General features: G+C 65.0%; 53 protein-coding genes and 5 pseudogenes (1 of these 58 running past the window's edge). 33 read left to right on the plus strand and 25 right to left on the minus strand.

Going from position 1 to position 57,671, the window contains the following annotated elements; genetic code table 11:
• Positions 1-37: 37 nt before the first annotated feature.
• The gene (locus L6444_RS13330; protein WP_236984107.1) at positions 38-487 is read right to left on the minus strand and encodes an Hsp20/alpha crystallin family protein; all 450 of its coding nucleotides are present in this window, start codon (positions 485-487) and stop codon (positions 38-40) included.
• A gap of 142 nt (positions 488-629) precedes the next feature.
• On the opposite strand from L6444_RS13330, the gene L6444_RS13335 reads away from it, so the two are divergent.
• The gene (locus L6444_RS13335) at positions 630-1,004 is read left to right on the plus strand and encodes a MerR family transcriptional regulator (RefSeq protein WP_236983217.1); all 375 of its coding nucleotides are present in this window, start codon (positions 630-632) and stop codon (positions 1,002-1,004) included.
• Between the two features lie 55 nt (positions 1,005-1,059).
• On the opposite strand, the gene L6444_RS13340 is transcribed toward L6444_RS13335, so the two are convergent.
• Positions 1,060-2,526 (minus strand): aminotransferase class I/II-fold pyridoxal phosphate-dependent enzyme, encoded by a 1,467-nt coding sequence (locus tag L6444_RS13340; protein ID WP_236983220.1) that lies wholly within the window; start codon positions 2,524-2,526, stop codon positions 1,060-1,062.
• Positions 2,527-2,578: 52 nt separating this feature from the next.
• Between L6444_RS13340 and L6444_RS13345 the strand changes: the two are divergent.
• The 5 genes and pseudogenes from L6444_RS13345 to L6444_RS13365 form a co-directional block, all read left to right on the plus strand.
• Positions 2,579-2,989, plus strand: a pseudogene (locus tag L6444_RS13345) (flavodoxin family protein); the annotation flags it as partial.
• Between the two features lie 42 nt (positions 2,990-3,031).
• Positions 3,032-3,436, plus strand: a complete 405-nt coding sequence (locus L6444_RS13350) for a ChaB family protein (protein WP_236983222.1) — start codon at positions 3,032-3,034, stop codon at positions 3,434-3,436.
• Positions 3,429-4,121 carry a UdgX family uracil-DNA binding protein gene (locus L6444_RS13355; RefSeq protein ID WP_236983223.1) on the plus strand — a complete coding sequence of 231 codons (693 nt, stop codon included), beginning with the start codon at positions 3,429-3,431 and terminating at the stop codon, positions 4,119-4,121. The genes L6444_RS13350 and L6444_RS13355 overlap by 8 nt, the downstream gene beginning before the upstream one ends.
• 9 nt (positions 4,122-4,130) lie before the next feature.
• Entirely contained in the window at positions 4,131-4,505 is a 375-nt protein-coding gene (locus tag L6444_RS13360; RefSeq protein ID WP_236983225.1) for a hypothetical protein, read from the plus strand.
• A gap of 5 nt (positions 4,506-4,510) precedes the next feature.
• Complete coding sequence (locus L6444_RS13365; protein ID WP_236983227.1) at positions 4,511-5,191, plus strand: HAD family hydrolase; 681 nt, start codon at positions 4,511-4,513, stop codon at positions 5,189-5,191.
• 56 nt (positions 5,192-5,247) lie between these two features.
• Here the strand turns inward: L6444_RS13365 and mbp1 are convergent, their stop codons facing one another.
• Both mbp1 and L6444_RS13375 read right to left on the minus strand, forming a co-directional pair.
• Positions 5,248-5,481, minus strand: coding sequence for a microaggregate-binding protein 1 (gene mbp1, locus L6444_RS13370; protein ID WP_236983229.1), 234 nt, complete (start codon positions 5,479-5,481; stop codon positions 5,248-5,250).
• Positions 5,482-5,652: 171 nt separating this feature from the next.
• Entirely contained in the window at positions 5,653-7,446 is a 1,794-nt protein-coding gene (locus L6444_RS13375) for a thiamine pyrophosphate-requiring protein (RefSeq protein WP_236983231.1), read from the minus strand.
• Between the two features lie 131 nt (positions 7,447-7,577).
• Between L6444_RS13375 and L6444_RS13380 the strand changes: the two genes are divergently transcribed.
• Both L6444_RS13380 and L6444_RS13385 read left to right on the plus strand, forming a co-directional pair.
• Entirely contained in the window at positions 7,578-7,742 is a 165-nt protein-coding gene (locus L6444_RS13380) for a DUF3349 domain-containing protein (RefSeq protein WP_236983233.1), read from the plus strand.
• Between the two features lie 401 nt (positions 7,743-8,143).
• The gene (locus L6444_RS13385) at positions 8,144-8,968 is read left to right on the plus strand and encodes an alpha/beta fold hydrolase (protein WP_236983235.1); all 825 of its coding nucleotides are present in this window, start codon (positions 8,144-8,146) and stop codon (positions 8,966-8,968) included.
• A gap of 22 nt (positions 8,969-8,990) precedes the next feature.
• Here L6444_RS13385 and L6444_RS13390 read toward each other — a convergent pair whose 3' ends face one another.
• Entirely contained in the window at positions 8,991-10,298 is a 1,308-nt protein-coding gene (locus tag L6444_RS13390) for an acyltransferase family protein (protein ID WP_236983236.1), read from the minus strand.
• Between the two features lie 57 nt (positions 10,299-10,355).
• Between L6444_RS13390 and L6444_RS13395 the strand changes: the two genes are divergently transcribed.
• A complete protein-coding gene (locus L6444_RS13395; protein WP_236983238.1) occupies positions 10,356-11,330 on the plus strand; it encodes an aldo/keto reductase in 975 nt (324 codons plus the stop codon).
• On the opposite strand, the gene L6444_RS13400 is transcribed toward L6444_RS13395, so the two are convergent.
• Together L6444_RS13400 and L6444_RS13405 are read right to left on the minus strand one after the other, a co-directional pair.
• A complete protein-coding gene (locus tag L6444_RS13400) occupies positions 11,327-12,097 on the minus strand; it encodes an acyl-[acyl-carrier-protein] thioesterase (RefSeq protein ID WP_236983240.1) in 771 nt (256 codons plus the stop codon). The genes L6444_RS13395 and L6444_RS13400 overlap by 4 nt on opposite strands.
• The gene (locus L6444_RS13405; protein ID WP_236984109.1) at positions 12,090-13,490 is read right to left on the minus strand and encodes an NAD(P)-binding protein; all 1,401 of its coding nucleotides are present in this window, start codon (positions 13,488-13,490) and stop codon (positions 12,090-12,092) included. The genes L6444_RS13400 and L6444_RS13405 overlap by 8 nt, the downstream gene beginning before the upstream one ends.
• A 103-nt stretch (positions 13,491-13,593) precedes the next feature.
• On the opposite strand from L6444_RS13405, the gene L6444_RS13410 reads away from it, so the two are divergent.
• The 5 genes from L6444_RS13410 to L6444_RS13430 all read left to right on the plus strand — a co-directional run bounded on the left by L6444_RS13410 (position 13,594) and on the right by L6444_RS13430 (position 20,339).
• Positions 13,594-14,430, plus strand: coding sequence for an enoyl-CoA hydratase-related protein (locus L6444_RS13410; protein ID WP_236983242.1), 837 nt, complete (start codon positions 13,594-13,596; stop codon positions 14,428-14,430).
• Positions 14,427-15,323 (plus strand): alpha/beta hydrolase fold domain-containing protein, encoded by an 897-nt coding sequence (locus L6444_RS13415; RefSeq protein WP_236983244.1) that lies wholly within the window; start codon positions 14,427-14,429, stop codon positions 15,321-15,323. Before L6444_RS13410 ends, L6444_RS13415 begins: the two co-directional genes overlap by 4 nt.
• Positions 15,320-16,954, plus strand: a complete 1,635-nt coding sequence (locus tag L6444_RS13420) for a tetratricopeptide repeat protein (RefSeq protein ID WP_236983246.1) — start codon at positions 15,320-15,322, stop codon at positions 16,952-16,954. Before L6444_RS13415 ends, L6444_RS13420 begins: the two co-directional genes overlap by 4 nt.
• Positions 16,955-17,225: 271 nt before the next feature.
• Positions 17,226-18,089: a hypothetical protein gene (locus tag L6444_RS13425; protein ID WP_236983248.1), complete on the plus strand. Its 864-nt coding sequence runs from the start codon at positions 17,226-17,228 to the stop codon at positions 18,087-18,089.
• A 255-nt stretch (positions 18,090-18,344) separates the two neighbouring features.
• Entirely contained in the window at positions 18,345-20,339 is a 1,995-nt protein-coding gene (locus L6444_RS13430; protein WP_236983252.1) for a PE domain-containing protein, read from the plus strand.
• Between the two features lie 10 nt (positions 20,340-20,349).
• On the opposite strand, the gene L6444_RS13435 is transcribed toward L6444_RS13430, so the two are convergent.
• The 5 genes and pseudogenes from L6444_RS13435 to L6444_RS13455 all read right to left on the minus strand — a co-directional run bounded on the left by L6444_RS13435 (position 20,350) and on the right by L6444_RS13455 (position 27,376).
• Entirely contained in the window at positions 20,350-23,259 is a 2,910-nt protein-coding gene (locus L6444_RS13435) for an MMPL/RND family transporter (protein ID WP_236983254.1), read from the minus strand.
• Positions 23,256-23,685, minus strand: a pseudogene (locus L6444_RS13440) (MmpS family transport accessory protein). Before L6444_RS13440 ends, L6444_RS13435 begins: the two are co-directional and overlap by 4 nt.
• 186 nt (positions 23,686-23,871) lie before the next feature.
• Positions 23,872-24,480: a TetR family transcriptional regulator gene (locus tag L6444_RS13445; protein ID WP_236983257.1), complete on the minus strand. Its 609-nt coding sequence runs from the start codon at positions 24,478-24,480 to the stop codon at positions 23,872-23,874.
• Between the two features lie 76 nt (positions 24,481-24,556).
• On the minus strand, positions 24,557-25,717 hold the full coding sequence (locus L6444_RS13450) for an AAA family ATPase (protein WP_236983259.1): 1,161 nt from the start codon (positions 25,715-25,717) through the stop codon (positions 24,557-24,559).
• 78 nt (positions 25,718-25,795) lie between these two features.
• Positions 25,796-27,376, minus strand: coding sequence for a PecA family PE domain-processing aspartic protease (locus tag L6444_RS13455; RefSeq protein ID WP_236983268.1), 1,581 nt, complete (start codon positions 27,374-27,376; stop codon positions 25,796-25,798).
• Between the two features lie 286 nt (positions 27,377-27,662).
• Here L6444_RS13455 and L6444_RS13460 point away from each other — a divergent pair, with 286 nt between their 5' ends.
• The 3 genes from L6444_RS13460 (at position 27,663) to L6444_RS13470 (ending at position 33,309) form a co-directional block, all read left to right on the plus strand.
• On the plus strand, positions 27,663-28,685 hold the full coding sequence (locus tag L6444_RS13460; RefSeq protein ID WP_236983270.1) for an AbrB family transcriptional regulator: 1,023 nt from the start codon (positions 27,663-27,665) through the stop codon (positions 28,683-28,685).
• Between the two features lie 201 nt (positions 28,686-28,886).
• Complete coding sequence (locus tag L6444_RS13465; protein ID WP_236983272.1) at positions 28,887-29,912, plus strand: TauD/TfdA family dioxygenase; 1,026 nt, start codon at positions 28,887-28,889, stop codon at positions 29,910-29,912.
• On the plus strand, positions 29,845-33,309 hold the full coding sequence (locus L6444_RS13470) for an MMPL family transporter (RefSeq protein WP_236983283.1): 3,465 nt from the start codon (positions 29,845-29,847) through the stop codon (positions 33,307-33,309). The genes L6444_RS13465 and L6444_RS13470 overlap by 68 nt, the downstream gene beginning before the upstream one ends.
• Positions 33,310-33,336: 27 nt before the next feature.
• On the opposite strand, the gene L6444_RS13475 is transcribed toward L6444_RS13470, so the two are convergent.
• Complete coding sequence (locus L6444_RS13475) at positions 33,337-33,666, minus strand: type II toxin-antitoxin system PemK/MazF family toxin (protein WP_236983285.1); 330 nt, start codon at positions 33,664-33,666, stop codon at positions 33,337-33,339.
• Positions 33,663-33,914 (minus strand): annotated as a pseudogene (locus tag L6444_RS13480) (type II toxin-antitoxin system antitoxin MazE5); the annotation flags it as partial. The gene L6444_RS13475 and the pseudogene L6444_RS13480, both read right to left, overlap by 4 nt.
• Before the next feature lie 105 nt (positions 33,915-34,019).
• Here L6444_RS13480 and L6444_RS13485 point away from each other — a divergent pair.
• From L6444_RS13485 to L6444_RS13495, 3 genes are read left to right on the plus strand one after another with little or no spacing between them, the layout of a single operon-like run.
• Positions 34,020-34,382, plus strand: a complete 363-nt coding sequence (locus tag L6444_RS13485; protein ID WP_236983287.1) for a hypothetical protein — start codon at positions 34,020-34,022, stop codon at positions 34,380-34,382.
• On the plus strand, positions 34,383-35,426 hold the full coding sequence (locus tag L6444_RS13490; protein ID WP_236984111.1) for a CobW family GTP-binding protein: 1,044 nt from the start codon (positions 34,383-34,385) through the stop codon (positions 35,424-35,426).
• A 12-nt stretch (positions 35,427-35,438) separates the two neighbouring features.
• The gene (locus L6444_RS13495) at positions 35,439-36,284 is read left to right on the plus strand and encodes an acyl-CoA thioesterase (protein WP_236983289.1); all 846 of its coding nucleotides are present in this window, start codon (positions 35,439-35,441) and stop codon (positions 36,282-36,284) included.
• Positions 36,285-36,374: 90 nt separating this feature from the next.
• Here L6444_RS13495 and L6444_RS13500 read toward each other — a convergent pair whose 3' ends face one another.
• Positions 36,375-37,298 (minus strand): NADP-dependent oxidoreductase, encoded by a 924-nt coding sequence (locus L6444_RS13500; protein ID WP_236983291.1) that lies wholly within the window; start codon positions 37,296-37,298, stop codon positions 36,375-36,377.
• Positions 37,299-37,438: 140 nt separating this feature from the next.
• Between L6444_RS13500 and L6444_RS13505 the strand changes: the two genes are divergently transcribed.
• Positions 37,439-37,642 (plus strand): cold-shock protein, encoded by a 204-nt coding sequence (locus L6444_RS13505; RefSeq protein WP_236983293.1) that lies wholly within the window; start codon positions 37,439-37,441, stop codon positions 37,640-37,642.
• Between the two features lie 187 nt (positions 37,643-37,829).
• Here L6444_RS13505 and L6444_RS13510 read toward each other — a convergent pair whose 3' ends face one another.
• The 3 genes from L6444_RS13510 to L6444_RS13520 all read right to left on the minus strand — a co-directional run bounded on the left by L6444_RS13510 (position 37,830) and on the right by L6444_RS13520 (position 40,263).
• Complete coding sequence (locus L6444_RS13510; protein ID WP_236983295.1) at positions 37,830-38,612, minus strand: GAF domain-containing protein; 783 nt, start codon at positions 38,610-38,612, stop codon at positions 37,830-37,832.
• A 61-nt stretch (positions 38,613-38,673) separates the two neighbouring features.
• Complete coding sequence (locus tag L6444_RS13515; RefSeq protein WP_236983303.1) at positions 38,674-39,486, minus strand: ANTAR domain-containing protein; 813 nt, start codon at positions 39,484-39,486, stop codon at positions 38,674-38,676.
• Positions 39,487-39,561: 75 nt separating this feature from the next.
• Entirely contained in the window at positions 39,562-40,263 is a 702-nt protein-coding gene (locus tag L6444_RS13520; RefSeq protein ID WP_236983305.1) for a GAF and ANTAR domain-containing protein, read from the minus strand.
• 373 nt (positions 40,264-40,636) lie between these two features.
• Here L6444_RS13520 and L6444_RS31120 point away from each other — a divergent pair, with 373 nt between their 5' ends.
• From L6444_RS31120 to L6444_RS13580, 12 genes and pseudogenes are all read left to right on the plus strand, one after another.
• Positions 40,637-41,590 carry an O-acetyl-ADP-ribose deacetylase gene (locus L6444_RS31120; protein ID WP_370652831.1) on the plus strand — a complete coding sequence of 318 codons (954 nt, stop codon included), beginning with the start codon at positions 40,637-40,639 and terminating at the stop codon, positions 41,588-41,590.
• Between the two features lie 667 nt (positions 41,591-42,257).
• Positions 42,258-43,364: a tyrosine-type recombinase/integrase gene (locus L6444_RS13530; RefSeq protein ID WP_236983307.1), complete on the plus strand. Its 1,107-nt coding sequence runs from the start codon at positions 42,258-42,260 to the stop codon at positions 43,362-43,364.
• Positions 43,361-43,726, plus strand: coding sequence for a helix-turn-helix domain-containing protein (locus L6444_RS13535; RefSeq protein WP_236983309.1), 366 nt, complete (start codon positions 43,361-43,363; stop codon positions 43,724-43,726). Before L6444_RS13530 ends, L6444_RS13535 begins: the two co-directional genes overlap by 4 nt.
• 56 nt (positions 43,727-43,782) lie before the next feature.
• Positions 43,783-45,225 (plus strand): hypothetical protein, encoded by a 1,443-nt coding sequence (locus tag L6444_RS13540; RefSeq protein WP_236983311.1) that lies wholly within the window; start codon positions 43,783-43,785, stop codon positions 45,223-45,225.
• On the plus strand, positions 45,222-46,145 hold the full coding sequence (locus tag L6444_RS13545; RefSeq protein WP_236983313.1) for a hypothetical protein: 924 nt from the start codon (positions 45,222-45,224) through the stop codon (positions 46,143-46,145). Before L6444_RS13540 ends, L6444_RS13545 begins: the two co-directional genes overlap by 4 nt.
• Before the next feature lie 14 nt (positions 46,146-46,159).
• Positions 46,160-47,137 carry a KAP family P-loop NTPase fold protein gene (locus tag L6444_RS13550; RefSeq protein WP_236983315.1) on the plus strand — a complete coding sequence of 326 codons (978 nt, stop codon included), beginning with the start codon at positions 46,160-46,162 and terminating at the stop codon, positions 47,135-47,137.
• A 108-nt stretch (positions 47,138-47,245) separates the two neighbouring features.
• The gene (locus L6444_RS13555) at positions 47,246-47,917 is read left to right on the plus strand and encodes a hypothetical protein (RefSeq protein WP_236983316.1); all 672 of its coding nucleotides are present in this window, start codon (positions 47,246-47,248) and stop codon (positions 47,915-47,917) included.
• 502 nt (positions 47,918-48,419) lie between these two features.
• Positions 48,420-48,773, plus strand: coding sequence for a hypothetical protein (locus L6444_RS13560; RefSeq protein WP_036446029.1), 354 nt, complete (start codon positions 48,420-48,422; stop codon positions 48,771-48,773).
• Positions 48,774-49,499: 726 nt separating this feature from the next.
• Positions 49,500-51,172, plus strand: a pseudogene (gene istA, locus L6444_RS13565) (IS21 family transposase).
• A 44-nt stretch (positions 51,173-51,216) separates the two neighbouring features.
• A pseudogene (locus L6444_RS13570) lies at positions 51,217-52,056 on the plus strand (ATP-binding protein).
• A gap of 85 nt (positions 52,057-52,141) precedes the next feature.
• Positions 52,142-52,777 carry a hypothetical protein gene (locus L6444_RS13575; RefSeq protein WP_236983318.1) on the plus strand — a complete coding sequence of 212 codons (636 nt, stop codon included), beginning with the start codon at positions 52,142-52,144 and terminating at the stop codon, positions 52,775-52,777.
• Entirely contained in the window at positions 52,774-53,529 is a 756-nt protein-coding gene (locus L6444_RS13580) for a TatD family hydrolase (RefSeq protein WP_236983320.1), read from the plus strand. Before L6444_RS13575 ends, L6444_RS13580 begins: the two co-directional genes overlap by 4 nt.
• A 274-nt stretch (positions 53,530-53,803) precedes the next feature.
• On the opposite strand, the gene L6444_RS13585 is transcribed toward L6444_RS13580, so the two are convergent.
• The 7 genes from L6444_RS13585 to L6444_RS30625 all read right to left on the minus strand — a co-directional run.
• The gene (locus L6444_RS13585) at positions 53,804-54,769 is read right to left on the minus strand and encodes a hypothetical protein (RefSeq protein ID WP_236983322.1); all 966 of its coding nucleotides are present in this window, start codon (positions 54,767-54,769) and stop codon (positions 53,804-53,806) included.
• Positions 54,770-55,280: 511 nt separating this feature from the next.
• On the minus strand, positions 55,281-55,631 hold the full coding sequence (locus L6444_RS13590) for a type II toxin-antitoxin system PemK/MazF family toxin (protein ID WP_236983324.1): 351 nt from the start codon (positions 55,629-55,631) through the stop codon (positions 55,281-55,283).
• Positions 55,613-55,846, minus strand: a complete 234-nt coding sequence (locus L6444_RS13595) for a hypothetical protein (protein WP_236983326.1) — start codon at positions 55,844-55,846, stop codon at positions 55,613-55,615. Before L6444_RS13595 ends, L6444_RS13590 begins: the two co-directional genes overlap by 19 nt.
• 139 nt (positions 55,847-55,985) lie before the next feature.
• Complete coding sequence (locus tag L6444_RS13600; RefSeq protein ID WP_236983328.1) at positions 55,986-56,498, minus strand: HXXEE domain-containing protein; 513 nt, start codon at positions 56,496-56,498, stop codon at positions 55,986-55,988.
• A gap of 368 nt (positions 56,499-56,866) precedes the next feature.
• A complete protein-coding gene (locus L6444_RS13605; protein ID WP_236983330.1) occupies positions 56,867-57,292 on the minus strand; it encodes a PIN domain-containing protein in 426 nt (141 codons plus the stop codon).
• Complete coding sequence (locus tag L6444_RS13610) at positions 57,283-57,489, minus strand: DUF2191 domain-containing protein (protein WP_236983333.1); 207 nt, start codon at positions 57,487-57,489, stop codon at positions 57,283-57,285. The genes L6444_RS13605 and L6444_RS13610 overlap by 10 nt, the downstream gene beginning before the upstream one ends.
• 55 nt (positions 57,490-57,544) lie before the next feature.
• Positions 57,545-57,671, minus strand: the 3' portion of a protein-coding gene (locus L6444_RS30625) for an IS110 family transposase (RefSeq protein ID WP_373877335.1). 188 nt of this gene lie beyond the right edge of the window; only the last 127 of its 315 coding nucleotides appear in the window; its start codon lies beyond the right edge, outside the window — the gene reads right to left on this strand; it ends in the stop codon at positions 57,545-57,547.

Below are 57,671 nucleotides of genomic sequence, written 5' to 3' on the forward strand. Positions count from 1 at the left end.
TGGTGCTGCCGCGGCCGCCGCCCATATCCTCGGTTGATCAAGCGTCTATGACCTGGCGCTTCACCTCCTTCTCGTCGACGGCGTGATGTCCGTTGGAACGGTTCACGGAAATCTTGCGCGGCTTGGCCTTTTCGGCAACCGGGATGCGTAGGCGCAGCACGCCCTCGTCGTAGCTGGCTTCGATCTTTTCGGTGTCGAGGTTTTCGCCGAGGACGAGCTGGCGACTGAACACCCCGCGGGGGCGCTCGGCGGCGAGCATCTCACGGTCGGGGTCGACGCCTCGGCGTTCGGCGCGCACCGTCACGACATTGCGTTCGATGTCGATGTCCAGTGAGTCGGCGTCGATGCCGGGCAGGTCGAACTCGACCACGAATTCTTCGCCTTCACGCCATGCGTCCATCGGCATCACTGCTGGTCGAGCGGCTGTTCCCAGCGCCTGCTGGGTGAAGCGGTCCAGTTCGCGGAACGGGTCGGAGCGCATCAGCATGGCGGTCACCTCTTACTCCAATCTGCGATCTAAGTGAGAGACTTATCTGTCTCTAGCAACATAGATTTTATATAGCACTCTCGATAGTTCAAGGCAAGTGTGGTAAATAGGTTTTGTGTTCGAGCGGCCAAGGGGGTAATAGATGGCGGAACGTTCTGGCGACAACGGGGGCCCGGCACCGGATCATGGGGTGTACGGAATATCCGTTGCGGCAGAACTATCGGGCGTCGCCGTGCAGTCGCTACGCCTCTACGAACGCCACGGTTTGTTGACCCCGGCGCGCAGTACCGGCGGAACGCGGCGCTACAGCGCCGACGATCTGGCCCGCCTGCAGCGCATCAGTGCACTGATCGATGCCGGCGTCAACCTGGCTGGAATCGCGCGCATCCTGAACCTCGAAGACGACAATGCCGAACTGACGGCGGCCAACAGTAACCTGCTGTCGGCGAACCGCTCGCTGCGGAGTGCGGCGAAAAGCGCCGAGGCGAAGCAGTCCGCCGAGCGGCCCGCCACCTGAGGAATTCACCAGGTCGGACCGAGTTGACGGCGAAATACCTTGTACTGCAATGAATCTAGCTTTGTGCGACTACGCGGAAGTGGTGGGCGCTCGGGTCGGCAGGATCAGGAAGCGTCATGCCTGCTGCGACCCCGGAGCGCAGGTAATCGATCACGGCTTCGTCGAGACGCTCGCCGGGGACCACAGCCGGGATACCGGGTGGGTAAGGGGTGATCTGCTCGGCGGCGACGCGGCCGGCGGCCTTGTCGGCTCGGACCATTTCGGTGGGACCGAAGAAGGCGTCGCGGGGTAGCTGTACGGTCTCGAGTTGCAGCTCCGCTGGGGAAGGCAATCGGAGCGACGGCGGCCGCTGGAAGTCGTCAGCCGCCTTACGCCATCGGGTCATCGCGGTAAGCAGGCGATCGGCGGTCTGCTTGTCGTCGGCGAACGACAAGGTGGCCAGCACGCGCCGGTGATCGCTCAGCCCGAGGTCGATCCGGCAATTCTCTCGCAGCCAGTCCGACGCCTGGTATCCACTGGTTTCCGTCGCGGAGATGTCCATCAATACCTGGGTGGTGTCGAGGTCTCGGGATGCCTCCTCGCCCAGCAGTTCGTCACGCAGGACGACGACGCCCGGTATCTCGGCCAGTCGGTCGCGCAGGTGCCTGGCCAGCTCCAGCTCCGCGGACAGCAGCTCGTAGCCGCGCTCCACCATCTGGCGCCGCCAACCGTCAAGTGCCGCATACACCATCACGTTCGGGCTGGTCGTCATCAGCAGGTCCGCGCACGACGACAGCCGGTCGGGATCCACCAGGTCTCCTTGCAGGTGGAACACCGATCCCTGCTCAAAACCCGCGCCCATCTTGTGCACGCTCACGACGCAGACGTCCGCTCCCGCATCCATCGCCCAGGTGGGCAGGTCGTCATGGAACGGCAGGTGTGCGCCCCAGGCCTCGTCGACGATCAGCGGCTTGTTTCGTTCATGGCAGACCTCGGCAATTCCCGCGATGTCCGCGCAGGTGCCATATGGGCTGGGGCTGACGATCAGCGCTCCGGCGGCGTCCGGGTGATCCTCCCAGGCTTGTCGCACTTGCTGGGGGGAAGGGGGATGCGAGAAGTGCCGCTCACTGTCCCATCGTGGCGTGATCCACCGCGGCACCACGCCGGAGAAGATCAACCCCGCCACGATCGACTTATGGCTGTCGCGCGCAACGAGCAAACCGCCGTCTGCACCGCCGGCGACGGCCAGCATCGCCGCTTTCACCGAAAGTGAGCTGCCACAGGTAGAGAAGAACGCGGACTCGGCCCCGACCGCGTCAGCCATCAATTCTTCTGCCCGAGCGAGAAACTTCCCCCGGGACAACCGGTCGTCTAGGCCACTGGTTGCCAGAACGTCGTCCCGGAACGGATCTCTGCCCAACACCGCCAGCACGCGGGGGTCAGCGCCCGCGCCCTGGCGGTGGCCGGGCGGGGTGAAGCCGTAGCGTCCTTTTCGGTGGTAATCGAGCAGCGCATCCAGCAGCGGTGCCTGGGACTGATCCATGGCACTCGGTTACCCGGGTTTACCGAACGATATGCCGGGTATGAGGCGACCTATGGTCGACCAGTCGCAGGTTGCGCTGCGCGCCGTCGGATTGGTGTGCAGTCTCAAACCCAGCCCCGCTCGCTCGAGCAGCACGCTGATCGCCGAGCATGTCGCCGCCGAACTTCAAAAAGCCGGCGCCGAGACCGAATTGCTGCGCTGCGTCGACTACAACATCCTGCCCGGCGTCGAGGCCGATATGGGTCCCGGCGACGAATGGCCGGAGGTCCGGGAGAAGCTGCTGGAAGCCGAAGTCGTGTTGCTCAGCACGCCGGTGTGGTTGGGACACCCGGCCAGCGTGACCCAGCGGGTGCTCGAGCGCCTCGACGCCGAGTTGTCCAACAAAGACGACCACGGGACACCGGCGATGGTCGGCAAGGTTGCGATCGTCAGTGTGGTCGGCAACGAGGACGGCGCCCACAAATACCCACCGTATTCCGATGATTCGCAAAGTTGAGGTGCTGCCATGCCCAAGACAACCAAGAGCGGCGCGGCGAAGAAAGATGAACTGCCCGGCACGCTGAAACGTTCCAGCGCAAAGGCGCAACGCACCTTCGCCAAGGCGCACGACGCAGCCGCCGAGCAGTACGGCAGTGAAGAACGTGCGCACCGCGTCGCCTATGCCGCTGTCAAGCACAGCTACGAGAAGGTGGGCGACCATTGGGAAGCCAAGGAGGAGAAAGGCCCGTCCGACGAGCGCGCCGAGCGTGGCGGGCTCGACAATCCGGTTCCCTCCGAGGAGGGCGTCGACGCCAACGCCAGCAAGAAACACCTGCTCGACCTGGCCCGCCGCCTCGATGTGCGCGGTCGGTCCACGATGACGAAAGCCGAACTCGTCGAGGCCATCAAGAAACAGAATCGGCGTGCCTAAAAGCGTTGACAGCCAAGAACTTTCGGGGGCGCAGCAATACCTGCCCCCGCGCCTGGATCTGACGTCGCTGCAGCGGGCGGCAAGCGGTTGCCGCGGCTGCACCCTTTACCAGGACGCCACGTCGACGGTTTTCGGCCGCGGCGACACCGGTGCGCCGCTGATGCTGGTGGGCGAGCAACCGGGGGATCAGGAGGATCAGGCTGGACAGCCGTTCGTTGGTCCCGCCGGCCGGTTACTGCAGCGGGCGCTGGCAGAAGCCGAGGTCGATGCGAAGATGACCTACCAGACCAACGCGGTGAAGCATTTCAGATTCAAAAGGGTCGGCAAGCGGCGGATCCACGAAAAACCTGGCCGTACCGAGGTAGTCGCTTGCCGGCCGTGGTTGATCGCCGAAATCGAGGTCGTGCGTCCACATGTGGTGCTGTGTCTGGGCGCCACCGCCGCCCAGTCGTTGTTGGGCAGCACGTTTCGGGTCACCGCTCATCGGGGCGAAGTATTGCCGTTGCCGGGGGCCCTGCACTTACAGCTTCAGCCTGAGCCGGTGCTGATGGCGACGGTGCACCCTTCGGCTCTGTTGCGCGACCGAAGTGAGCACCGGCAAGAGAACTACCAGTCGTTCGTCGAGGATTTGCGACGCGCGTTCGCTGCGGGAGGGCGGATGTTTCAGGGCGCACATCATGGGTAGCCGAATCAGATGAGTCTGCGCAACGACCAAACTACCGAGGTAATCCGCGACGAAGCGGTTCAACCGTCACACGATCGCGGGCGCACGCGCCGTGGCGTCGTCAACTGGGTGCTGGCATTGCTCACGATTCCCGCGGCTGCCCTCATCATGATCTTTGCCGTCGGTGCGGCGATGAGCATGGCCGCCTGCAGCACCACGCAGTGCCCGAACACCGGACCAGGCGGGCTGCTGTACGGCTTGTTGTTCTACGGTGCACCGGTGGTGGCCGCGGTGACCGTCCTGGCCTCGTTCGTCACCGCCTTCCGGCGACGCGGCTTCGTCGTCCCGCTAGCGGGCCTTGCGCTGTTGCTCGTCGACTTCGCGGCGATCGCCATCCTGTTCTGATTCCATTGACTACCAACAACTTCAGATCCGCGGTGTTGTTCGACATCGACGGCACTCTGGTGGACTCGAACTACCTACACATCGATGCATGGCAGCGCGCGTTCGCCGAAGTCGGCATCGACGTCGAGGCTTGGCGTATTCACCGCGGCATCGGGATGGACGGCTCCACCCTGGTGAAGAGCTTGTCCGGCGACGCACCCGAGGAAACGCAGAAACGCCTCAAAGACCTGCACTCGCAGCACTATCAAGAGGTTGCGGGACTGCTGCAGCCACTACCCGGCGCGCGTGAACTGTTGCAGCACGTGGCCGACATGGGTCTGGGTGTGGTGCTGGCCACCTCAGCACCCGAGGGCGAATTGGCTATGCTCCGAAAGGTTCTGGACTGCGACCACTTGGTGGCCGCAGTCACCTCTTCAGACGACGTCGACACCGCCAAGCCGCGGCCCGACATCATTCGTGTGGCTTTGGAGCGGGTCGGGGTCACCGCTGAGCAAGCGGTATTCGTCGGTGACGCCATCTGGGATGCCGAGGCGTGCGCACGCGCCGACGTCGCGTGCATCGGGGTGCTCAGCGGCGGAGTCTCCCGTGACGAACTGACAGACGCCGGCGCCGTGCAGGTATTCGAGAACGCGGGCGATCTGCTCAGGCACATCGGTGACACGCCGATCGCTCAGCTGAGCAAATAACCCCGAACAAGCGAATGGGCCCAATCCCGTTGGATTGGGCCCATTCTCGCGTCCGACTACTGGTTGGCCTTCTGACGCTGCTCGGCGGCTTCGGCGCCACCACGAGCGGCTTCTGCCTCGGCTTCCTTCTTAGCAGCGTCACGCTGCGCGTCGGCCTTGTCCTGCTGGGCCTGGCCCTCGCGCTTGACGTCGTCACGGCCGGTCACGGCACCGATGACTTCCTTGGCCTTGCCCTTGACACCTTCGACGACGCCCTCGACGCCTTCCTGGGGGCCACTCTTCTCGCCCATAAGTCCTCCTGCATGCTTGCTCGCTGACATGGCGACTTCACGCTGTTGCTCTTGCTCGTCCGCGCTCAGCCAACAAAGGCAGACCCGGCGCGTTCTGCTACACGCCTGATCCATTTTCCCTTGCGCCGACAGGGTTTCCGAAGGACACGTCGCTCAAACCTGTGTGTTGAGTCACCGTGACTCGCGGTGCGGGAGAAACTCCTGCGCTTTGATCTTCACGCCCTCCTTGAGGATGCCGAACGCGTTCTCGTCACCCCGCAGCACGGCGCCGGCGGCGTTCTTCATCTGCTCGAAGGTGGCGTGTGGCGGCACCGGAGGAACATCGGGATCGCAATGCACGTCCAGCACGGTCGGCCGGTCCGCCTGCAGCGCGCGCTCCCAGGCCGGTGCGATCAGATCGGGGTCGGTCACGGTGGCATGGCCCAGGCCCAGCGTGCCGGCGAACCCGGCGTAGTCGACGTCGGGAAGTGTCTGTGATTCCGGGAATTTCGGCGCTCCACCCATCGCCCGCATCTCCCAGGTCACCTGGTTGAGGTCGTTGTTGTGCAGCACCGCGATGACCAGCCGGGGGTCGGTCCACTGCTGCCAGTAGTGGGCGATAGTGATCAGCTCGGCCAGCCCGTTCATCTGCATCGCGCCGTCGCCGGCGAAGGCGATGACCGGCCGGTCCGGTTGGGCGAACTTGGCGCCGATGGCGTAGGGGACGGCCGGCCCCATGGTGGCCAGCGTGCCGGACAGCGAACCGCGAATGTTTCCGCGGAATTTCAGTTGCCGCGCATACCAATTCGCGGCGGATCCGGAGTCCGCGGTGACGATCGTGTTATCCGGCAGCCGTGGCGAGAGCTCGGCGAACAACCGCATCGGATTGATCGGATCGGCGGACACCTCGGCTTCCATCGCCATGGTTTCCCACCACCGTGCCACATTGCGTTCGATGGTGTCGCGCCACGACCGGTCGGATTTGCGTTGCAGTAGCGGCAATAAGGCGCGCACGGTGGCGCCGGCGTCGCCGACCAGGTTGACCTCGTTGGGGTAGCGCATCCCGATCAGCGTGGGATCGATGTCGATCTGGACTCCGCGGGCATTGCCGTAGGGCGGCAGGAATTGTGAGTAGGGGAAGCTGGAGCCGATGGTCAGCAGGGTGTCGCAGTCGCGCATCATCTCGTAGCTGGGCCGGGTCCCCAAGAGTCCGATCGACCCGGTGACCCAAGGCAATTCGTCGGACAGCACATCCTTGCCCAGCAGCGCCTTGGCGACGCCGGCGCCCAGCGTGTCGGCGAGTTCGGTGATCTCTGCACTGGCGCCGCGCGCGCCACTGCCGACCAGCATGGCGACCCGCTCACCGGCATTGAGCACGTCGGCGGCCTGCCGCAGGCCGTCGGGCGACGGCTCGACCACCGGGTGCTCGTATCCGAGACTGGATGGCACCATCTTGAATTCGTGCGCCGGCGCCGAGTATTTCAGCTCTTGGACATCGGCAGGTACGACGACGGCGGTCGGCGCCCGTCGGGTCAGGGCGGTTCGGATGGCGCGGTCCAGCACATTGGGCAACTGTTCGGGCACGGTGACCATCTGGATGTAGTCGCTGGCGACGTCTTTGAACAGGCTCAACAGGTCGACCTCCTGCTGATATGCGCCGCCTATTGCGCTGCGATCGGTCTGCCCGAGTATCGCCAGCACCGGGACGTGGTCGAGTTTGGCGTCGTAAAGGCCGTTGAGCAGGTGAATCGCCCCTGGGCCGGAGGTTGCCGCGCACACCCCCAGCCGGCCCGAGAATTTCGCGTAACCGACCGCCTCGAAGGCGGCCATCTCCTCGTGCCGGGGCTGGATGAAAGTCGGTGTGTTGCCGGCGCGGCCCCACGCCGCGAGCAGACCGTTGATGCCGTCGCCGGGGTAGGCGAAGACCGTGTCGACGCCCCAGTCGCGTAACCGTTGCAGCAGAAAATCGCCGACCTGTGTCGCCATCGCGCAACCCTCCTTCGGTGCGTTTCGCCTGTCTCGGTCGCGGTTACCCGTTTGCCAGCGATGTAGACCTGCGTGTTTCACCGTGGTGCGAAATGGGAATCCGCTCCCGTCGAGCGACAGGAGGTGAGGAAATGTCCGTGAGGTCAGTAGGTGGCGCCATCACCAGAGTGGTTGGTTTCCTGCGTGCCGGTTACCCGCAGGGTTTGCCGGCGCCCGACACCTTCCCGGTTCTGGCGGTCTTGCCGCGCCGTCCTGCCCCGCCGGCACACAGCGCCGGCGTCGGCACCCGCGCTTGACAGTGAATTCCGCCCCAGACGCCTAGCGCCCTCAGGCGCCGCGGACCACGCGCAGCCGATGCCGGGTGTCGGTGGACCATAGGGTCGCGCAGCTCGGGCACTGCAGATTCAGCCGCGTCGCGCGGTTGCTGAGCAGGTACTGCCAGTGGGCCCCGCAGTTGCGGCTGCTGTCGCATTCGGTACATGCGTTGCCCCAGTTGCAATTTGGGCACGGCAGCCAAGCCCGCCGGGCAGGGTCGGCGTGCGGGTCGATGGGCAGCACAGGCACGAAGTTCAGCCTCTCTCAGCGGATTAAGTTAGGCTAGCCTACCCAAATTCAGTACGCAACCCGGCGCTGGCCACCCTGATACGAGCCGTGGAATAGTGCGGGCAGCAACTTCGCGCGTTCGAAAGGGTCGGGCATGCCCACAATCACCACCAGCGACGGCGTCGAGATCTACTTCAAGGATTGGGGCTCAGGTCAGCCCATCGTATTCAGCCACGGGTGGCCGCTGTCCGCGGACGACTGGGACGCCCAGCTGCTCTTTTTCCTTGCGCACGGCTACCGGGTGATCGCCCACGACCGGCGCGGCCACGGCCGCTCCGCGCAGGTCGCCGACGGACACGACATGGATCACTACGCCGACGACCTGGCCGCCGTGGTGGAGCACCTGGATCTGCGGGACGCCGTACACATCGGTCATTCCACCGGCGGTGGGGAAGTGGCCCACTATCTGGCTCGGCACGGCGAGACCCGCGCCGCGAAAGCCGTGCTGATCAGCGCTGTTCCGCCGCTGATGGTCAAGACCGCGGCCAACCCACTCGGCCTGCCCAAAGAAGTCTTCGACGACCTACAGGCCCAACTGGCCGCCAACCGCTCCGAGTTCTACCGCGCGCTGCCCTCCGGCCCCTTCTACGGGTTCAACCGGCCCGGCGTCGAATCCTCGGAAGCCGCCATCGCCAACTGGTGGCGGCAGGGAATGATGGGCAGCGCCAAGGCGCACTACGAGGGCATCGTCGCCTTCTCCCAGACGGACTTCACCGAAGACCTGTTGAAGATCGGCGTGCCGGTGCTGGTCATGCACAGCACGGACGATCAGATCGTGCCCTACCAGGCCGCTGGGCCGAGGTCGGCGGAATTGTTGCGCAACGGCGTATTGAAGACTTATCAGGACTTTCCGCACGGCATGATCACCACGCAAGCCGACGTGATCAACTCCGACGTGCTGGAATTTCTGCGAAGCTGAATCCCCCTGTGCGCCAACGGGTTCAGGTGCATACCGGCTCGGTGCGGCGGGGCCGGCACGCGACGAGCAGTAACCCGACAGCGAAGACGATCGCGGTCAGCCAGGGAAACCGCCCGTTCGGCGCGAAACCGTCAGCGGAGATGAATGCCAGCGCGTAGGAGGTCATCGCCGTGCCGACCAGCATGACCACCGCGGTCCAGCGATCGGTCAGCGCAACGCCGATCATCGGCAACGGTGCGGCAAACAAGCGCCGCAGCCAGAACAGCAGCGCCATCTCCGCCGCCATCACCACGCACAGAATGAACACCCAGGTGAACCGGATCAGCCACCACGCTGTCGTCGCTATCTCGGGCTGCGGCAGCAGGCCGGCCGGGTAGGCGACGACGGCCACCACGATGACCGGCACCATGTGCCACAGATAGAGAGCCATCACATTGTTGTTGGCCACCGCCAGGATTCGTCGCAGCCGCGGCCCGCGCAGCGCCCGATCGACCCAAGGGGCCAGCGCCACCGCGACTCCGGCCTGCGCGCACCCGAACGCCACCAACGCCAGCGTCGGCGGTGTGCTGTTCTGTACGGCTTGGCCGGGGACACCGATCATGCTGGGCGGATACGGCCCCAGCCAGATCAACAGCGCCAGGGCCACCGCGGCGCCCGCCGCCAGCAACAGCGGTCGGCGGCCGCTCAACCGCTCGGTGTACCAGGCGATTCCGAGTTGGTAGAGCAGCCCCCAGCACAGCAGGTAGTTGATCCAGCCCAGGCGGTGGACGTGGCCGCCGATGGTGGCCGCGTCGACCACCGCCACCCCGGCCGCCATTGCCACCGGTACCAGCAGGCCCCAACGATCGTGTGCGGCAATCGCAATCGGTGTCAGCGTCACCACCACGAGGTAGACGGCCAAGAACCACAGGTGCATGGCGAGCGCCCAGCCCGCGTACTGCAACACCGAACCGGGCAGACCCAGACCGAGCAGCAGCAAGACCAGGGCGAAAATCAGGCCGACGTACACCGCGGTGGGCCCGAGCACCCGTGCGATGCGGTGCCGCACCCAGCTCTGCCAAGGCTCGCCGGCCGGTCCCTGCTGACGTGTCCAGGACACCGCACCCGCGTAACCGGCCACCAGAAAGAACGCCGGCACCGCCTGGAAGGGCCAGGTCACCCACTGGGTGAAGGGCAGGTCCACCAGCGGGTTCTCCCGGCCGAACTGGCCGTCGCGGTAGGTGATGGAACTCAGCAACCAATGTCCCAGGACGATCAGGCCCACGCCCGATACCCGGTAATAGTCGACCGCCAGATTTCGGGCGGGCCTCGCCGGCGCTGCGCTGCTCATCACGACGAGCCTAACCGCTGCCGGCTGCGGGCAAGACGCGCGTGTAAACATGTCTGCATGCGACAAGCGCGCTTGGCGGACTTAGAAGTTGGACGCATCGGCCTGGGTGCGATGGGCATGTCCACTGCCTATGCCGGGGCGGGCAGCGACGACGCCGAGTCGATCCGCGCCGTGCACCGTGCCATCGACCTCGGCGTCACCCTGATCGACACGGCCGAGGTCTACGGTCCCTACCGCAACGAGGAACTGCTCGCCCGCGCGCTACGGGGCCGACGCGACCAGGTGACTCTGGCAAGCAAGTTCGGCATGATCTCGCACACCGGGCGCAACGGCCTGGACAGCAGTCCCGCCAACGTCCGCCTCGCGCTGGACGGGTCCCTGCAGCGGTTGGCAACCGATCACATCGATCTCTATTACCAGCACAGGCTGGACCGCGACACTCCCATCGAGGACACGGTCGGCGCGTTGGCGGAGTTGGTGGCGGCCGGGAAAATCCGGCATATCGGGCTCTCCGAGGTGGGGGCGCAGACGATTCGGCGGGCCCACGCCGTGCACCCGATCACCGCAGTGCAGTCCGAGTACTCGCTGTGGACCCGCGATCCGGAGAACGCGGTGCTGCCGGTGCTGCGCGAACTGGGCATCGGGTTCGTCGCCTATTCACCTCTTGGTCGTGGATTCCTCACCGGCGCAATACGTTCCACCGATGCAATCCCAGACACCGACTTTCGCAAGACCAACCCGCGATTCGCCGAGGAGAACTTCCAGCACAACCTGCAGAGCGCCGATCAATTGCGGGCCATCAGCGGCGACGTCGGCGCCACCCCCGCTCAGGTCGCGCTCGCCTGGTTGCTGGCCAAGGGGTCGGACATCGCCGCGATCCCCGGCACCAAACGTGTGGCGCGCGTTGAGGAAAACGTCGGCGCCGACAGTGTGCACCTGTCCGCAGAACAGCTTTCGCAGCTGGACAATCTGCTGCCACCGGCGGGCGACCATCACAGCGCGGCCCAATTGCAGTGGATCGATCGCGACTAAAGAGCGCGAACCATCGCCGCCGCCCGGACGTCCTCTCCGACGGTGAAGTGCACCCGCACCGCGTCGCCGTCGAGCTGGTAACGGAGGCTCAACGGCTCGCCGAACTTGATCGGGCTGCGATACTCGAGCACCGCACGGTACGGCCGTTGCTCCAGTTCGGGTACGCGGCCCAGGATCTCGTGCACGCCATGCCAGTAGATGGTGTTGTTGACATGCTCGAACAGATCGATGTCGGTGCGCCGCAACGGAAAGGGAATCGTGACCGGCTCCGGATCGGTCCCCGTCGGCTCGGTGAGCCACGGCCGCCACTTGAGTCTGTGTTCGTCGGTGGTGGAGCCGAACCGCTGGACGCATTCGTCGGTGAGCCGCGACGGTGTCAAGGTGTCCTTGTTCATGCAGATCCAGAAACCTTGGGTCTCGATCCGCCCGCCCTCGGCGCCGAGGAGCTGCACGCGCATGTTGCACCAGCGGCTGGAAAGACCGGCGCACCAACGCCGGAAGGTGATGTCGCTGGGTATCTCGATCGGCTCGAGCACGTCGATCACCGTGCGCAGCACGATCCAGTGCGGATGAATTTCGGCCAGCTGCGCGTCCGCGAGGTGCTCGGCGCCGACTTCCTGAATGTAGCGGGCGACACCGTCGAGACGTAGCCTGCGGTGTTCGTCGATGTCGGATGTGCCCAGCCGCCAACCGGTTTGGTACACGTATCCTTCGCTGGGCACCGGGACGAGCGGGCTCAGCAATTCGGCCGGGGTGGGGTCAGGCATCGGCAGCCTCGCTGCGCAGCTTCTCCAGCTGCTCGCTGGCCACGTTGAGACGCTTCTGGAACATCGAGACCACCCGCTCGCGCACCCGCGGCTTGTGTGACAGCGGCGGCAGCAGGTCGGCCAGCAGATTCAGCCGCGCGGCGGCCAGCCAGTCGGTCAGGTCGGGGTCGTCGAGCCAGCGGGAGAAGTTACGCAGGTCCGACTGGGTGAGCCGCAACCAGTCCACATCACGGTCTGGGTGTGGAATCGGTTCGCACAGCATGTTTTTCGCCACGTCGTCGTCGTAGGCGAACTCCACGTGCGCGATGAACGCGGCGCTGAACACCTGCTGGCAGCCTGGCACCGCTTGCAGGGTTATCCGGTGCCCGTCGAAAACCGGTGTCGCCGCGCGTTGCGGCGCGCCGTCGGCGGTGCAGTCGATGTAGAGAGCCGACGGCGCGGAGCTCAGCGTCCCTTCGTCGAACACCATGGCGTCGGGTTCGATGCGCTGCACGTGGCCCAGCCGGACCACATCATCGATCCGGCCGAGTTGCTCGTACTCGGGCTGCGACACCGTCGCGCACCGGTACATCGTCGGCCGCACCGACCGGTCCAGGCGAAGCAACGTCCCAGCGGCCTCGAGCCGGTCGAACAGGTCGGCGACCGACGTCGCGGCGTCGATGGAGTCAAGGGTCGCGGCGTAGTTGTCCCGGAATTTCTTGATGAACGCCGGCCCCGGCTGCAGCGTCGCCCGATCGATCCACCACGAATCACGGGGCATGATCCACGTCAGCCGCTGCGCGTCCACCCCGTTGCGCAGCAACCACAGGCAGACGTCGATGCCGGTCTTGCCGGCACCCACCACCACGTACCGTTCCCGCGCCCCGAACTTGGGCAGCTCGTTGGGTGCGATGCAGTCCACGCCCGCCGCGACGTCGTAGGGCGCGGGCCGCATCGACGGAACCACCGCACGCAGATACGTGGCGTCGACGATCCGCCGCGCGGCGCTGACGTCGTATTCGGTGCCGGACAACGTGCGGAACCGGCCGTCGCCGAGGTAATTCGACATCGGGAAGTACTCCACCCGCCCCGACGGCAGGAACTGCTGCTGCATGAGCGCGTCGAAGTACGCGCAGATCTCGCCGACGGGGGCGAGTTCGTTGAGTCCCTGATTCCAGCCGACACTGTCAATAGTGTTGTTGCCCAAGGGTCTTGAGTTCACCCCGTAGTACGCCGACGGCTGGTGCAGCCGCACGAAGGGGTACGCGGTGGTCCAGTGCCCGCCCGGTTGATGCGCCTGGTCGACCAGGACCACACGGGCATCGGATTCGGCGACGAGGGTGTCGGTGAACGCCATCCCCATGGCACCGGCACCTATCACGAGGTAGTCGGTGTCCAATTTCTGGACAGTCATCTGGTGTGCACTCTTATCGGCCTCCTGTTGCGTCACGATAGCGCCTCCCCCCGCGGCCGAGGCGCACCGCAGCCGCACGCGGCAACCGGGTAAGTTTGCCCGGATGGGCGCCGATCTCACCGTCGCAGTCGCGGACGGCGTCGCGCTGCTGACGCTCAACCGGCCCGAACGGCGCAACGCCTACACCGCGGAGATGGGCGCGCTGCTCAATGAGGCATACCGGCAATGCGACGACGACGACGCGGTGCGGGCCATCGTGCTCACCGGTGCGGGACAGGCGTTCTGTGCCGGCGCCGACTTCGCCGCCGGCCGAAGCCCGTTCGACACCCCGGCCGGCGGCTCCGAGTTCACCGCGTCGCCGATCGACCCCGCCGCGTTCGAGCTGCGCACCCCGGTCATCGCCGCCGTCAACGGACATGCCATCGGCATCGGGCTGACCATCGCGCTGCAAGCCGACATCCGCGTCATGGCGTTGAACGCCCAATACGCGGTCGCGCAGGTGCGACGCGGAGTCCTGCCGGACTGCATGTCGCACTGGACGCTGCCGCGCCTGGTGGGCGGGGCCGTCGCAGCCGACCTGCTGTTGACCGGCCGCACCTTCGACGGCACCGAGGCGGCGGCCATGGGGATCGCTACCCGGGCGTTGCCGGGCAACGAGGTGCTCGACCACGCGATGACGGTGGCGCGCGACATCGCGGTCAACGTCGCCCCGATGTCGGCGGCGCTGAGCAAACGCCTGCTCTGGGACACCCTCAGCTACGACTACACCCCACGCCAGGTCGCCGACCTGGAAACCAGGCTGCACCACCGGTTGCTGGGCAGCGCGGATGCCCGCGAAGGTGTCGAGGCGTTCCTGCAGCGCCGGGCGCCGCGCTGGAGCGCGTCGGTGGCGCGGGAGTGGCAGCCGGTGCCGGCCGTGGGGGAGGGGACGTTGCGTTGACCAGCTTGCGGAGCCGGGCGCTGCCGGCACTGCTGCGCTTCACGGGCCGGACCCGCGCTTACGAAAGCGCCGATACGGCCCGTGCGCACATCGAACAACGCGCTCTGCATCGGCAACTTTTCGGGCCGCCGCCTCGGCTGCGCCGCGATGTCGCGGTGGAGTTCGAGTACGGAACGGGTTGGCCCGTCTACACTTTGACCCCGAAAAGGACTCGGGCGGGCCAGGCCGAACGGACCGTCGTCTACCTGCACGGCGGCGGGTGGGTGAACGAGATCGCAAACCAGCATTGGAAATTGGCCGTGCAGATCGCCGCCGAGTCGTACGCGGAAGTGATCGTCCCGATCTATCCGCTGATACCGTTCGCCACTGCCGCAGACGTGGTTCCGGTGATCGCTGACATGGCGATGCGGCATCTGTCGCGCGGGCGCAGCGTGCGACTGGCCGGGGACTCGGCCGGCGGCCAGATCGCGTTGTCGGCGGCTCTGTTGTTGCGCGACGACCACGACGTGGTGATTCCGCAGACCGTGCTGATCTCCCCGGTGCTCGACCCCTGCTTGTCCAACCCGTTCATCGGCGCGGTCGACGATCCGTGGTTGAGCCGCGATGCGCTGCAAGTCTTCGCCGAGCGCTGGCGCGGCGAGTTGGCGGTGGACGACCGCCTGGTCAACCCGATGGCAGCAGAGCTGACCGGGCTCGGCCCGTTGACGGTGTTCAGCGGCACCCGCGACATTCTTAATCCCGATACCCGGCTGTTCGTCGAAAAGGCCGCTGCCGCAAGCGTAGAGGTCGACTACCACGAGCAAGCAGACCTGCTCCATGTGTATCCGCTGACGCCCACGCCGGAAGGCCGGGCCGCGCGTGCGGTGATCGTCAAGCGCCTCGCCGCGCCATGAGCGAGGCGTACTTCGACCTCGGGTCCTACCGCCGTCCCGTCGACACCGCATCCCCGCAAGCGCAGACCTGGTTCGACCGCGGCCTGGTGTGGGCGTACGCGTTCAACCACGAAGAGGCGATCCGCTGCTTCGAACGCGCCCTGGAACACGACCCGGACCTGGCCATCGCCCGCTGGGGCATCGCCTACGCGGTCGGGCCCAATTACAACAAGGCGTGGGAGGCGTTCGACCCCGTCGACCTGGCCACGTCGCTGGCGCGCGCCCGCACTGAACTTCGGCTGGCTGCTCAAGGCCGGGCCAGTGCCGTGGAGCGGGGCTTGATCTCGGCGCTGACCGCCCGGTTCTCCGCCGACGATCTGGACGCCGGTCGCCGCGCCTACGCCTATGCGATGGCAGCGTTGGCAGCCGCTCACACCGATGACGTCGACGTACAGGCGTTGGCCGCCGACGCGCTGGTCAACCTCACCGCGTGGGCGCTGTGGGACACCGCCACGGGTACGCCGGCGCCGGGATCACGGGTGGTCGAGGCCAGGGGAATTCTCGAGGCTGCGCTGGGCGGGCCGGCGGGGCGCGGCCATCCGGGGATCTTGCACATGTACCTGCACACCATGGAGATGTCGGCGACGCCGGAGGTTGCGCTGCCGGCGGCCGATCTGCTGCGCGAGCTCGTCCCCGACGCCGGGCACCTGCGCCACATGCCCAGCCACATCGACGTCCTGTGCGGCGACTACAGCAGCGCCGTGGAGTCCAATCGTGCTGCCGTGCAGGCGGATCGGATGTTCCTCGAGCGTGCGGGCCCGCTGAATTTCTACTCGCTCTACCGGGCGCACGATCTGCATTTCATCGTGTATTCGGCGATGTTCCAAGGGCAATCGCAGGTCGCCCTGGCCGCCGCCGACGAACTCGCGGCACAGCTGACACCCGAGCTGCTGGCCATCCAGTCGCCGCCGATGGCCGACTGGCTGGAGGCGTTCGTGCCGCTGCGAACCCATGTGCTGGTGCGATTCGGCCGCTGGGACGAGCTGATCGCGCAACCGATGCCGCAGGATCAGGATCTCTACTGCAGCACCGCGGCGACCATCTGTTACGGACGCGGTGTCGCGCTGGCGGCCATCGGCCAGCTCGAGCGGGCCGAGGCTGAGCGTTCCGCGTTCACCGCAGCTTACGCTCGGATACCGGGATCCCGGTACCTGTTCAACAACACCAGCCGCGACATCCTGGCGGTGGCCGCCGCCATGCTCGACGGTGAGATCGCCTACCGTGCAGGATGTTTCGAGGAAGCGTTCCAGCACCTGCGGCGCGCCGTCGACCTCGACGACTCGTTGCCCTACGACGAGCCCTGGGGCTGGATGCAACCCACCCGGCACGCCTACGGCGCGTTGCTGCTCGAACAGGGCCACCTCGACCAGGCCGCCGCGGTGTACGCGGCCGACCTCGGTTTGGACCCGACGCTGGCCCGATGCTGCCAGCATCCCGGCAATGTGTGGAGCCTGCACGGCTATCACGAATGCTTGAAACGGTTGGGGCGCAACGACGAAGCGATGATCATCGGCCAGCAGCTCAGGCTCGCCGCCGCACGCGCAGACGTGCCGATTCGGGCGTCCTGCGCCTGCCGGCTGGACACGTTCTAGAGTGCTGCTCATGTCTGAGCAGGCGGCGAGCGGCGCAAAAATCCCGCCAGCCGTGCGGGTTCTGCTTGTCGGCGGAAATCCTGACCACCCGGTTGCCCTGCACCTGACCTCGACTCCGCACGAGGCCAGGCAGTATCGGCAGAAGGTGAAGACGGTCCGCTCGGGGCCCATCGTCCGAGCGTGACACTCGAGGCTAAGTTTGTATAGGTCGCGCAGCCGATGAGGCAGTGGCTGCGGTGGCCATGAACTCAGCGAAGAAGGGCGGCCGAAATTGAGTGAACTGCGCGATATCAGGGAACTGGCCGACAATCCCGACGCCTACCGCGACGAGCTGTTCCGCCGCTGGACCGGTCTGCTCAGCTACCGCTACATCGGCCGCAAGCACTCTTCGATGGACCTCGGCGAGGTCGACAACACCGTCACCATCCGCCGCGACATGCGCAACGAGGCCGGCGGGATCATGGTTGCGCCGCTTGCCATCTCGTCGCCGGAGGGCTGTCAGACCGACATGGTCGCGGTGCCCAACCCGGTGATCGCCTCGGTACAGATCATCGACCCCGGCTTCGATGTCAGCCGCGTCGAGATCGTCGACTCGGGCATCCTGCACCAGGGCCGGACCATGGGCTACGGGCGCTGCAAGATTGTCGACGCCGACAACCCCGACCGGGTGATCGCCTTCAACGAGGGGCAAGGCGCAATCATCGGCACACCACCGGAAGGCCTTGACCGGATGGATGTTTCGGGTACCGAGTTGGCGATCGAGGACTCGCCCGACCTGCCGCCGCTGTGGTCAGCCTTCGGCGCCCGCAAGCGCGCCGACGGCCACTGGGTGTTGCCGGCACTGAGTGCGGAATTGGCCTCGCCCGACGCCGCCCTGCACATCGGCCCCCAACACGTCGTGCTGGAAATCGCCGCCACCGATCTCGCCGCCGAACTGTGCGGAACGCGCAAGGTCCAGGTGGTCAGTTGGCATGTGATGTTCATGTCGCGCGGCAAGGTCGGGCCATTCCGGGTGGCGGGCACCGCGCACGCCGGGGGGCCGGGACGAATCGGTGTGCGCATTCAACTGCACGACGAGGGCAATGGCGATAAAGCCGTCACCTCGGCGGCAGCAATTTTCGATGTGGTGAATTGATTTCGGCCTGCCACGCGGTTCGGATCAGCTTGGCGCGCTGAACGATTGAGGTAGCCGACAGCCCACCGGGGCGGTGCGGCGCACCGACACGATTTAGATGTGTGAATAATTTGAATAAAATGTGAGAACCATTTTTCTCCGCGCATATCGCATTTCCGTGAACCGTCGATCTGATGCGGTGTTTTACTCGAATAATCGCCGGAGTCGTGCAAGCATTTGCCGGTATTCCTGACGTAGCCGAGTGGGAGGTCCCCGATGACGTATCTGAGCGCCGCACCGGACCTGATGGCGACAGCCGCGGCGCAGGCGGCGGGTATCGGCTCATCGATCAGGGCGGCGAACCTGGCGGCGTCGGCTCCGACAAGCACGCTGTTGGCCGCGGCCCAGGACGAGGTGTCGGCGGCGATCGCAGCGCTGTTCTCCGGCCACGCCCGGCAATACCAGGTGCTCAGCGCGCAGGTGCTGGCGTTCCAAGACGAGTTCGTGCACGCGTTGACCGCCGCCGGCGGCGCCTATGCCGCCGCGGAGGCGGCGGGCGCCGGCCCCTTGCAGGGTGCCGCCGACCAGATTCTGGATGTCATCAACGCGCCCACCAACCTTTTGCTGGGCCGCCCCCTGATCGGCGACGGAACCAACGGCGTCGACGGGACCGGCCAAGCGGGTGGAGACGGCGGGATCCTCTGGGGCAACGGGGGTCGAGGCGGGGCGGGCGCGATGGGCGCGCAGGGCGGACGCGGCGGCAACGCCGGGTTGATCGGTAACGGGGGGCCCGGTGGCACCGGCGGCTTCCGAAGCGGCACCGGCGGCACCGGTGGCGTGGGCGGATTGCTGTGGGGCAACGGCGGGGACGGTGGCACCGGTGGCATCGGCGGGTCGATCAACCCCGCCGGGGCCGGTGGCGTCGGTGGCCGCGCCTTGTCGTTCTTCGGCACCGACGGCGCGACCGGCGCGACCGGCCCCTACTACGCGAACCTGTCGATCGTCACCCCGCAAGAAGCCGCCATTCTGATGGGACTGGCGCCGAACGAGAACTTCCTGCTGATCGGCACCGACGGCACGAATCTGAGCAGGGTGCTGGCCGACCCGCTCAACGTGAACTTCCGCGCGTTCATGGAGCAGGGCACCACCTCCGCGTCGACGATCATCGGGCACACCACCGTCTCCAACCCGTCCTGGACCACCATGCAGACCGGTGTCTGGAGCGAGACGGCTGGCGTGACCAACAACGTCTTCACCGGCTGGACCTACGACAACTGGCCCACGGTCTACAACCAGCTCGAGGGCGCCTACGGCGACAACATCTCCACCACCGTCATCGCGAACTGGCCCGTCATCACCGACATCGCCGGCGCCGGCACGTTCCCCGCCGACAAGATCCAGTTCGTCCCGCACGCCGCGAGCGACACCTACTGGGTGGCGTCGCAGAACGAGGTTGCCGCACAAACCATCTCGGCGATCGGGGCGGCCAACAAGAATCAGGGCAACTTCATCTTCTCCTACTTCGTCGGCGTCGACGAGATGGGGCATGAATTCGGTGGCGCCTCCCCGGAATACGCTGCAGCCCTTCGCAATATGGACCACAACCTCGGCCACTACGGCAATGGCACCCTCGGTAGTGGCAGTGGCGTGCTGGGCGCGGTGTCCGACTGGGAGATCACCAACGGCGAACAGTGGGACGTGCTGATGGTCACCGATCACGGTCACATCGACCCCAACCAGTTCAACCGTGGTCACGGTTTCCAATCTCCGCTGGAGACAGCGACTTTCCTGATCTGGGATCAAGCCGGCAACGATATCCATGACGGGTGGATCAACAATTCCTGGCAGATAGTCAGCACCACGCCGACAGTCCTGAACGAGTTCGGCATCCAGCCGCCGGCCTACATGCAGGGTGCGCCGTTGACGGACGCCAGCTTCAGCGGCACCTACGTCAACCCCGCTATCGTCCCCGGCCCGGGCACCAATTTGTTCAACGTGGTCAGCGCCGACTTCGCCGCGCAGGGCTATCCCGATGTCCCGGCCAACCTGATCCTGGACTCGCGTACCGTCGCCGCCACCATTCCCTACCTGGTCTACGACCCGATACAGAGCATCGTCGACGCGGTGCCGCAATTCCTGCAGACACCGGTGTCCTGGCTCGGCGCCGGCGTCTACCAGGCGCTCAACATCCCCGCGCAGATCTACGTCCGGCTCACCGGCGTGACGGGCAACCAGATCATCCCGCCGGTACTGAACCCATTCCTGACTTAGGACGCGCTGGTCACACCGACGTCAGTGCCGCGGAGTCCTGGGCCGACTCGTCGGCGGGCTTGGGCCAGGGGGAGGGAACCGGGCGTTGCCGCACCCGTTGCGGCCACCAGAACCACTTGCCCAGCAGCGCCGCGATCGCCGGGGTCATCAACGACCGCACGATCAGGGTGTCGAACAACAGGCCCAACCCGATGGTGGTGCCGACCTGGCCGATCACCGTCAGCTCGCTGACCGCCATCGTCATCATGGTGAAGGCGAAGACCAGACCCGCCGAGGTCACCACCGAACCGGTGCCGCCCATCGCCCGGATGATCCCGGTGTTCAGGCCGGCGTGGATCTCCTCCTTGAACCGCGACACCAGCAGCAGGTTGTAGTCGGCGCCGACCGCCAGCAGGATGATCACCGACATGGCCAGCACCATCCAGTGCAGTTCGATGCCGATCAGGTGCTGCCAGATGAGCACCGAGAGCCCGAAAGACGCACCCAGCGAAAGCAATACGGTGCCCACGATCACCGCCGAGGCGACCACACTGCGGGTGATGATCAGCATGATGATGAAAATCAGGCACATCGAGGCGATTCCGGCGATCAACAGGTCGTAGTTGTTGCCGTCCCGCATGTCCTTATAGGTGGCCGCGGTACCGCCCAGCAGGATCCTGGAGCCCTCCATGGGCGTGCCCTTGAGCGCCTCGTAGGTGGCCTTCTTGATCGCGTCGATGTGCGTAATGCCTTCTGCGGAAAGCGGATCACCGTCGTGGCTGATGATGAAGCGCACGGCGTGGCCGTCGGGCGAGATGAAGTTCTTCATGCCCTTCTTGAACTCGGGGTTGTCGAACGTCTCCGGAGGCAGGTAGAACGAGTCGTCATTCTTGGAGGCGTCGAACGCCCGGCCCATGGCAGCGGAGTCCTGCTGCGCCCGCTTCTGCTGATCCAGCAGACCCTTCTGGGTCGAATACATGGTCAGCATCATGGTTTTCATGTTCTTCATGTTCTGGATCATCTCGGGCATCAGCGCGTTCATCCGCGGCATCAGCGTGTCGAGGTGATCCATCACCGGCATCAGGCTCTGGATGTCATCGGTCATGGTGTCGATGCCGTCCAGCGCGTCGAAGACCGACCGCAGCGAATAGCACACCGGGATGTCGTAGCAGTGCTTCTCCCAGTAGAAGTAGGACCGGATGGGCCGGAAGAAATCCTCGAAATCGGCCATCTTGTTGCGCAATTCGGCCACGTCCATCGTCATGGCGTGCATCTTGCCGACCATGATGTGCATGTCGTTGGTCATCTGCGCGGTGATGTCCTGCATCTGGACCATGCTGTCGATGGTCGTCTGCATCTCCTCGGACTGCCGTTGCATGTCGGCGATCTGGTCTTCCTGATACTTCTGCGTCATCTGCTGACTGACGCCCTGCATGCTGATCTGGAACGGGATCGAGGTGTGCTCGATGGGCGTGCCCTCGGGGCGGGTGATCGCCTGCACGCGACTGATTCCGGGAACCCTGAAGATCGCCTTGGCGATCTTGTCGATCACCAGGAAGTCCGCGGAGTTGCGCAGATCGTGGTCACTTTCGATGAGCAGCAGCTCGGGGTTCATCCGGGCCTGGGAGAAGTGTCGGTCGGCGGCCTGGTAACCGGCGTTGGCCGGCAGGTCGGCGGGCAGGTAGTTGCGGTCGTTGTAGTTGGTTCGGTAGCCGGGCAGGGTGAGCAGCCCGACGAGCGCAATGCCGATCGTCACCACCAGGATCGGGCCGGGCCAGCGCACGACGGCGGCACCGACCTTGCGCCAACCCCGAATGCGCTGTGCGCGCTTGGGTTCCAGGGTTTGGCGGAAACGCGATGCCACCGAGATCACGGCGGGACCGAGTGTGAGCGCGGCGAGCACCACCACCACCATGCCGATGGCCAACGGGATGCCCAGCGTCTGGAAGTAGGGCAGGTTGGTGAAGTGCAGGCAGAAGGTCGCGCCGGCGATGGTCATGCCGGACCCGAGCACCACATGCGCGGTGCCCTCGAACATGGTGTAGTAGGCGTCTTCTCGGGATTCGCCGACGGCCCGGGCCTCCTGATATCGCCCGATCAGGAAGATCGCGTAGTCGGTGGCGGCCGCGATCGCCAGCGTCACCAACAGGTTGGTGGCGAACGTGGAGAGCCCGATGATCTTGTGATAGCCCAGGAATGCGACCACGCCGCGGGCTGCCGCCAGCTCGAACACCACCATTGCCAGGGTCAGTAGCACCGTGATGATCGACCGGTAGACCATCAGCAGCATCGCGATGATGACGACGAAGGTTGCGGTTTCGATCAGCTGCAAGCTGCGGTCGCCGGCGAGATGCTGGTCGGCTTCCAGCGCCGAGGGGCCGGTGACGTAAGCCTTGACCCCCGGGGGTGGGGTGAGGCTCTTGACGATGGATTGGACGGCCTCGACCGAGTCGTTGGCTCGCGCTTCACCCATGTTTCCGACGAGGTAGACCTGCACGTAGGCGGCCTTGCCGTCGTTGCTCTGCGCTCCGGCGCCGGTGAGTGGGTCGCTCCAGAAATCCTGAACGTGCTCGACGTGCGTGGTATCGGCCTCGAGCTTGCGGACCATCTGGTCGTAGAAGGCGTGCGAGTCGGCGCCGAGCGGATTCTGGCCCTCCAACACGATCATCACCGAGCTGTTGGACTTGTATTCCTTGAATACCTCGCCCACGCGCTTGGTCGCGATCACCGATTGCGCGTCGTCCGGGCTCATCGAGACCGAGCGCATCTTGCCGACCTCGTCGAGCTGGGGGACCAGCACGTTCACCGCGGCGATCAGCGCGATCCAGCCGAGAATGATGGGCACGGCGAAGGTGCGGATGAAGTGTGCGATCTTCGGGCGCGACTTGTGCTCGACGACCGGAATGGCATCGGTGGGTGCGTCGTGAGTGGGAGCGCTCATGCGGATTTCACCATGCAGGAGGTCAGGGCGTGCACGCCGGTGGATGTTTGTTCGTCCTTCACTTCGTCGTCGACGGTGATGCGGCAACCGAGCACATCACCGTCGCTCTGCGCCGAGATGTTCGGGAAGACGGAGGGGGGCGGTGGTGCTGAGCACCAGCGTCCAGGGCAGCGGCGCGCCGTCCAGTCGCTCCGGGGAAGCGCTGAGGTCCAGGTAGTTGATGTTGGCGTGGGTGGCCGAACCGAAGATCTCGTATTTGACGACCTTGGGCTTGAAGGGTTTGGAGTCGTCGACCTTCGCGCTGGTCAGAGTGTCGGCGTTGTCGGCGGCATAGAACGACCTGACTCGGGTCACGGCGAACCCTCCGATGGCCACGACCGCCGCGATCAGCAACGGCAACCAGGCGTTGCGCACGATTCTCGCCATCTGTAGTTATCCGAGCCTTTCTTGGTCGCGCGACGAATCAGGTTGCACTACAAGCGATTTGCCGGCCACGGTTGGGTACGCAGCTCGATGCGGCCCGATGCGTTACGGACGCTGCCGACCGGACCATCAATACATCATGTGCATAATTTGCAGACTATGCAAGTTTATGTAATCCCGGTCACGCCGTCACTTGGTGAAGATGCTGTTGACCAGCGCCGCAGCCCGCTCGACGTAGGGCATCGGTGTGTCGCCGGCGTCCTCCGGCGGACTGCTCGACCACCGTTCAATGCCGGAACGGACCGCGGTCAACGCCAGCGCGGAGATCAGCGCGGCGATCTCGTCATCGGCGGGCAGGCCCTGCCGTTTGGCGACGATGTCGGTTAGCTGCGTCTGGAAGCGTTCCAGGTCGGCGAGGAACGCGGCCAGGACCGCCGGCGTGGTTTTGGCCAGGTCCAGCATGCAGACGGCCTGCTCGCGCTGCGGCGGCATGTCCCGGAGGTGGTGTGCCGCCAGGGTGATCAGTTCGTCCAGCACCACCGGCAGGGGAGCGGGTCCGGCGGCGACGAATTCCTCGGCCAGCTCGGTCGGCAGGTCCGACGGGCCGTAGGCGATCGCGGCTTCCTTGTTCGGGAAGTAGTTGAAGAAGGTGCGGGTGGAGATGCCGGCCTGGACGCAGATCTCTTCGATCGTCACCTTGTCCCAGCCGCGCGCCTGGGCAAGGCGCACCGCAGCCCCGCGGATGTCCGCGCTGGTTTGGCGGCGGCGTCGCTCGCGGAGACCGAGTGGATTGGCCATAGCTTCCAATAATTGCACGTTCTGCACATTTTGCACTCCCACAGTGCGACGCACCGGCGTTGTGCGATCTCCTGAGCTACCGCTTTCCCCAATCCCACGGTGGTGTCGTCACCGGGGTCTGGCCTGCGATCCGGGTCTCGCCGAAGTCCTTATACAGCTCGATCCGCGCGGTCTCGTCGTCTTCGAGGTTTTGCAGCAACACGTTCGAATGGGTGACCACCACCACCTGCGTCTGCTTTGCCGCGACCCGTATCAGCGACGCCAGTGGCGCTACGAGGCTCGGATGCAGCGAGGTCTCCGGCTCGTTGAGCACCATCAGCGACGGCGACTGCGGACTCAGCAGCGCGGCGGCCCAGAGCAGGAATCGCAGTGTGCCATCGGATAATTCAGCCGCGCGTAGTGGCCTCAGCATGCCGGGTTGGCGCAGCTGAAGGTCGAACAGGCCGTCGTCGACGTCCACGGCGATGGTGGCGCCGTCGAACGCGTCGGCGACGGCGCGGTTCAGGTCGTCGAACCCGGCTTCGATGATGGTCTGGATGGCTGCGGCCAGATCGCGACCGTCGTCGGACAGCACCGGGGTGCGGGTGCCCACCTGCCGTTGTCGCGCAGGGGCTTTGGCGTCGACGCGGAAGCCGTCGTAGAAACGCCAGCCGCGCAGCCGTCCCCGCACCGCCGCGAGTTCCGGAAGTGCTTGCGGGTGAGCGTATTCGGTGAGCACGCTGCGATACGACGGCAGGCTGCGGGTGAGCTCGTCGAAGCCGCTGCCCGAATCGCTGCTCACTTCGGCGAATTCGCGGGTTCGTTGGACCAGCACGGTGCCGCGCCGCAACACCGGGCCGGCGAAGAGCACCTCACGCTTGATCTCCGGGTCGTGCGCAAAAACGGTACCCTGTCCGGCCATCTGCGGTATACCGAGATCGGTCAGATAGCCGAAATCGTCTGCGGCGAAACCGAGTTCGAGCGAGATGGGACGGGTGCGCACGGTGCCTTGGGTCTTGCCCTCGCGGCGGGCGCCGCCGAGTTGTTCGGGCCCGGCCCACAGCGCCGACTGCAGCCCGCCCTCGCGGGCCAGCGAGCCGATCACCTCGCCGCGGCCACAGTCGGCCAGCAGGCGCAGGGCGCGGTACACCGACGACTTACCGGTGCCGTTGGCGCCGGTGACGACCGCCAGGCGGCCCAGCGGTATTACGACTTCGCGCAGCGAGCGATAGCCGCGGACCGCGATCGTCTGGAGCATGAACGCGACTCTAGCGGTGCGCTCTGACAATCAGGCCTGGCGCGGAAACGGCAGTCGGGCAAGACAATCCGTGGGGAATCAGGGGATCGGTTTATAGACAATGGTCGTTCCACCGGGCTGGGTGTAGTCGATGGCAATCGGCCGGTTGTTGAACGGCCAGAACCCCGTGTTCATCAGGCCGGACGAGATGACGGTGGGTTGATACTGGCTGGTGGTGAATGTATACAGCTCCTTGGTCATTCCTGCGTCGGCATACACCGTATAGATTCCGGGCGGCAGGCTGGAGGCGCCATTGATCACGAACGACGGCATCGTTCCGTTCACGCCACCGGAATCTATGATCGACGGCACACTGATCGGCGTTGCGCTTTGGGGCGTAGTCACATACAAGGTCGTGATTGGTGACCCGCCAGGAATCGAGAAGGCCTGGCCGGTCGTCGGCGGGGTACCGAAGACCATCTTGTCCTCGGGGATGCTGATGTACACACCGTTTGCCAGGTCGCCCGGCAATGACTGGTTCGGGATGCTCGGGCCGGGCCCGACCGCGTTCGGCCCCAAGCCCAGCACGCCGTCAACTCCCGCCGACGCGAAGTAGGCGTCGAACGGCGTGGTGAACGGGTTGGTGAGGAATGCCTGGAAGTAGGCCGACAGCGCGTAGGACGACGTCGGAATTGAGAAGAGCACGACATCGACACCGGTGTTAGAGGCGACGATGCCGTTGCCGAAGTCGACCGTGGTGGGAAAGGTGGCATAGAGGTAGGTCAGCCCGCCGCTGTAGGCGCTCACGTTGAACCCGGTGGGCAAGCCCATCTTCAGCAGCCCCGGCACCCCGCCCACGTCTTTGAGGGACATGACCAGGCCCTTGGATCCGGTGTCGACCAGGATGGGGGTGTTGCCTCCGCCGTTGACGTTGAGGTTCACCACCGGTTCGGTACCGGCTACCAGTTGCATTGGGACCGTCCGGCCATCCATCCCCGCGCCGCTGACACCGTAGTTGCCCCACAAAATGCCGGCGCCGCCGCCCGTGCCGCCGAGGCCGAGGCCATTGGCGCCGCCAGGGCCACCCGCACCGCCATTGCCCCCGTTGCCGATCAGCCAGCCGCCGTTGCCGCCGGCGCCGCCAGTCCCGCCGCCCGGGCCGCCCGCACCGCCGGCGCCGCCATTGCCGATGAAGCCGGCCGAACCCCCGGCCCCGCCGGCGAGGCCACTGCCGCCCGTCTGCGAATAACCGTTACCGCCGTTACCCCAGAGGAACCCGCCGGCCCCGCCGTTGGGGCTGGCGGCCGTGCCGTTGGCGCCGTCACCGATCAGCGGTCGCCCGAACAACAGCTCGGTGGGCGCGTTGATCACGTCGAGCACCGGATCCAGCAACGACGCCGCCGCCGACTCGGCGGAGGCGTACGACCCCGACGCCAGGCCCAGCGACTGCACGAACTGCTGGTGGTAGGCGCTGATCTGCAGGTTGAGCGCCTGGTATTCCTTGCCGAGATCGGAGAAAAGTGTCGCAACAGCGGTGGACACCTCGTCGGCGGCCGCGGTCGCAATCCCGGTAGTCGGAACTGCGGCGGCGGCGTTAGCCGCGGACAGGGATGAACCGATGTTCCCCAGATCTGCTGCCGCCGCGGTCAGCCAGTCCGGAGACACGGCTAGAAACGACACGTCGCCCCCCTAACGTAGATCACCGCTGTGCGGATAGAGCCTATCCAGTTCCCGCCCCGACATCTCGGCTTTCCGCCCACCGGTCCCGCTACATCAGATATTCACACATTCGGTCGTCGCGGGCAGCGCAGACCTAGCGCTGGCGCCTGCATCCCTGCGCCGAGAGTGAACACCACGACGCGACATGCCGATCAGCCGTCGTAGAAATCACACTCGGCTGGGGGCGCTGGCCGGCGCAACCTGCGCATCAAGAATCCGCCAAGGCCGCTGGTGGACCGTCTCAGCCATGAACACGATCGAGCTGGGCATCATCGGAGTCGTCGTCGGAACTTTCGCCTGGTTGTTGGGCCGCTACACGCCGAAGGCGGTGTCGGGCGCGGGTTTGGCCGCCCAGGGTGTGCTGGGGGTGTGCACCGGCCTGCTGGTGCAGAACATCTCGTTCGCCGCGCTGGGCTCCCAATGGCCGATCGTGGTCGCGGTCGCCGTCGGCACCCTGCTGATCAGCGTCGCGGGCGGCGCCTTGTTGGGTCTGCACCGCGACGTCACTCCGCTGACCGGCGGGCTCTCCCTGGTCGCCGGCGGGTCCTCCGGGCTGGTGTCGATCGCCCGCGAACTCGGCGGCGACGACCGGGTCGTAGCCGCCGTCCAGTACCTGCGCGTTGCGCTGATCACCGCCGCGATGCCTGTCGTCGCGAGCGTCTTCTTCCACGGCGCCGGCGCCCAAGAAGCGCAGACCAGCCAAACGTCTTCTATCCCTTGGTATTTCGAACTTCCGCTGATCGCGGTCATCGTCGTGGTCGGTACGGTTGCCGGCCGCCGGGTGCGCCTTCCGGGGGCGGGATTGCTCGGCCCGATGGCGATCACGATCGTGCTGGGATTCTCCGGGCTGACCGCCGGCTTCGCCGTGCCGATCATGCTGGTCCAGGGCGCGAGCATCTTCATCGTCTGGCAGACCGTGCTCGAGTTCGACCGCGCCTCGCTTCTCGCCATCAAGCGGATCCTGCCCGGTGCGTTCGGGCTGATCATGGTGCTCAACGTCGCCTCGGCAGGCATGGGCGTGCTGCTGGCCAAGGTGGCCGGGCTGAGCATGCTCGACGGCTACCTCGCCACCAGCCCCGGCGGCATCTACGCGGTGCTCGGCACCGCCGCCGGGTCGGGTTCCAACGTGACGTTCGTGATGGCCACCCAGGTGATCCGCGTCGTCATGATGCTGTTCGCCGCGCCCTTCATCGCTCGGCTGTTCCTGCGCTTCACGCCGCGGCAGCAGGCCACGGTGATTGCGCCGAGCCGGGAGCTCGTCGCCGCCTGAAAGCCTCACAAACCGGCGCCCCCGATCAATCGGATCGGGGGCGCCGGCTTTGCGGCCGCAGCGTCAAATGCCGCGGCTGCCCGTGCGTCGTCGTGCCAGCTCACCAGGCGCAATGAGGCCAATGCACGCTTTTTAGAAATTCCCAAGCGCCTCAGTCCAAACTCATAGAAACGCACCACTGCGAGAGAAGGGGATGAGATCATGGGGACAGCTACCGAAACCCGCAAGAGGATCGAACTGCTGATGGGCAACGAGTCAGCCAACGCGCAGTCGGCCACCCAGCGCGAACCGATCGCCGGGCCGTCGGCCTGGAATCGCGACAGCATCCACGCCTGGGACTACCTGATCGGTGTCGGCCCGCGTCAGGTGGAAGCCTGCCTGCGCATCCGGGACGGGCTGCGGCGCCGCGGCCGCCGGCTCGACACCATCACCCCGGCGGACTTCCAGGAACCCGAGCTCGTCGAGATCGCCCGTGCCATGCGCCACTGCCTGCGCCTGGGCCCCGGCTTCTGCGTGCTGCGCGGCCTGCCGCTGGACGGCTGGACGGACGAGGAAGCCTCGATGCTGTACTGGGGCCTGGGTACCTACCTGGGTGGGCCGCAGCCGCAGAACAAGCAGGGCGACCGAGTCTACCTGGTCCAGGACACCGGACAGTCGGTCGCCGAGGCCCGTGGCTCCAAGACCAACTCCGAGCTGATCTACCACACCGACTCCGCCTGCGCCTACGCCGGCAGCCGGCCCGACGTGCTGGGACTGCTGTGCCTGCGCAAGGCCGTGTCGGGTGGCGAGTCGCTGATGGTCAGCGGCCACACCGCCTACAACGCGGTGCTGGCCAGCAACCCCGAACTGGTGGAGGAACTCTACGGCCAGTTCTGCTTCGACCGCTCGCACGAGACCGAGCCGGGCGAGAACCCGTTCACCGACGGCGCTATCTTCACCGACACCACCGACGGCGTCCAGATCCGGTACAACCGGCTGCACATCGAGCTCGGCCACTACCGCAGCGGCCGGCCGCTCACCGACCGGCAGCGCCAGGCGCTCGACGCCTTCGACCGCGCGCTGAACGACCCCGCCAACGCGGTCGAGTTCACCCTGAACCCCGGCGATGTCTTTTTCGCCGACAACCACGTGACGCTGCACAACCGCCGCGCGTTCGTCGATGCCCCCGAGGTGGAGGCCCGGCGGTGCCTGGTCCGCCTGTGGCTGGCCGGCGAACCGCGCAACTGACCGTCGACACACCGGGCAAAGCGGGCCTAGATTCACGCTGTATCGCATTGAGAAAGCGTCAAGGCCCGCCCGGCACACTGCTGCAGACAGCACGACGATCACGGGGAAGAGGCAGGACATGTTGAGGCGATTGGCGGCATTAACCGTGCGGCGCCCCAAGACCGTGTTGCTGGCCGTCCTGGTCCTGCTCGGTGTCAGCGTCGCGCTGAGCGGTTCGGTGTCCGACAAGCTCGGGACCGGCGGCAACACCGACCCGGCGTCGGAATCGTCGAAGGCCGACGAATACCTGGACCAACATTTCGGCACCACCGCGAATCTGGTGATCCAGCTGCTCCCGCGCGAGGGAACCGTGGAGAGCCCCGAGGTCGCAGCCGTCAAGGACCGCGTGCTGCGCGTCATCGCCGAAGAGTCCAAGGCGAAGGTCACCCGGGCGTTCGGCGACGAAGGAACCTCGGATCTGCGCAGCAAGGACGGCCGATCCGGCCTCGTCCTGGTGCACGTCGGGGGAACGTCGGACGAGGCCGCCGAAACGGCCAAGAAGATCATCGCAAACCTGCCGCACGACGCGAACGTCACGGTGCGTGCGGGCGGAGCGCTCGGCGTCCAGCAGGAGATCCGCGACAAGGTCAAACACGACCTCAAAACGAGCGAGAGCATCGCGGTGCCCATCTCGCTGGCCGTGCTGGTGATCGTCTTCGGCGGTCTGATCGCCGCGGTGCTGCCGGTGGTGGTCGGCGTGGTCTCGATCGTCTCCACCCTGTCGGTGTTGCTGCTGTTGACCTCGGTCACCGACGTGTCCGTGCATGCCCTGACCGTCACCACGGCGTTCGGCCTCGGGTTGTCCATCGACTTCGGTCTGCTGATGGTGTCGCGGTTCCGCGAAGAACTGGCTAACGGCAAAGCTCACCATCCGGCCGTCATCGCCACCGTCAATACCGCCGGCCGCACAATTCTGTTCAGCGCGGCGACGGTCACTCTGGCGATGACCAGCCTGCTGGTCTTTCCCACCTACTTCCTGCGCTCCGTCGGTCTGGCCGCCACCGCCACGGTCCTGCTGTCGGCGTTCAGCGCGATCGTGGTGCTGCCGGCGTTGCTGGCGCTGCTTGGAAAACGTGTCGATTCCCTGTCGGTCATCCGCCGCAAGGTGCCGCCGTCGGCGGATTCCATGTTCTGGCGGCGGTTTGCCGAAGTCGTGACGCGGCGGCCGATCCTGTATGCGCTGCCGGTCGTCGCGCTGCTGTTGGGGCTTGGCGTCCCGTTCCTCAACGTGCAGTTCGCGACACCCGACGAACGCGCGCTGCCTGATGACTCGAGCGCCCGGCTGGTCGCCGAATCACTGCAGCGGGACTTCCCGCTGGACCCGTCGCAAGCGGTCACCCTGGTGACCCGCAACGACGCCGCCGTACTGCAGAACCTCGCCCCCGACATCTCAAGGATGGACGGCGTCGTCATGGTCACCGGCCCCATCGGCAGGTTCGAGCACGGCCAGGCGGTCGGAGCGACGCCCGCGGTCTCGGGATCCAGCTACGCGATCGTCTACCTGTCGGTGCAGGCGGACTCCGACACCGCCCAGCATCTGGTCCGCGACATCCGGGCCAAGATCACCAACCGGCAGGTCGAGGTGGGTGGCCCGACCGCCACGCTCATCGACAGTCAGGCCGCGATCGGTGACAAGCTGCCGTTGGCGATCGGCCTGATCGCCGGCGCCACCTTCATCCTGCTGTTCCTGTTCACCGGCAGCGTCGTGGTCCCGGTCAAGGCACTCGTGCTGAATCTGCTTGTGCTGAGCGGGGTTCTGGGCATCATGGTCTGGGTTTTCCAGGAAGGACATCTGGCTGCGCTGCTGGGCATCACTCCGGCGCCGCTGAATCTGTCCATGGTCGTGCTGCTGTGCGCGATCGCCTTCAGCCTGTCCGTCGACTACGAAATCTTCCTGCTCAGCCGGATCAAGGAAGCCCGCGACTCCGGGCTGTCGAATACCGCGTCCACCGTCATCGGGCTGGGCCGGGTGGGCCGGATCGTCACCAGTGCGGCGCTGTTGCTGACGATCACGCTGGTCTCGTTCGCCAACGGGCTGTCCTTCATGAAGATGTTCGGCATCGGCACGGCGCTGGCCGTCGTGATCGACGCATCGATCATCCGCGGTGTCGTCGTGCCTGCCTTCCTGCAGCTCGCCGGTGACCTCAACTGGTGGGCGCCACGACCGCTGCGATGGCTGCACGACCGCATCGGCATCAGCGAAGGGCCGTCGGACGTCGAAACGGTCCTGCCCGCCGAAGCGCCGGCCGTGCCCGCCCCGCAGGAGGCCGCGGTGCCGGCGGTGCAGCAGGCCGTCGAGACGCCGACGCCGGCCCCGCTGCCGGCCGAGATCGAGGTCATCCCCGGTCAGCATCTGGTGTCCAACGTCAACGGCACGGTGATCGTGGTGGCCCACCGCGAGCGGGCCCCGTTGTCTCAGCACTCGATCGGCGCCCAGCAGATGGCGGCGCTGGTCGACATGGTGGCGCGCACCGACCCGCAGAAGTTGGTCGCCGCGTTCGCCAAGCTGGCGCGCGAACCCTGGGATCACACCATGGTCGACATCGGCATCATCATGCCGACGTCCACCGGCCTCGAGATCCTGCTGTGCGGCAGCGTCACCGTCGCACTCGACGACGGCATCGCGCAGACCGTGCTGCGCGGTCGTGGCCGCCTGGTGCATCGTTCGGTGCCGGTGCCCACCGTCGCAACCGTCATCACCGTCGACGAATTCGGCGCGCGACCGCACCTCGCCCCGGAGGGTGGCGGTATCTACAAGCTCACCGGCGGAACCGTGCCGGGCCAGGGCGCTGTGATGTGGTCCACGCAGCTCGCGTCGGCACCCCGGCCGGCGCCCGCGGCGGCACCGAACTGGCCGGCGAGCGCGCCAAAAGAGCACGACAGCAACCGAATTCCCGTCCTGGCGACACCCGCGGCGGCGCCGCAGAAGCGGTGGCTCTCCCTCGACGACGGCTCTCGCATCGACATCGACCGGGACTGCGTCATCGGCCGGGACCCGAACGGTTCGGACGCGGCGCAGCGCGGACTTCGCCCGGTCCGCATCGACGACCACTCCGGTGAGATGTCGCGGGCACACGCCGAAGTGCGCATCGTTGGTGGGGAAGTGGTGATCGTCGACCGTAACTCCACCAACGGGGTCTTCGTGCGGGATGCGACGGGGGTGCGCTGGATCCGGCTGAAACCGTGGGAGCCGACTCTGTGGCAACCCGGTGCTTACGTGCAGGTCGGTGGCCGGATACTCCGGTTACATGTCAGCGCCGACGAAGCCGCCCAACATGGCCCCCGCGTCCAGGTGCACCACGGCGTGGCACGGCGGCCGCAGGTGGGCCAGGGCTACGGCCTGGTTATCGCGAATTAGATTGCAGCACAATTAAATCTGTGTATCTCAGCGCGAGCAGTCGACCGCGATCTCGAGCGCTGTGCAGATGGCGCTCATCCGCGCATCGGCGAGCCGGCCGAGCCGATCAACCAACATAGCGACCGAAACGCTTTCGACGGAGTCCAGATTCACCGCTGACCGGCGCGGGATCGTGTCTGAACCGGGTTCCAGGATGACTTCGCTGGACAAACCCCGGATGGTTGTGGTGCAGGGAGCGACCAGAGCGCGTCGGAGGCGGGGGATCGCCGCATCACGCGACAGCACGACAACCGGCCGTCGCCCGACCGCGGGTATCTCACACCACCAGACCTCGCCTCGCGCTGGGAGTGCAATCACGAATCACCGGCCGCCCGCCGCCACGATGCCAGGTCGCCCCACTCGTCGGGCTCGTCGATCGGATGTGTGTCGTAGGCCGCATAGCTCGCCTCCACCTCGGCTTTGCGATGAAGAGCCAGCAGCGCCCCGAGAGCCTCGTCGACGAGAGCAGCATCGGTGACACCCGCTCGCAGACCGCGTGCGTTGTTCAGCAGCTCCGCGTCGACGGTAGTGCTCAGGCGTATGCGAGCCATGCCACAATCATGCCACGTTTTTCCGCGGTGAGTGTTCTGCGCGGCCCTTGCGTAGGCGATGCGGGGGATTAGTCTTCTTGCAAGCAACTTGCCGTCTTCGAGCAAGGAAGAGGACCTGCGTTGGCAATTCGCTGGATCACCGCGTTGACATTCGTGGCGGCAGCATTCTCGCTGCTGCTCGCGCCGGTTGCTCACAGCGCCGTCGGCACTTTCCCGGTTCCCCAGTCGCCGTGCAATCTGCCGACCGACCGGAGTCTGATTTTCTGGCAGCGCACTCCCGGCATGCCGGATCATGCCAGGTTCATCAGCGAGTCGGACGTGTACAACTGCCGGCCCACGCTGGAGACTTGGAGCGCCGGCCTGCCGACCGGGCCCGGCAACTGCTCCAAGATCGCCTGGTCGACGGACAATCCGAGTTACGTCCCCAACCAGATTCCCTCGCCGCCCTTGAAGAAGATCATCGCGCAGGTGGGTGACTGCTAACTGGCAGGTCAATCGCGCCGGCCGGCGTCGACCTCGATACCGGTCATCGCGCTCACCGGGCATCTCGGTGCTGGCAAGACCACACTGCTCAACCATCTCCTGCGTAGTCCCGGCACGCGAATCGGGGTGGTGGTCAACGACTTCGGCGAACTCAACGTCGACGCCTCGTTGGTGGCCGGCCAGATCGACGAGCCGGCCTCGATCGCCGGCGGCTGCATCTGCTGCCTGCCCGACGACGGCGGCCTCGACGAGGCCCTGGCCAAGCTCGCCGACCCGGCCCGGCGCCTCGATGCCATCCTCGTCGAGGCCAGTGGGCTGGCCGACCCGGTGGCCATCGCGCGCATCATCGGCTTCAGCAAGTTGTCCGGTGTGCGGCCCGGAGGACTGGTCGACGTCATCGACGCGGTCCATCATTTCGACACCGTCGATCGCTCCCAGCTGCCGCCGGCGCGGTACGGCGCGGCATCGCTGGTCGTGGTCAACAAACTCGACCAGGTGCCTGAGGACGACCGGCGGGCCCTCATAGCGCGCGTCGAACACCGTGTAGCGCAACGAAATCCGCGGGTACATGTGGTAGGTACCACGGCCGGCCGGATCGATCCGGCGTTGTTGTTCGACCCGCTGGGGACCGCGGAGGAGGAGGCCGGGCAGCTGTCGTTCCGCGAGTTGCTGGACGACTTCGATCATGACCATGACCACGTTCATGCCCACAGCGTCTCCGTCAGCAGCGCGGGGTGCGTGGACCCTGATGCGCTGTGCGACCTTCTCGAGGATCCGCCGTCCGGGGTGTTTCGGATGAAAGGCGTGGTGGCGGTGCGACACGGTTCATCAGTTCGGACCTACGTCGCCAACCTGGTGGGTAGTGCGATCCACGTCGGGAAGGCGCCACCGCGTGCCGTCGCGAACTGTCTGGTGGCGATCGGGATGGAGTTCGACGTGGCCGCCGTGCGTGCCCGGTTGGACCTGACGCTGCAGCCCGCCGCCGGGCCGGCCCCGGCCGCAGGGCTGCGGCGGCTGCAACGCTACCTACGGCTCAGTGTGTGACGATACGTCCCGATGTCTTCTTCGCTTACTGACGTGCTGGCCACGCTGGAACTCGCCCGGATCAACGATTGGCACTTCGCCGGGCAGCAGTTACCCGCCCCCGCCAACCACATCCTGGGTGGACACATCTCGGCGCAGGCGTTGTTGGCCGCGAGCCACACCGCGCCCGGACGCGTACCGCACAGCGTGCACACCTATTTCCTGCGGCCGGGGGATTCACGCCGGCCGGTGGACTTCGAAGTGGTCGATCTTCAAGAGGGACGCAGGTTTTCCGCGCGCCGGGTCACCGCGCGGCAGGACGGCAAGATCCTGCTGGAGGCGATGTCGTCGTTCAAGGTCGCCGATCCGACGTTCACTGACGTTGTCTACCAGCCTCCGATGCGGTCGGCGCCGGACCCGGAGACGTTGCCGTGGGTGCCACCGCACCTGGCCGAATCGCGGGAAAGCACCGCCGGGCGTTGGGCCAGCCTGCGCTGGTTCGAGCGCCGCGTCATTTATGCCGAGACCACACCACCGGTCCGTTCGCCGATGTGGTGGCGCCCCGACGGCGAGGTTCCCGACGACCCGGTGCTGACCGCGAGCCTGGTCGCCTATCTGTCGGCGGTGACGTTGACCGAACCGGCGTTCGTCGCCCGCGGTGGGGTCGGGCAGACCGTGCAGCGCGACCATTCGGTGTGGTTCCACGGGCCGGCTGTGCTGTCGGATTGGCTTCTTTACGAACGTTCTTCGCCGAGTAGCGCCGACTCCCTGGCGTTGGCGAGCGGGACGATGTTCAACCGGGACGGCAGTCTGGTGTGCACGGTACGCCAAGAGATGTACTATCCGTCGGGGCCAGGACTGCCTGCCGACACCCAGTGAAAACCGTTGCCAGATTAGTTCGTTCGGCTGCACTGAACAGCATGCTGGTGAAGTAACGTTGCGGCACAATAGATTTGGATGGCCGGGAGGCTATGTGCTTACTTCGATCACGACTTTGCCCATGGCATGGCCTTTTTCGACAGCGGCTACGGCGTCGGCCGCTTCATCGAGGGGTCGGACGTCCTGGATGTGCGGATCCAGCTTCCCGTCGGCGACCAGCTTGGCCACGATCTCGAGGACGCGGCAGGTACGGTCGCGCTCAATCATTCGTCCGCCCAGTTTCTGTGCCGTCTCCGGATCCGTAGCGGTGATGAGGTTGTCCCGATTGGACAGCAGCTCGGCAACAGCGAGCAAGCCGTCGCCACCGGCAAGATCGAGGATCGCGTCGACCCCGTCCGGCAGTATTTGCCTGATGCGCTCGGCCACACCGTCGCCGTAAGGCACCAGGGTGGCGCCCAGCGATTCCACCAGCGCGCGCTTGTCCTCGCTCGCAGTGCCGACGACGTTGATGCCGGCGTCTCGGGCGATCTGGGCCGCCGCGACGCCGACGCCACCGCTGATGCCGTTGATCAGCAGGGTCTGCCCTGCGGTGAGGTTCAGTTGCGTCACGCCGTCGTAGGCGGTGGCGGCGGCCACGGGGAGTGTCGCGGCCTCATTGAACGACACCTGCGGCGGCTTGGGTGCTGCCGCGGTCGCCGTCACCGGGGTGTATTCGGCGTATCCGCCCGACCCGGGAGCGACACTGCCGAAAACCTCGTCGTTGACGGAGAATCCCTCGACGTCTTGACCCACCTCCCGGACCACCCCGGACACCTCCGAACCGAGCACCCCCGGAAGATCACTCGGGTTCGCGGCGCCCAGCATCCCGGACCGGATTTTCCAGTCGACCGGGTTCACGCCTGCGGCGCGAACTTCCACAAGCAACTCGCCGGACAAGGGACTCGGCATCTCGAGGTCCAGGAACTCCTGAACTTCGGGACCACCGTTGCTGTTGTATCCAAATGCCTTGACCATGGCCTGCCGCGTACCCGACTCCCCACCGGCACAAACGCGCGAAAGCACCGCCGAGGAAGGAATCCGGGCCCGGATCAGGTAAGCTGTACCGCGAATGTGATTTGCATTCGCAAAGGTAAAACGAAAGAAGTACAAGAAATATGACGCAAGGAACCGTGAAATGGTTCAACGGCGAAAAGGGCTTCGGCTTCATCGCTCCCGATGACGGCAGTGCGGACGTGTTCGTCCACTACTCCGAGATCCAGGGCGGCGGCTACCGCACTCTGGATGAAAACCAGCGGGTTCAGTTCGAGGTTGGACAGGGTGCCAAGGGCCCCCAGGCCACCGGAGTGACCGCGCTCTGATCTTTACGTAACCTGTGGGCCGGTAGGGGATTGTCCCTTACCGGCCCACAGTTCGTTTATGCCCCCGGTGGTGCTGGGATCGCGCGATGTGCGAGTGAAAAGCCCACTGCGACTGAGTAATTCGTAAACGGTGACGATATGGCCGATTGATGGTCGAGCGCGTCGCGGTTGGACCGGACCCCCAACGTCACAGGTCGATATGTGGGGGCGAGATCAGATCTGGAGGTTGCAGCAGAGCGTCGAGCGCGGTGGGGTCATGGGGTGCGTTGTTGTGGGCGACCACCACGGCACGAGCGTGGGTGGTGGTGGTATGGCCGTGTTGGCGTGCCGAGCGGGCCAGGTGTGCGCGGGCGTCGTCGGCGCTGAGGGTGAGTCGTTCGGCGATGATGCCGGTGGCGGTAGCGATGAGAACACTGCCTTGCAAGACGGTGTTGATGGTCGCGGTGGTGTCGGTGGCTCGGTCCTTGATGGGTCCGATCGAGAGGGCCAGCGCGGTCAGATTGGCCAGGGTTTGACCGAAGTCGTTGGGCCGCAACGAGCCCCAGGGGATATCAGTGTGGATGACCAGGGCACCCAACGGCACGCCGAGGGAGGTCATGGGGAATGCACGCATGCCGCGCATGCCGGCCGCGGCAGCGTGTCGACGGTAGCGCTCCCAGCGGGTGTCGGTCTGCTCGCCAAGATCGTTGATCATGGTGACCGCGCCGCGGCGGGCGCTGTCGGCACCAGGTCCGGCCCGTTGGAAGCTCAGGTCGGCGCTGGTGGGTTCGCGCAACGCCTGGGCGACGACGTGTACGTCGCCGTCTTGGGCAGTGCGGCGGTGATCAAGAAGCACCACGACCGCCGCGTAGGCGTCAAAGCCCTGCCGAGCGTCGGAGGCCACCGTGTCGAGCAGGACGGGCAGGTCGAAGTCGGTGGTCAGCGTGGCCGTGAGATCGGCGATGGCCAACCGTATTTGCGCGTCACTCATTTCCGGCCCCCGTGGTGGGTCGGTGCCGCGCCGGGCTAGTGATGGAGGGTAGGGACATGAGTCACTGGTCTTTCGGTTCCTCGCGGTGCTCGCGAAACGACAGCCGGCGCTCGATCACTTCCGCGGCGACCGCTGTAAGGGTCTGCTGGTGGCTGAAACTGTAGGCGCGCAACAGATCCAGGGCGTCGCCGACGCTGATCTCGGCCTGCACAGCCACCATCCCGGCAGCGACGTGGATTTGGGATCGGGTGAACGGATCCGCCGGCCGGTGGGGATCGGCGGCGGACAGAATGACCGCATCGATCGCGGCTTGTGTGCTCTGGGCTGCGCTGAGGTGCGTGTCCCAATTGAATTGCAGCGTGCGGGCGATCGCGTCGGCGCAGGTGAGCGCAAAATGATGTTCGTTGTCGCCGAGCGCCCCGCCGCTGCGCCGGTAAAGCTCCAGCACGGCCTGCGGCCCCAGCGCTCCGGGCACCGGGAAGGCGAACACCGCGCGAACACCGAGCGCGATGATCTCGGCGGTGAAAACCGGCCACCGCACCGCGGCGTGACCGTCACCGAGTAGCTCGGGGTGTAGCTGGGGCTCATTGAGCTGGTGGGCGTCCAGACAGGGCCCTTCGCCGATGGTGAACTGCAGTTCGTCGATTTGTTGGGCCAGCGCGTCGGTGGCGTGTACGAGCTCACGCACCTGAGCGCGAGCGGTCAGTACCGCGACCGCGGCGCCGTCGGTGCCGGTGAGCCGGGCCGCGGTCTCACACATGGTGCCAACACCGGTGAACAATGCGTCGCTGGCGCGCGGCGTACCGGGGGCGGCGGGATTGTCGTCGGACGGGCGGCTCGTGCGGCCACGTTCGGGTGATGAATCATCTGCCACGACGGGCCACCCCAACCGTGGGCGCCACTCTGAACGCACGGTCAGCGCGCAGCGATCCCGGCACCGGCATTGTGCTCATCCGGGATCACGCCGTTCGGGGCCGCTGGCCACAATCTGCGAGGCCACGTCGCGCAACGGGATGTTCTGGTTTTGCGACAGCAGGCGCAGTAGGTCAAACGCCCGCACGGCGTCGACGTTGAAGCGCTCCATGATCATGCCCTTGGCCTGGCCGATCAAATCCCGGCTGGCCAGCGCGGATTCGAACTGGCGCTGACGGTTGACCGCGATCAGCGCCAACGCGGCGTGAGTGGCCAGCATCGCTCCGACCGCCTCGGCTTCGTGACTGAACGCACCGACTTTCTCGCTGAACAGGTTCAATGCGCCGCTGCCCGCGCCATGCGTGTAGAGCTGATAGGACAGCATCGAGTGCACACCGGTGTCCACGGCGATCGCGGTGAAGCTCGGCCAGCGCGGGTCAGTGCTCAGATCGTCACAGCGCACCACCGCGGTTGCTCGCGCGGCATCCAAGCAGGGGCCCTCACCGGTGTCACGTTGCGCGCCGTCCAACCGCGGCCCCACCGGGGAGGTGGACGCCACCGAGGTGAACACGCCGTTGTCGATGAGCAGCACGTCAGCCGCATCCACGGCCGGGAGGAGCCCCACCGCGGCGGCGGTCACCTCTGCCAAGGTCTGTTCGATCGGCGCGCCATCTTGGGCAAGGTCGCGAGTCAGGGCTTCCATCGTGGTCCGCAACAGATCGTGAAATTCGTTGCTCATATCCACACGCCCGTCATGTGCATGCTTCTCAGTATGGGGCCAGGGCCCACAAAAGCGCCGCTAGGCTGCGTGCCGTTGGTATCCGACAGCGACTACCCAGATTGTGGTGCACGGTTTCCGACCTGTCCGTGGACGAGCGTTTAGGGGACGGCCGTCGGCGTCTCGGTCTCGCAGTGCCGACGATTTCCGCGAGCGCACACGAATAGCGCAGCGCTGCATAGCAATTCATCACAGTGACAATTCAGAGCGGATGACGGGCCCGGGGCGCCATCGCGGAGCGATAAATGGATATACCTCACGGATGGGCTCCGGGTACTCATCCGGCGGAGCCGTCCATGGCACCGGTGTCGGTGCCCATATGCATACTGGCTGCGTGCTGACAATCACCGCGGTGCGTGGCGACATCACCCAGCAAGAGGTCGACGCCGTTGTCAATCCCGCGAACTCTGGCATGCGCGGGGGTGGCGGCGCGGATGGCGCGATTCATCGCGCAGGAGGCCCCGCAATCCTGCGCGACTGCATCGAGCGGTTCCCGAACGGACTGGCCACAGGCGACGCCGGATGGACGACAGCAGGCGACCTACCTGCCCAATGGGTGATCCACACGGTCGGGCCGAACTACAACGCCGGGCAGCGAGACCGGTCGCTGCTGGAGTCCTGTTACCGGCGGGCCATGGAAGTTGCTGACGAACTCGGTGTTCGAGTCGTCGCCTTTCCGCTCATCAGCACCGGCGCTTACGGCTGGCCACGCCAAGACGCAATCGCCGCCGCGATCGAAACCATTGCCGCCGTCAACTCTCGCGTCGACGAGGTGCGACTCGTGGCGTTCGACGCCGAGATGCACGAACAGATCTCCGCGGAGTTGGTTTCATGGACCCCAATCCGGATCCTGCAAGGCGTACGGGTCCTACATCAGCGCGGCTACCACCGGCTGCGCATCTTGCCGGGAATGAGCCCTTCAGGGATGTACTGGCGTGTCGCAATTACACTCAGCGACAATCTGATTGACGACCACGTCATCGACTGGCACACCGCATTGCACTACTCGACGGGCGGGCTCACAGAATTCGCCGCAGGAGAGGTAACGGTGACGACCAAACCCGAGAGGGTCGCTGATCTCATCTTGAACGAATTGCCCGACGCCGCTCCGACCAATGACGACCCCGCATACATCGCCTGGTTCGCCGAGCTCATCCGTACTGTCGAGCAGACGAAGGCATTGCCTGTCGCGTACGCCGACTACTTCGACGCCGATGGGTGGGAGATCGGCTGGGGCAGTGGCGTCAAGCATCCGCGACCACCCAGGCCGCCGGCTCATAGCTTCTAACCGGCTGGCTAGTTTCACCTGCTGCCGAAAGGGCGCGACGGGCCGAGAGTCACCGCTTTGCGAGAAGACGCCGCCGGGGCACGCGGTGTCGTTAATACGTCACTGTGACGAAAAATTGGGCGGTGGCACGGAAGTGGACAAGTGCACCCGCGAACGAGCGCGGTTGGCGGGACTTGGACGAATGGCGCATCACGCCAGCCTTCGGGGGGCGCCACGAGATGACATATGTGGGGGGCGCCACGAGATGACATATGCCGTGGGCGGTTAGAACTCGTGACGCCGGAAGGGCGAACTAGTTGAAGAAGGCGGAGATTCATCCGCAAAGCGACGCTTGGAAGTAAGTCGACAAGCTCTATGCGCCACAACGCCATTCCCAGTGAGTGCCGATAAGCGACATTATGTCAGGTTAACGTCGCCGTTTTCATCTGATGAATCATCCCCGCCTGGAGCTTGTTGGTCCCGGACGTCCGGGGCTGTTTCGCCATAACTGTTGCTTCGCAGCGTCTTTGATCTGTCGGGTTGGTTAGTTCCCGATGGCGCTGGCAGACGGCCGGCTCGACACGATGCGACGAGTGCCCTGCAGTTGATGGATCTACCTGGACCGATGTGGTAATGATTCATTAGATGATTCATTGAATCATCTAATGAGACCAGCTGGGAGGCCGAATTGCCAGTCGATAAGAGCGGTCGCGTGTTCCTGGTTGGCTCGGTACCGCTGCTGCATCCTGAGGTCCAAACGGTCGAAGAAATGCTCGAGGGATGGCGGAACCAGCAACTGTGTCGCAACCTCGATCACGACACGATCGACGGCCGTATCGGTCTGGTTCGCCGGTTCATCGGTCACACCAATGAGTTCCCCTGGTCGTGGACACCGGCCATCGTGGAAGAGTTCTTCGCCGATCTGCGCGGCATCAAGGGCCGGCGCCAGTCCACCATCCGTGGGTACCAGAACGGCCTTCGCCTGTTCTGTTCCTACATCGCTGACCCCGACTACGGCTGGGACCGCGTCTGTGAACAACGATTCGGCACGCACCCGGCCCAAGTGTTCTTTGCCTGGAATACCGCCATCCACGTTCAGGACAACGAGCAGGATCCCGAAAAGCGACCCTTCACAAAACAGGAGTTGCAGGACTTTTTCGACCACGCCGACGACCAGGTCACTGTGATCGCCGCCACGAAGAAGAAGGGTTGGTTGCCGGCATACCGGGACGCGGTCATGTTCAAGGTCGCCTACTCCTATGGCGTCCGGTTTAACGAACTGCGGCACCTGCAGACCGTCGACTTCTCCCGAAACCCGCACGCGCCGGAGTTCGGTCGCTACGGCGTGGTTAAGGTCCGCTACGGCAAGGCCAAGAAAGGCTCCCCACCCAAACGCCGCACCGTGTTGACAGTGTTCGACTGGACACCGGAGATCATCGCCGACTGGCTCACTCACGGCCAGCCGTACCTCGACGACGGCATTGATCTGTTCCCCAGCGAGCGTGGCGCCCTGGTCGCCGAACGCACCCTGCTGCGCCGATTCCGCCGGTACTGCAACGACCTCGAGCTCTCCGCCGGGCTGGATCTGCACTCCTTCCGACGGTCCTACATCACCCACCTCATAGAAGACGGCTGGGACGCCAAGTTCGTCCAAGACCAGGCCGGCCACGATTACGCCAGCACCACCTCGCTCTACACCGGCGTCTCCAGCGACTTTCGCACCCGGACCCTACGAAGGGTGCTCGACCGAACCATCAAGGACGCCCTGTCTTTCGGTGAGGAGGAGACATCGTGAAACGCGAAGTCGACTACACCTGGCGCCTGGCCGAGCTAATGGCCGCGCACGGCATGCACAACAGCACCGACCTCATCCCCCGACTGGCCGAGCGTGGAGTGCAACTGTCCCGCCCGCAGGTCTACCGCATCGTGCACCAACGCCCCGAACGCGTCGCCCTGCAGCTCATGGCAGCACTATGCGACATCCTGGGCTGCGGCGTCGAAGATCTTGTGACCGTAACCGCCACCGACGTCCGCAAGAAGAAGACCGCCTCCGGCACCGTTGCGCCACCCAACGTCGTCGAACTCAACAAGTCAGTCCGCCCGCGGCGAGCACGTGTGGTCACCGATGACAAATTGATGCCACCCCTCGATCTGTAAGCCGCGGCCGACCACGTGTGACTAACGGGGCCGTCGAATGCAGCCGCTGCCACCGCATGGCCAACAGACTGCGGGTCTACTGGCCGGGCGATCAGCTGTGCAACAGCTGCTTCTACACGGCCATGCGCACCCACGGGCTCTGCCCGACCTGCGGACACGACGGCGTCCTGCCCGGCCGCCGAAACCGCGCCGACCCACGCCCCGTATGCATGACCTGCGCCGGTATCCCCGGCAACTTCACCTGCACAATCTGCCAATGCGAAGGCGAGATGTACCGCCGCGGCCAATGCGCCCGCTGCGCCCTACGCGACGACCTCTGCAAGATTCTTCTCCACCATCCCGCCGACCTCACTGCCATGCAGACTTTGATCGAAGTGCTCTGCGGCGTCGACCGGCCGGAACGTATCCTGACCTGGAAACGCAACATCGAGGTACTGCAGCTGCTTGGCGGAATCACCTCCGGCGCAATACCACTCACCCACGACGGCCTCACGGCGGCGGGTCGCGGTAAACACGTCAGCCACCTGCGGTCAATCCTGGAACACCACGGGCTGCTCCCGCCACGCGACGAGCACCTCGCACGGTTCGAACTGTGGCTGGCCGCAAAACTCGATGCCATCGACTCCCCCACAGTTCGCACCCCGGTCGAGCAGTTCGCGAGCTGGCACCACCTACGCCGCCTTCGCAGTGAATCCAAACCCGGCCAATCATCCGACGGCCCAAAGCGATCGGCGAAACAAGAGATCACCGAAACCATCAGATTCCTCACCTGGCTTGAACACACTCACCAGCGCACCATCGCCGACTGCACGCAACAAGACGTCGATGAGTACCTCACCTCAGGCCCGACCACCCGTCACCTGATCCGAACATTCTTCATCTGGGCCAAAAAGAGCAAGCTCAACGTCGCCGTGCTGATCGGATTCAGAGAGGCGAAAACCGCCCCGACGATCACCCATGACCAACGCCTCGCCTGGCTCAAAGAACTGCTCACTGGCGACTCCGAAACCCTGCCCTACCGTATTGCCGGCATCCTGCTGCTGCTCTACGCCCAGCCACTAACCAAGATCGCCGCCCTACAGTCGACGGCCATCTCCTACGCCGACGGAGAGACCCGAATTGCGCTCGGGAAGGAGCCGATATCGGTTCCCGAACCCTTCGCCTCTCAGCTCAACTATCACCGCTACAACCGACCGAACCTCCGGACAGCCGGTGGCGCGATCGGCACGCCCTGGCTGTTCCCCAGCAGCCGACCCGGACGGCATATTGACCCGCAGGCCATCATGCAACGCCTGCGGGCGCTAGGCGTCAACATGCTCGGATCACGCAACACCGCTCTCCAAGGAACTGTCTCCGAGATCCCCGCTCCCCTGGTCGCCGAAATGTTCGGATACAGCGACCAAGTCACTCAACGCCACGCTGCGCTCGCGGGAACGACCTGGGCCAACTACGCGACTGCACGGAACGTGGCGAATTCGAAGAAGGAAGCGGATTGGTGAATCTCCCTGAGCATGAGGAGCGATACATCCGGGACTACGTCAACAGCCAATCGCCCGACGATGATCAGGCTGGGTTGGTCCAAAAGATTGGATCGCGACGCGTCCTGGGCCGTACCCACGAAACCTACGATGTGCATTGCACATCCACGCGCTGGTGGGTGATCAGCAACCCCACTAATCTCTACCTACAGACGGACTTCCCGCAGGCCGAACAAGCATTGATATTTCACATCGGCCTCGGTGCAATGATCGCCGAACGGAGTCGGTCGGAAATCGACAGCGAGGACGAAGTCCACGTCTCCACGTCGTGGCGTCGCTACCGTCAGGCAGTTCTGGCGATGAACGAAGCGACCGAAGCCGAGGACTACCAAGCCGTCGGAATCAAGTGCCGAGACGCGCTCATCGCTATGGCGAAAGGACAGGTTGACGCGGAATGGTTAGGCGGGTCGCCGAGGCCACCTAAAGCCGCGGACTTCAAAAGCTTGGGCAATATCTATGCAGACCGTCTCGCCGACGGGCGCATGCGGTCTTATGTAAAAGCCCTCTCGGAAAAGACTTGGGATCTGACGGTCTGGCTCCAACATTTCAGCAATGCAACCGAATTCGACGCAGACATCGTCCTCGGCGCTACGGCGCATCTGCTCAGCACATTCGGTAAATTGATTCGCCGAACCGAATCCGACGAACCCGAGCGATGTCCTCGATGCGAGTCCTACAAACTTGCTGAGGACATCGAACCCGATGACTCTGGCGAAGGATTTTACGAGTCCATCGTCTGCAGCGCGTGCGACTGGCGATCAGAGCCCACCTACACCTCATGGGCTGAACACCTCAAAGACGCTGACATCGAAGGATACTTATCCGGGCCGGGCTCGGTCTGTGCGACCGGTTGCACCATGACCACAACGATGACGAAGTGATAGCGAGGCAGGCAATGGCGGCGACACCCCCACAGATCCGGCTCTGGGACGACAACCCCAGCACCTTGGACCTCCTCGGGTTTGACGCCGTGGTCGAGCCAATCGTTGCCGCGGTCCGCGAACGCAACATCCATCCGCTTACGCTGTCGGTGCAGAGCCCGTGGGGCGGCGGGAAGTCCACGATCCTGAAGCTCATCGAGGCCGAATTCAAGGACGACGACACCTGCTTCGTCGTCTCCACCAACCCGTGGGCCTACGACGACCAGGTGGACGTCAAGGGCACGCTGATCTCTGAGATTCTGCATGGCATCGAGAGTCAGATCCCCGATCCAAGTATCAAGGCCAAGGTCGCTGAGAAGGCGAAGGAGCTGCTCGGACGCATCAGCTGGAGCCGCGCTGCGGTCGCTATCGCCAAGGGAGCACTGACATTCCAGGTCGATCCGAAGCAGATCGCTGAGATCTTCCAGCCCAAGGACCCGATTGGGGGGCCGGACTCGATGGCGGGCTTCAACGACGCCTATAAGGAACTGCTCGCGCTGATCCCGAACGTCGAGCGCGTGGTCATCCTAGTCGACGACCTCGATCGCTGCCTACCAGATGCAGTGACGGCAACGCTGGAGGCCATCAAGCTCTTCCTCTCAACTGAGAAGATGGTGTTCGTCTTGGCAGCGGATCAGGACATGGTTCGAGACGCCATTTCAGTCAGCCTGGATGGTGCTCGACGCGGCGACATCTTTGCCAAGCGCTATCTGGAGAAGATCGTTCAGCTTCCGATCGCGCTGCCGCGCCTGTCCGCCACCGACGCAGAGGCATACATCGGCCTCTTGATCGCCGGCCGCTCGATGAAGGAGACGGACCTGCGTGTCCTAGCTGCGCACGTTCGTGCGCGACGGAACGCCCATCAGACCCCGCTGCTGCACGACTTCGAAGCACTGGCCGTCAAACCGGCCGAGGACGATCTCGCGCTGGCGACCCAGCTCGCCGAAGGCTGAAGTGCGGACCGCCGCTCGAATCCCCGCCAGATCAAGCGCTTCCTCAACGCGTTCGGTGTCCGGGAGTCCATCGCTCGCGCTCGCGGCGTTACGATCCCGCCAGCCGTCATGATCAAGATGCTGCTGCTGGAAGAACTCCACCGCACGTCCTTTAACACCTTGGCGGCCGCGAATGTCCAAGAGCGCAAGACGATGGTGGCCCGATGGGAGGCATGGTCGAACCCATCAGGTGAGGAGGGCGAGGACGCGACCCTTCCAGAGGGGATCGACGAATCGACAAAGGAGTGGGCCGCCGCCCCCCCTTCTCTCAGCAGCGAGAACCTTGATCCCTATCTCACACTCGCCGCGAGCTTGATCAACGTCAGCATGGGTGCTCAAGTCTCCGATGAGGTGCTCGCGCACATCAACGACTTGCTGGGTGCGAGTGAAGCTGCACGGAACGTGGCCGCCGACTCCCTGAGCGAGCGCGGCGAAGACGAACAGCTGGCAGCCCTGGATGTTCTGTTCGCGACGACCAAGCGTATGGAGGACGGCGAAGCGGTGATCCGCGGCGCCGTGCTCTGGGTGGGGAAGACTCCCGCACTGGAGCAAGCAGCAGCAGCCGGAGTCGAGGCCCACTGCTGGGGAGTACGTCTGACCCCAGGAGCCGTCGTCGAACTCGCGACCAGCGGACGACCCGCGCTCATTGGGCTGGTGCGACGCGCGGCTCAGGACACCTCGCTGCACCCTTCCACTCAGGCGGCGGCATGCGAGGAACTGGAACAGCTCGATGGGAACTAGCGGCGCTTACGGCGGTAGCAACTCCGCCGAATGGAACGACTTCCGGGAAGCGTGGTCAGACCTCGGCTCAGGGAGCACCGAGACCAGCACCGGCGATCCAGACCCAGCCCAATCTCCCGATTATCTCTATGAGCCGACGCAATCGGCGTCCGACCTCGACCGCGTCGGTCAAGCACTCATCGACGCCCTCTGGCGCGACGACCCGGCCACCAGAGGAAAAGCCGTCCCGACCATTCCCCGCCCCCGTATCCCCGGCCGCCGCGGAGCCGGCGCAGAAGGAGCAGGCGGAGCGGGAGCCGGCCAAGGCTCCGCAGGGGCTGGCCGGTCTGGGAGCAGGTCCACTCGCCAGATAATCGGAGGAGCCGCACGCGGCGGCGCGACGATCGGAGCGGCGTACGCCCTGCGGGACCGCGATGCCCAGAGGCTGTCCGACTACGGCCTCAGTCTCGCCGAGTTCGACTCCTTCAGCCCACGCGCTCGGATCAGCAGGCTGGTCACTCTCATGATCGGAGACGACGGGCACCCCGACGACCGAGCCATTCGCCAAGCAGCTACGGAACAGGTCAAGAAGATCGTCGCAACCGAGGGCGAACCTCCAACCGCGACCGAAGCAATCAAGGGCTTCGTCAGCGCCTATATCTTCCAACTCGGGCTCGTCGAACTCCAAGACCAGATCACCAACGGAACGCTCGACGGTAACGAGGCGGTCGTGCGCGAGCGCATGCTGCGAGGCTGGATCGACGCGAAGGTTCGTGGCCTCGACATCGACGCCAGCCCCGCACTCTCAGCGAACGCCCTACATCAGGCGGCTGCAGATCTTGCCCAACGAGCAGTTCGCGTCCTGAGGGCGAGGTAGACGACATGCCGCTATCGCATTTCCACCTATCTGGCGAAGACTCCACGAACGAAAGCCCGGCGGATCATCACCGTCTGCGGTGGCCCACCGCGGCCGGCGAAACCGACACCGTCAAGAGTGCCGTCGGGTGGTCGCTGCCCTCACTGGGCCCAGTCCCGACGCAGGCCATCGATCTGGTTCGCATCGCTGGTGGTGCATACCTCGTCGACCGGCTCTCCGGCAGGCCGAGCGCATTCACCCGACGACTTCACCTCACTGTCGAGGTCACGGATCCCACGCCATGGGAAAGGCGAAGCGATCACCCAACTCGCCCAGCTGCTGTTCTGGCTCACCGGTGACACCTGGGAGCTCGAGCTAACCCAGGACCCCATCACCCCCGAGGATTCGGCCGCCCAAACCTCTGAAGGACTGGAGGCTATCGCACTGCTCAGCGGAGGACTTGACTCCTATCTTGGCGCACTGCACCTACTCTCCACTCTGAGGCGAGCCGCCGCTATTCGTCGGCCACTACGACACCGCCACCGCCGTCCGTCGTGCCCAGAACACCGTCCGCAAATGGCTCCAGGAGGCCTTCTCCCCCGTGGCTATGACAGTTTGATTCAGGACCGGTGTGACGGCCTGATTCAGGACCACCTTCTTTCAGACCGGTGTGTTGTGACGGTTTGATTCAGGACCACCCTCGACGGTTGGCGTGTCGATTATTGGCTCGCTGTCGGAGGGTTCCGGATGGGAAGTCGTGTGGAGCTGTTCGCCCAGATACGTAGGGACGCCCGGGTCGAGGGTTTGGGTATTCGGGCGCTTGCTCGTAAGTACAAGGTTGGCCGGGATACGGTCCGGCACGCGTTGGCGAATCCGGAGCCGCCGAGGCGGAAGACACCGGTGCGGGAGTCGCCGAAACTGGGCCCGCTCAAACCTGCGATTGATGCGATGCTGCGGACCGATCTGGATGCGCCCGCAAGCAACGCCACACTGCGACAAGGATTTGCAATCGTCTGGCCGATGAACACGGCGTTGAGGATGTGTCGTATTCGTCGGTGCGTGACTATGTCCGGGTCCGTCGTGCGGAGATCATCGCCGAGTCCGGTAAGCAGGCGCAGGAAGCGTTCGTGCCGCAGGAACACCCGCCCGGCGCTGAAGCTGAGGTTGATTTCGGCGAGGTTCACGTCATCCTCGCTGGTGTCAGAACCCGCTGCTACATGTTCGTTTTCCGAATGTCGATGTCCGGCAAGGCAGTCCATCGGGTGTATGCGACTCAGTCGCAGGAGGCGTTCCTCGAAGGCCACATCGAAGCATTCGACGTGATCGGCGGCACCGGTGCGCCATATCCGCTACGACAACTTGAAGTCTGCGGTCACCTCGGTGGTGTTCGGCCGCGGTCGGGGCAGGGTCGAGAACGACCGGTGGGTGCTGTTCAGATCGTTCTACGGGTTCGACCCGTTCTACTGCCAGCCGGGAGTGAAAGGCGCCCACGAGAAAGGCGGAGTCGAGGGCGAGATCGGACGTTTCCGCCGCACCTGGCTCACGCCCATGCCGGAAGTGGACTCGCTGTCAGAGCTCAACGACTACATCCGCCGCTGCGAAGCACGTGAGGATCATCGGCGGGTCACCGGCCGGCTGCACACCGTGGGCCAGGACTTCCAGACCGAACGAGAACATCTCGCCGCTCTGCCTGCCGAGCGGTTCGACCCGGGCTGGTGCTGCATCCACGGGTGGACCGGTCGGCGCTGATCACGGCGCGGTCGGCGAAGTACTCGGTTCCCGCCCGGTTGATCGGACGCAAAGTCAGGGTGTCGCTGCGGGCCTCGGAGTTGGTCGTCTTCGACGGCCGCACTATCGCCGCACGCCATGAACGCGTCACGACCCGCAACGGGCAATCGATCAACCTCGACCACTATCTGGAGGTGTTGCACTGCAAACCCGGCGCGTTGCCCGGCTCCACCGCGCTTGCTCAGGCCCGCGCCGCCGGCACTTTCACCGCAGCGCACGAGGCGTTCTGGCAGCAGGCCCGCCGCGTCGACGGCGATGCTGGCGGGACTCGCTCGCTAATCGACGTGCTGCTGCTGCACCGCAGCATGCGCGCTACCGATGTGATCGCCGGGATCCACGCCGCCCTGTCGGTCGGTGCCGTTTCAGCGGATGTGGTCGCGGTCGAAGCACGCCTGCATGCCGCCGGTGGTGGTCTCGAATCAGACCGTCACGCCGGTAACCATGCCAATACCGTCGATTACCGGGTCGTCAGTCTGACCCAGCGCCGCCTGGCTGATCCAGCGACCGTGATCGCCGGCCTGCCACCCGACACCCGGCCGCTGCCTGACGTCGCGGCCTACGACGAGCTGCTCCAACGCAGACCCCCAACACCGCCACCCGGTGACGGAATGGAAGGAACGACTGGATCATGAGCACGGCCACGAAAGTCACCAACACCCTGCGCCGCCAACGCGGGATGACCCCACAAGCGGCCCAAGCCGCCGTCGATTCCGCATGCCGACGCCTGCGGTTGCCGACCGTGCGTGCGGTGATCGACGAAGCAGTGAAAGTCGCCGAGCGTGAACAGCTCACCTACCACGGCTTCCTCGCCGAACTGCTCCTGGCCGAATGCGATGACCGGGACCGCCGATCCACCTTGCGGCGAGTCGCAGCGGCCGGGTTTCCACGTCAGAAATGGTTGGGCGACTTCGATTTCGACGCCAACCCAAACATCAACGCCGCCACCGTACATACCGTCGCCCAAGGCGATTGGATACGCCGAGGCGACCCGCTCTGCCTGATCGGCGACTCGGGCACCGGCAAGTCCCACCTGCTCATTGGTGTGGGCACCGCCGCCGCCGAGCAAGGCTTCCGCGTCCGCTACACACTGGCGACCAAACTGGTCAACGAACTCGTCGAGGCCGCCGATGAAAAGCAACTCGCCCGCACGATCGCCCGCTACGGCCGCGTCGATCTTTATGTATCGACGAACTCGGCTACATGGAACTCGACCGCCGGGGCGCGGGTTGCTGTTCCAAGTACTCACTGAACGCGAGGAAAAGGCGTCAGTAGCCATCGCATCTCCACGAGTTTCTCCGGCTGGACCAAAACCTTCACCGACCCCCGACTCTGCGCCGCGATCGTCGACCGACTCACCTTCCACGGCACCATCATCGAAACCGGCACCACCTCATACCGGCTCAGCCATACCCGCGGTAGCAGCTCGCGATCACAGCCTACGAAGACGCCTGAGCCACCACCTCCTCGCCGAGGTGGTCCCGAATCAAGCCGTCACAGTGGTCCTGAGTCAGGTTGACATAGAGACCCCCGCGCCCTCATACACCCAGATCGAGTTCGCACAAGTCGCGGACAAGAAAGAGAGCTCCAGCCGAAGCAGATCCTTGCTCTTCGTCGCACTCGGGATCGCCGTCGCAACCAGCCGTGGCGTCTCCACCCTCTTCGTGCCAGAGAACGGATTCACCAGCCTGAACCTGCCACTGCATCCCAACCGGGCCGGTGCGCTCTCCACGCGCTCCACCCACCCCGAAACCTTCTACCGAGTCAACGCGCTCCTTCAGGCGATCGACCTTGCAGTAACGGTGACTAACCCCTTCGCCTCATATACCAAAGGTGAAGAGATGCGCCTCGTCGCTGATAGCCACCCACCGAGCGGCTGGGATCGCGTCGCAGGACTCACGGTCTCATGCAGCAAGCTGGACGGCGCTCGGATCAAGGGTGGCAACTCCACCCTCAACTGTGGCCTTTGCTACGCGTGTATCACCCGTCGTGGCGCATTCATCGCGGCCGGCGTCGACGACCCGACCATCTACCTGTCCAACGAACTCACAGGAGACGCGCGCCTTGAACTCCTGGAACGGCGCTATAGCGACCGGGCCGCAATCTCCTACGCGACAACCCGCGGTATCGACGACGACGCGATTGACGCAGGCACCTGGCCCCCAGACGCCGACCTCGACCAGATCAGCGAACTCGCCCGCCGCGGGCTTGCCGAACTCGGGAAAGTGGCCCTGACGTGACCGGCTCCATCCTCCCCGCATTGGACGCGCACGCCCACATCGCACCGGACGTCACGCCAGCACAGATCGCGGCGCTCGGGCAGTCCGTGGTCTTCGCGATGACTCGAAGCCTGCACGAAGCTCGCCAAGTCCGGAACCGACGAGAGACTGCACTTGTCTGGGGGATCGGTGTCCACCCCGGCGTAGCGATAGCACGCGAGGCATGGGATTCGGAGCAGTTCACTGATCTCCTTGGCTCTTTCGCATTGGTCGGTGAGATCGGTCTGGACCGTCGTGGCGGTGACATGGCGCGGCAGCGCTCGATATTTAAGGAGCTGCTGAGTATCGTCCGTGACGAACCGGTGCTGCTCTCCATCCATAGCAGCGGTGTCGCAACCGAGGTTGTCGAGCACCTCCACGACGCCGACATGCGCGGCGCGATCCTGCATTGGTTTAACGGTGATGCCACCGACGTCGCACGCGCCCTCGAAGCCGACGCCTACTTCTCGGTTAACGCTGCGATGTCCGAAGACCAGATCCGGCTGCTGCCCCCTGAAAGGGTCCTGTGCGAGACGGACTTTCCTGCTCGCAAGGTCCGCGCTCGTAAACCCGCCGACATACAACGAATCGAACAGCGCCTGAGCCAGTTCTGGAACAAGACACCCGAAGAAGTCCGCGCCCAAACCTGGTGGAACCTCCGCACCCTGTGTGAACAATCCGGAGCCATCGAACGACTCCCGGAGTCTGTTGCAGACACCCTCCTCTACCTATAGGGCCCATGGGCCATCAGTGGCCCACTCCCTGCCAGGAATACGGCGCAATCGAATATGGCCGGGTTACTAGCAGAGTCAAATTAGATTGCCCTGCAATTGGTTTCGCAGAATGCTAACTACCGCACCTTTGCAGATTCCCAGGGTACGTTGACATGGATGAGAACACCAGCCGCGATAGGGCTCCGCCCCCGGCACGGCACCCCGGGCAAGGTCTGCGACAGCCAAAAGGGTTCTTCGGCTTTTGGTTTCGAGCGCGGGCGCTGTCGAGCCAGCATCACTGCGGCGGTGATGATTTCCGCCAGGGTGGTATGCCTGTCTGTCCATACAGCGCACGCTGTAGGCGGCCGAGTGCAGGCCGCGGCGTCTCGTTGTGGTATTCCCGATACACGCCGAAAGCCACCAACACGTTACCCATGAATTTGCTGTCGTCATCGAGGCCCTTCGTTCCCTCATCGAGGTAGTCGTGCATCGTTTCGCCAGTTGCCCCTTCTGCGAGACGCTTATTGATCTCGCGGTACATCATCAGAGCCCATGAGGCACTAATTCGCGCGCGATGTCGATGCAGCCAGAGTTCACGGAACACTCTGAGTTCGGGCGTGACGTCGACATCGGTGAAGTAAGTGGAGGCGCCTGCGGGGATCTTCCAAGCCGAACGTCGCTTCGACCGGGTGGCCCATTTGCGGCCTACCGCGTGGGCTGATCCTCGTACAGTGATTGCGCCGGCGCGGGTGCCGTGTTCGTGGGCGGCGAGAGCGGGCCACAGGTAGAGCTCTGCAGTAATGTGTCCGCCCGGCTCCAGCCGGATGGGGTTCGCCAGGTCGGGCGTCAGATCCTTCGGATCGGTTTCCTTTTGGAGGAACTGCCACGTCTGGATGGTTGAACGCCGTCGCCGTGGGGTCCAGCGATAGCGGCGCCGGACCTCGTAAGAGATGTTCTCGACCGACACCGCTGTGCGGCCCACGTTGGTGACCCTTATTCGGCCGTACTCAATGCCGAAGGGCGACATGTCGTTCATGCCGGATCTTGCAATGTCTGTGAAGGCGGGCCGTCCACGACCGGTCGTGCTCCACGTTTGCCGCCCACCTTCGTCGGCGTAGCAGAACACCAGCTGCACCTTGAGCCGCGCTCCCGAGAGCTTGTACAGGGCGAGATTGGCCAGGAAACCGAGGAGCGCCACGGTCGCGCTGCATATCGAGACGACGAGTGCGGCGATTGATAGTCCGCTAACGGGATCAGCCACGCTACGTAAGCCTAGGTCGCCGGCGGCCACTTCTTCGCAAAGGAAATCCGTGTACCGCTCACGCGTCGCGGATGTCTACCTAGTCGCGCTCTGGCTGGACGCGCACCCCCCCCCCCCTCGTTCGCCATCGCCGCGTCCAGATTGACCGGGTAGGCACCTCAGCAAACCACCGAACCACGCCCCGCTCCACACGATGCACCGGAACACGTGTCGCAACGATTATGTGCGGACGGGGCCTCTACCCCGCTGCGCCCTCAGGCGCCCGCGACTAATACCGGAGGAATACGGCGGAATCGTATATGGCGGGTTACCAGTAAAGTATGCCGTATTACCCTGTGTTACATCGGTTTTCGATACCGGCCGTACTGAGAGGGCCCTTTGTCGGATGGCACGGTGATTGGGATTTGGGCGAGGTCTACGGTCTCTTCAGATCGTTGACTGCAACAGCCATTGCAGCAGTGTACGACGTTTTGTAAGACGACCGCTGGATCCGACCACCGTCGACACTGCGCTAGAGATCCAAGACGAAGCGCAGTGCTTGGTCAATGGCTTGCATCTGCTCTGGACTAAGCATTCCCTGGCGAGATGACAGTCGTTCGATGGAGACCACTCGCAACTGGTCGCAGCGTGCGTATGAAGTGTGGTCCAGCCCGCTGCTCGCCGGCTCGAGTTCGATGTGACTTCGCAGGCCGTAACCAGCGGTGGTGATCGGGACTACGACCACCAGACCGCCCGGTCCGTTGTTGAGGATGTCGACCGATACCACCACCGCCGGGCGGCGAAAGGCTGGCTCGCGCCCGACCGGTTGACCGAGGTCGACGTGATAGACCTCCCCCCGCCAGATCAAGCCAATGCGTCCCACTCGTGGCGCTCTGCGAGGTATTGCTCCCACAGTTCAGGGTCGCTGCGCAGGCGCTGGTAGTCCCCATTGAGCCCTCGCAGGAACTCCTGCCTCTCCAAAGCGTCGATGGCTGCGTGGACGACGTCGACGACGGTGGTTTGACGAGCTTTGGCCAGAGATTGCAGTCGCTCAGAATCGGGTCGGCGGACTCGGACTGTTGTGGTTTCTGCAGCCATGGAACCAGTGTAGACGAATTGTAGACCAGGCACATGAGGCCGTCATGATCCCCGTTGGCCGCGGACCCGTTTCGCGGGTCGTGACACTTTGACGCGCCGCGTTCTGTTCGACGAACACCGCGTTGAGCACGGATTGGACTCACCTGGTGAAGAGCAATCGTTGAATGGCTGCCGCGTGCCGATGGAGCTGCCACAGGTTCGCAGCGAATCCGGCACCGAGGACGATCGTTGCCGTGCCCCACAGGCCGACGTTGAGCCCGCTGATGTACGCGAAGACGATCACGACCATGTTCAGCAAGAGGGTGATTGCCGCAGTGATACTGCCCGGATTCCACGCCTTCACCCGTGCGGCGAATACCAAGTGGCCGACAAGGTGGATTGAGTTCAGGGTGGCGAGCGCGATGATGACCGCAAGCGCCCCCGCCCACACTGCGGCGGCGAGGACCAAGCAGAACAGGATGATCTCCTCGCCGATCATGACCGCGATCGCTTCAGTCGACGGATAGGACGCTTGCCGCCGAATCCAAATGTCCTGGGCGAATCGAGGATCGTCGCGGTGGCGATCGATCCAGGGGCGGATTCGGATGATCTCTTCGAATTCGTGCACCACGAAGAGAGCCATTACCCAGAACGCCGCAGCTCCGATGCCCATTATGTTCTCCCTTCCCTACCTGCCGGCCGAATCATTCGCGCGGGAAAGTGACGTCCCTGGAACGGCTCACGAGGACGCGGAGGCTGCACGAGCTGCGACGGCACCCGCCCGAGGACAAGGCCGAAGTCGCGCGGCGACAACATGCTGAAGAGCAGGCACGGGCGAAGGCTCTCGAGCTCGCCGGCCACGAGGTAGCGGCTGGCAGGCCCATTTGGTGCTGGCGTGGCAGGTGCAGGTAACGCGAGACGCCGCCTAGCCCGCCAAAGCCTGGCACAACCGAATACGCGGAAATCGAATATGCAGGGTTAACGGTAAACCACCGCAGATTGTACTGCGCGCCAATGGGTTTCACTTCCGCCTGCCCCGATCTAACTGATACTGCCCCGTTCCAACACCCACCGATGCTGGAGGGGCAAGACCTCGGCAGCGATCTCGAAATCAGCGTCGTAGTGGAGCAGTGTCACGTCATGGGCGTGGGCAAGGGTGGCGATCAGGAGGTCCGCCATGCCGACGGCACGATGCCGACCGGTGCTGGCCAGCGACCGCTGCGCATCCAACGCCGCCCGCCAGTGTTCATCATCGGTCGGCAGGAATTCGTATGCGAGGCGGCGATCTGACCACAACTGCGCGTAGTCCGCGGCGGTCCGGGCGCTAGAGAGTGCCTCAGCATCGAGTTGAGCGGTGGTTGCAACCAATCCGGCCTCGATAAGCGGAGCGAGCCGGTCGGCAACCTCGGGGTGTGTCATCCGTGCTGCGGCACTGGTGTCGATGAGATACCGCGCCACTACCGCCACACATCACCTCGTTTACCAGGGTCCGCCATCTCCCCCATGCCGCCGGCCTTTAACCATGCGACCTGGCGCGCGCGAGCAGACGCCGCAGCCGCCAGTTGCAGCGCGATGCGGACGGTATCCGATACGCCCGACGTCTTAAGTTCGTTCTGCGCGGCGGCCAACAGGTCGTCATCGAGGTCAATCAAGCGCTTCGTCATCTCGACACCCCATGCATATATACGAATCGCGATTTGAGTATATACTCGCGCGTCATCAGGCGACTACGCCAACCCACGGGATCAGCCGTCCGCGAATCTCGTTGGTGCACTGAGTCTTTGCCTTGATAGCCGATCTCCGAGCTACTCGCAGGCAGCGGACGGACGCCACGATGCCGTCTCGG

The sequence above is a fragment of the Mycobacterium kiyosense genome (assembly GCA_021654635.1).
Classification (GTDB): Bacteria; Actinomycetota; Actinomycetes; order Mycobacteriales; family Mycobacteriaceae; genus Mycobacterium; species Mycobacterium kiyosense.

What these genes read in the sequence shown, in the direction of transcription:
- L6444_RS13330 (WP_236984107.1), bottom strand. Translation starts at nt 487, where the DNA reads ATGCTGATGCGCTCCGACCCGTTCCGCGAACTGGACCGCTTCACCCAG.
- L6444_RS13335 (WP_236983217.1), top strand. Translation starts at nt 630, where the DNA reads ATGGCGGAACGTTCTGGCGACAACGGGGGCCCGGCACCGGATCATGGG.
- L6444_RS13340 (WP_236983220.1), bottom strand. Translation starts at nt 2,526, where the DNA reads ATGGATCAGTCCCAGGCACCGCTGCTGGATGCGCTGCTCGATTACCAC.
- L6444_RS13350 (WP_236983222.1), top strand. Translation starts at nt 3,032, where the DNA reads ATGCCCAAGACAACCAAGAGCGGCGCGGCGAAGAAAGATGAACTGCCC.
- L6444_RS13360 (WP_236983225.1), top strand. Translation starts at nt 4,131, where the DNA reads ATGAGTCTGCGCAACGACCAAACTACCGAGGTAATCCGCGACGAAGCG.
- mbp1 (WP_236983229.1), bottom strand. Translation starts at nt 5,481, where the DNA reads ATGGGCGAGAAGAGTGGCCCCCAGGAAGGCGTCGAGGGCGTCGTCGAA.
- L6444_RS13375 (WP_236983231.1), bottom strand. Translation starts at nt 7,446, where the DNA reads ATGGCGACACAGGTCGGCGATTTTCTGCTGCAACGGTTACGCGACTGG.
- L6444_RS13380 (WP_236983233.1), top strand. Translation starts at nt 7,578, where the DNA reads ATGTCCGTGAGGTCAGTAGGTGGCGCCATCACCAGAGTGGTTGGTTTC.
- L6444_RS13385 (WP_236983235.1), top strand. Translation starts at nt 8,144, where the DNA reads ATGCCCACAATCACCACCAGCGACGGCGTCGAGATCTACTTCAAGGAT.
- L6444_RS13390 (WP_236983236.1), bottom strand. Translation starts at nt 10,298, where the DNA reads ATGAGCAGCGCAGCGCCGGCGAGGCCCGCCCGAAATCTGGCGGTCGAC.
- L6444_RS13395 (WP_236983238.1), top strand. Translation starts at nt 10,356, where the DNA reads ATGCGACAAGCGCGCTTGGCGGACTTAGAAGTTGGACGCATCGGCCTG.
- L6444_RS13400 (WP_236983240.1), bottom strand. Translation starts at nt 12,097, where the DNA reads ATGCCTGACCCCACCCCGGCCGAATTGCTGAGCCCGCTCGTCCCGGTG.
- L6444_RS13405 (WP_236984109.1), bottom strand. Translation starts at nt 13,490, where the DNA reads ATGACTGTCCAGAAATTGGACACCGACTACCTCGTGATAGGTGCCGGT.
- L6444_RS13410 (WP_236983242.1), top strand. Translation starts at nt 13,594, where the DNA reads ATGGGCGCCGATCTCACCGTCGCAGTCGCGGACGGCGTCGCGCTGCTG.
- L6444_RS13420 (WP_236983246.1), top strand. Translation starts at nt 15,320, where the DNA reads ATGAGCGAGGCGTACTTCGACCTCGGGTCCTACCGCCGTCCCGTCGAC.
- L6444_RS13430 (WP_236983252.1), top strand. Translation starts at nt 18,345, where the DNA reads ATGACGTATCTGAGCGCCGCACCGGACCTGATGGCGACAGCCGCGGCG.
- L6444_RS13435 (WP_236983254.1), bottom strand. Translation starts at nt 23,259, where the DNA reads ATGAGCGCTCCCACTCACGACGCACCCACCGATGCCATTCCGGTCGTC.
- L6444_RS13445 (WP_236983257.1), bottom strand. Translation starts at nt 24,480, where the DNA reads ATGGCCAATCCACTCGGTCTCCGCGAGCGACGCCGCCGCCAAACCAGC.
- L6444_RS13450 (WP_236983259.1), bottom strand. Translation starts at nt 25,717, where the DNA reads ATGCTCCAGACGATCGCGGTCCGCGGCTATCGCTCGCTGCGCGAAGTC.
- L6444_RS13460 (WP_236983270.1), top strand. Translation starts at nt 27,663, where the DNA reads ATGAACACGATCGAGCTGGGCATCATCGGAGTCGTCGTCGGAACTTTC.
- L6444_RS13465 (WP_236983272.1), top strand. Translation starts at nt 28,887, where the DNA reads ATGGGGACAGCTACCGAAACCCGCAAGAGGATCGAACTGCTGATGGGC.
- L6444_RS13470 (WP_236983283.1), top strand. Translation starts at nt 29,845, where the DNA reads ATGCCCCCGAGGTGGAGGCCCGGCGGTGCCTGGTCCGCCTGTGGCTGG.
- L6444_RS13495 (WP_236983289.1), top strand. Translation starts at nt 35,439, where the DNA reads ATGTCTTCTTCGCTTACTGACGTGCTGGCCACGCTGGAACTCGCCCGG.
- L6444_RS13500 (WP_236983291.1), bottom strand. Translation starts at nt 37,298, where the DNA reads ATGGTCAAGGCATTTGGATACAACAGCAACGGTGGTCCCGAAGTTCAG.
- L6444_RS13505 (WP_236983293.1), top strand. Translation starts at nt 37,439, where the DNA reads ATGACGCAAGGAACCGTGAAATGGTTCAACGGCGAAAAGGGCTTCGGC.
- L6444_RS13510 (WP_236983295.1), bottom strand. Translation starts at nt 38,612, where the DNA reads ATGAGTGACGCGCAAATACGGTTGGCCATCGCCGATCTCACGGCCACG.
- L6444_RS13520 (WP_236983305.1), bottom strand. Translation starts at nt 40,263, where the DNA reads ATGAGCAACGAATTTCACGATCTGTTGCGGACCACGATGGAAGCCCTG.
- L6444_RS13540 (WP_236983311.1), top strand. Translation starts at nt 43,783, where the DNA reads ATGGCCAACAGACTGCGGGTCTACTGGCCGGGCGATCAGCTGTGCAAC.
- L6444_RS13550 (WP_236983315.1), top strand. Translation starts at nt 46,160, where the DNA reads ATGGCGGCGACACCCCCACAGATCCGGCTCTGGGACGACAACCCCAGC.
- L6444_RS13555 (WP_236983316.1), top strand. Translation starts at nt 47,246, where the DNA reads ATGATCAAGATGCTGCTGCTGGAAGAACTCCACCGCACGTCCTTTAAC.
- L6444_RS13560 (WP_036446029.1), top strand. Translation starts at nt 48,420, where the DNA reads ATGATCGGAGACGACGGGCACCCCGACGACCGAGCCATTCGCCAAGCA.
- L6444_RS13595 (WP_236983326.1), bottom strand. Translation starts at nt 55,846, where the DNA reads ATGGCTGCAGAAACCACAACAGTCCGAGTCCGCCGACCCGATTCTGAG.
- L6444_RS13600 (WP_236983328.1), bottom strand. Translation starts at nt 56,498, where the DNA reads ATGGGCATCGGAGCTGCGGCGTTCTGGGTAATGGCTCTCTTCGTGGTG.
- L6444_RS13610 (WP_236983333.1), bottom strand. Translation starts at nt 57,489, where the DNA reads ATGACGAAGCGCTTGATTGACCTCGATGACGACCTGTTGGCCGCCGCG.